We start from the raw sequence: 57172 nt of genomic DNA, 5'->3' as shown, positions 1-57172 counted from the left end.
TGGCAGGGGGAATGGCTCCCGGCGACCGACGCGCTGAAAAAGGCCGGGCTGGAGCCGATAACGCTGGAGGCGAAAGAAGGGCTGGCGCTGCTCAACGGAACTCAGGCTTCCACCGCCTTTGCACTGCGCGGGTTAATTGAAGCTCAGGAGCTGTTCGCGTCTGCGACGGTGTGCGGGGCGCTGACCACTGAAGCCGTGCTGGGCTCCCGTCGTCCGTTTGACGCGCGTATTCATGCCGCGCGAGGGCAGCGTGGACAGATTGATGCCGCAACGCTGTACCGTCATGTGTTGACCGACACCAGCGCGCTTTCCCAGTCGCATCATAACTGTGAAAAAGTGCAGGATCCGTATTCTCTGCGCTGTCAGCCACAGGTGATGGGGGCATGTCTGACACAAATGCGCCAGGTGATGGATGTCCTGCTGGTTGAAGCCAACGCGGTTTCCGACAACCCGCTGGTGTTTGCCGAAGAGGGCGATGTGATCTCCGGTGGGAATTTCCATGCTGAACCGGTGGCGATGGCGGCAGATAACCTGGCGCTGGCGATTGCGGAAATTGGTTCGTTATCAGAGCGGCGCATTGCGCTGATGATGGACAAACATATGTCGCAGTTGCCGCCGTTCCTGGTGAAAAATGGTGGGGTTAACTCCGGCTTTATGATTGCTCAGGTGACCGCCGCCGCGCTGGCGAGCGAGAACAAAGCGCTGGCACATCCACACAGCGTGGACAGTTTGCCGACCTCCGCTAACCAGGAAGATCATGTGTCTATGGCTCCGGCTGCGGGGCGCAGACTGTGGGAGATGGCAGCAAATACGCGTGGCGTGATTGCCGTGGAGTGGCTGGCGGCGTGTCAGGGGATTGACCTGCGTGAAGGGTTAACCTCCAGTCCGCTGCTGGAGCAGGCGCGCCAGGCTTTGCGCGAGCAGGTTGCTCATTACACGCAGGATCGTTTTTTCGCCCCGGATATTGAGTGCGCGACCGAGCTGTTAGCGCAGGGGGCGTTGTTAAAATTATTGCCTGAGTTTTTGTAATACCCTGCCGGATGCGCTGACGCTTATCCGGCCTACAAAACCAGGAAACCCGTAGGCCGGATGAGGCGAAAGCGACATCCGGCAAAACACCGCTTAACTAAACATCGCGGTAATCGAGGCGCTGGCGAGCGAGTGGAAATGGACGTTAAATCCAACCATCGCGCCGCTGGCACCTTCATCGACATCAATACGCTCCACATCCAGGGCATGAACCGTGAAGATATAGCGGTGGGTTTCCCCCTTCGGCGGCGCAGCGCCGCCATAACCGGCTTTACCAAAATCTGTACGGGTCTGAACCACCCCATCAGGCTGTGCAACCAGCCCGGAGCCGAATCCTTGCGGGAGTACGCGGGTATCAGCCGGCAGATTTACCACCACCCAATGCCACCAGCCGGAACCAGTTGGCGCATCAGGATCAAAGCAGGTCACCACGAAGCTTTTGGTTCCTGCGGGCACATCGTCCCACGCCAGATGCGGAGAAATATTATCCCCGTCATACCCCATGCCGTTAAAGACGTGGCGATGGCCAAGCTTATCGCCATCGCGCAGATCGTTACTGATTAGTTTCATGCTGACTCCTCTCGTTAGCCAAAAAGTGTAGCCAGAAACCGTAGAGCTTACCGCTGATTAATCGCTAAAAAATGTTGCATTGCGCACAGCCTCGTTCACGGCCTGAGTCAGGCGACGCAACTGATCGGGCTGAATGATGTAAGGCGGCATCAGATAGATGAGCTTGCCAAACGGTCTTACCCACACGCCCTGTTCGACAAAGAACTTCTGTAACGCTGCCATATTCACCGGATGCGTGGTTTCGATTACGCCAATGGCGCCGAGCACGCGCACGTCAGCGACCCAACTGGAATCTGCCGCTGGGGCGAGCTCTGTCCGCAGCTGCGTTTCAATGGCTGCTACCTGTGAGCGCCACTCGCCGGTTTCGATTAACGACAGGCTGGCGGAGGCGACGGCGCAGGCCAGCGGGTTGCCCATAAAGGTTGGGCCGTGCATGAAGCATCCGGCTTCACCGTTGCTGATGGTTTCTGCGACCTGACGTGTGGTCAGGGTTGCTGAAAGGGTCATTGTCCCGCCGGTTAACGCTTTGCCCAGGCATAAAATGTCCGGAGTGATGCCGGCGTGCTCGCAGGCGAACAGCTTGCCTGTACGACCAAATCCGGTGGCGATTTCATCGGCAATCAGCAGGATCCCTTCACGGTCGCACATCTTACGGATGCGTTTTAACCATTCGGGATGATACATGCGCATACCGCCAGCGCCCTGTACGATTGGCTCAAGGATCACCGCCGCAATTTCGTGGCGGTGTGCGGCCATCAGACGGGCAAAAGGCACCATATCCAGTTCGTCCCACTCGCCGCCCATGCGGCTTTGTGGGGCAGGCGCAAACAGGTTCTCCGGCAGATACCCTTTCCACAGACTGTGCATTGAGTTGTCGGGATCGCAGACCGACATCGCGCCGAAGGTATCACCGTGATAACCGTTACGAAATGTCAGGAAACGCTGGCGGGATTCGCCTTTAGCCTGCCAGTATTGCAGCGCCATTTTCATCGCGACTTCTACGGCGACCGATCCTGAATCCGCGAGAAAAACGCACTCCAGCGCCTCTGGGGTCATCGCTACCAACTGGCGGCACAGTGCAATGGCCGGGGCGTGGGTAATGCCGCCAAACATCACATGCGACATGGCATCAATCTGCGTTTTCATCGCGGCGTTCAGCTGCGGGTGATTGTAACCGTGGATCGCCGCCCACCAGGATGACATGCCGTCAATCAGCTTCTCACCGCTGGCTAAAATCAGTTCGCAACCTTCGGCACGCGCCACCGGATAAACCGGCAACGGGGAGGTCATGGAGGTGTATGGGTGCCAGATATGGCGTTGGTCAAACGCAAGATCGTCCGTTGTCATAATCGACTTGTAAACCAAATTAAAAAGATTTAGGTTTACGAGTCTACACCAAACTAACAACGAAACGTATACCAATATGGCTCACTCTTCTCGCTGGACAATGTCACAAATCACCGAATTATTTGAAAAACCGCTGTTGGATCTGCTGTTTGAAGCGCAGCAGGTTCATCGGCAGCATTTCGATCCGCAGCAGGTTCAGGTCAGTACGCTGCTGTCGATTAAGACCGGTGCTTGCCCGGAAGATTGCAAATACTGCCCGCAAAGCTCCCGCTATAAAACCGGTCTGGAAACAGAACGGTTGATGGAGGTTGAACAGGTACTGGACTCGGCACGTAAGGCTAAGCAGGCTGGCTCAACGCGGTTTTGCATGGGCGCGGCGTGGAAGAACCCGCATGAGCGCGATATGCCGTACCTAGAACAAATGGTGCAGGGCGTAAAAGAACTGGGGCTGGAAGCCTGTATGACGCTGGGCACGCTGGACGAATCTCAGGCCAAGCGCCTCGCCAATGCGGGTCTGGACTACTACAACCATAACCTCGACACCTCGCCGGAATTTTACGGCAATATCATCACCACTCGTTCGTACCAGGAGCGCCTGGATACGCTGGATAAAGTGCGCGAGGCGGGCATTAAAGTTTGCTCCGGCGGAATTGTGGGGCTGGGGGAAACGGTGACCGATCGCGCGGGTCTGCTGCTGCAATTAGCTAACCTGCCGACGCCGCCGGAAAGCGTGCCGATCAACATGCTGGTGAAAGTGAAGGGCACGCCGCTTGCCGATAACGACGACGTAGATGCTTTTGATTTTATTCGTACTATCGCCGTGGCGCGCATCATGATGCCGACCTCATACGTGCGTCTTTCTGCCGGGCGCGAGCAGATGAACGAGCAAACCCAGGCGATGTGCTTTATGGCCGGGGCCAACTCGATTTTCTACGGCTGCAAACTGCTGACCACGCCGAACCCGAATGAAGATAAAGATTTACTGTTGTTCCGCAAGCTGGGTCTTAACCCGCAGCAAACGGCGGTGCTGGCGGGTGATAACGAACAGCAACAACGTCTGGAGCAGGCGCTGCGTACCCCAGATACCGACGATTACTACAACGCGGCAACCGTATGACCTGGCAGCAAAAAATAGACGATGCGCTAACGGCGCGTCGTCGTGCTGATGCGTGGCGTCAGCGCTATGCGGTGACGCAGGGCGCGGGTCGCTGGCTGCAGGCCGATGGTCGCCAGTATCTGAACTTCTCCAGCAACGACTACCTCGGCTTAAGCCACCATCCGCAGATTATCTGCGCGTGGCAGCAGGGCGCTGAGCGTTTTGGCGTCGGCAGCGGCGGCTCGGGCCATGTCAGCGGTTATTCCGTTGCTCATCAGGCGCTGGAAGAAGAGCTGGCGCAGTGGCTCGGCTATTCCCGGGCGCTGCTGTTCATCTCTGGTTTTGCCGCCAATCAGGCGGTCATTGCCGCACTGATGGGAAAAGATGACAAGATTGTTGCCGACAGGCTCAGCCATGCCTCGCTGCTGGAGGCTGCCAGTCTTAGCCCTGCCGCATTACGTCGCTTTACCCATAACGACTCGCAACACCTGGATCGTTTGCTGACGGCCCCCTGTCCGGGGCAGCAACTGGTGGTTACCGAAGGCGTGTTCAGCATGGATGGCGACAGTGCGCCGCTGGCAGAAATTCACGCGGTGGCGAAACGGCAGGGCGCGTGGCTGCTGGTGGATGATGCGCATGGGATTGGCGTAAGCGGTGAGGAAGGGCGCGGTTCGTGCTCTCGACAGCAGGTGAAACCTGAGCTGTTGGTGGTGACGTTTGGCAAAGGGTTTGGCGTCAGCGGTGCGGCAATCTTGTGTTCTGATAGCGTGGCCGATTATCTGCTGCAATTTGCCCGTCATCTGATCTACAGCACCAGCATGCCGCCAGCCCAGGCTCAGGCTTTACGCGCCGCGCTGGCGGTGATCCGCAGCCGCGAAGGCGATGAGCGCAGAGAAAAGCTGGCGATGCTTATCCAGCGTTTTCGCGCAGGGGTTGATACCACGGATTTGACGCTGGCGCATTCAGACAGCGCTATTCAACCGCTGATCGTTGGCGACAACCATAAAGCCTTGCAACTGGCACAGACGTTACGGCAACAGGGATGCTGGGTGACGGCGATTCGTCCACCGACGGTGCCGGTTGGGACGGCCAGGCTGCGGATTACGCTGACCCAGGCGCATGAAGTCCAGGATATCGACAGCCTACTGGAGGTGCTGCATGGCGCAGGTCAATAAGCAGGCTATTGCCGCTGCGTTTGGTCGCGCGGCCACGCATTATGAGCAACATGCGGAGCTTCAGCGTCAGAGCGCCGATGCGTTACTGGCACAACTCGATGGCCGGGCGTTCTCACGGGTTTTGGACGCGGGTTGCGGGCCTGGGCGTATGAGTCGTTACTGGCGGGAGCAGGGGAGCGAGGTCTGTGCGCTGGATCTGTCGGCACAAATGCTGACCGAAGCGCAGCGTCACGATGTTGCCCATCACTATCTGCTGGCGGATATCGAAGCCATTCCGCAGGCCGCTGCCACTTTCGACCTGGCCTGGAGCAATCTGGCCGTGCAGTGGTGCAACGACCTGCGCGGTGCGTTATGCGAGCTATACCGGGTGGTGCGTCCTGGCGGTACGGTGGCGTTTAGTACGCTGGCGCAAGGGTCGATGCCGGAACTTCGTCAGGCGTGGCGAGCAGTTGATGACCGGGAGCATGCCAACCGTTTTTTGTCGGTGGAGCAACTTGAAAACGCGCTGTGCGGCTGGGACGTTGAATACCAGTCTCATGCCGTCACGCTGTGGTTTGACGATGCGTTGAGCGCCATGCGCTCGCTGAAGGGTATTGGCGCGACGCATTTGCATGATGGACGCGAGCAGCGTGTGCTGACCCGCTCGCAGCTGCGCCAGTTACAGCTCGCCTGGCCCTGTCAGCAGGGGAAATATCCGCTGACCTATCATCTTTTTTTGGGAGTGATTCAACGTGACTAACACCTATTTTGTCACCGGGACGGACACCGAAGTAGGTAAAACTATCGCCAGCTGTGCGTTGCTTCAGGCGGCGGGACAGCTGGGGTTGCGAACCGTCGGCTATAAGCCGGTGGCGTCAGGCAGTGAAATGACGGCTGAAGGTCTGCGAAACAGCGATGCGCTGGCTCTACAGCGCAACAGCAGTGTGGTAGTGGATTATGCGGCCATCAATCCGTATACCTTCGCCGAACCTACTTCACCGCATATCATCAGTGCTGACGAAGGGCGCCCCATTCAGGCCTCAGTGATGTCTGCGGGTTTACGCTTGCTTGAAGAACAGGCTGACTGGGTATTGGTGGAAGGCGCAGGCGGATGGTTTACGCCACTGTCGCCAACACTGAGTTTTGCTGACTGGGTAAAAGCGGAACAACTGCCGGTGATTCTGGTGGTTGGCGTTAAGCTCGGTTGTATCAATCATGCCATTTTGACCGCCCAGGCGGTGCAGCAGGCCGGGCTGACGCTCGCCGGATGGATTGCCAATGATGTGATGCCACCCGGCAAGCGTCATGCTGAATATATGGCGACACTAAAGCGTTCGCTTGCGGCTCCGCTACTGGGGGAAATTCCCTGGCTGGCAGAAGAGCCGGAGCGAGCAGCGACAGGTCGTTATATCGATCTTAGCGTTTTGTCTCTGGCGCCCACCAGTCGTTGATTAGCGGGTCGCTGAATTGTGTTATTTGCCCTTGAGCCACGTTGCGGCCACGATGTAACAAGCAATAGCAGTCGGCGACCCGACGAATGAACGGCAGGCTTTGTTCCGCGAGCATAATGGCGATGCCAAGCTCCTGGCTTAGCCTCACAATCAGATTACCCAGTTTGTGGATATACGCCTGGCCACTTCCTCGCGTCGGCTCATCGAGGATCAGCAGGCGCGGGCGAGTGACCAGCGCACTGGCGAGTGCAAGCTGGTGCTGATTTTCCTCCGACAATGCCACTCCTTTGGCCTGACGCAGTGTAAACAGCTGTGGAAACAGGCGGTAAATATCGCTGCTGTTCATTGCTTCGCTTTCCTCAACCGCCTGGCGCGCGATGTGCAGATTTTCCTCTACCGTCAGCTGCGAAAAAATTCGCCGCTCCTGTGACACGCAGTTAATACCCAGCGCAATGCGCTGTGCCGCCGGAATCTGCAGCAGATCGCAAGGTGGTGCACCGGCCTGATGCCAGAACATGGTTCCGCTCTCAATCGGTAAATTGCCGATGATGCAATTGGCCAGCGTGGTTTTTCCCATCCCTGGAAGACCTAGCACGGCGGTACATTTGCCGGGCAACAGGTCGAGATCTACATCCCAAAGCGAGTGTTGATTACCGTAATAGTGATTCACTGCACGAAGACTCAACATAGATTTCTCCCTCATGATGATATCCGCCTCGCGGGCTGATGGTCGGGAGAAAACTGCAAATCTCTTGCCAGAAGCGGAATGAGGTGAAAATACAGCAGGGTAGCGGGTTGCGGTATACGCTTGTTGTGGATGAGCGCCGCAGTGTGCACATTGTCAGTGCCTGGTGGCGTTGTGATGGTGCAGGCAGGAAAATGATGAAAATGCGAGCAAGATCTCGGCCATCCCAGGTCGCTTCGTTAGCTGATAAATATCAAAAAATAGCGATAATTTTTTTTTATGCCACCGGAAAAGGGAGTGAGGACGTTTTTGCCAGGCTACAGTCCGTACGGGCTGGAGGCAGTTATCCACTATTCCTGTGGATAACCTTGTGTATTAGAGTTAGAAAACACAAGGTAAGCGAGAGAAGACGCGGCCTGCGACTAAATTGATGCGAAAGACGGCTTGAGATAATAGTCATTAAATTACAGTGTGTTAGATAAATGCAATGGCTGTCGCAGAAGTGTCATGTGTTGCCACAAAACTTTCATCGGGTAGCTTGACAAATGTTAAAAAAGTCATTGGTTTGGGGATAACACATTTTTGCTGGTGTTTTATCTTGCCTGCGGACAAATTTTAGCCTGTAGTCACGGCCATTTTGCTGGTGTAACAGAAATATTCTGGCGCGTTACTGTTTTTCCATCCAGTATATTTTACTGGCAAAATATATGGCTGCGAGTAAAATTACACACCTGCCCGCCCATTGCTTCAGGTAGCTGCTCATGAGTAAACCGTTCAAACTAAATTCCGCTTTTAAACCCTCTGGCGATCAGCCTGAGGCGATTCGTCGCCTGGAAGAAGGTCTGGAGGATGGTCTGGCGCATCAGACGCTGCTGGGGGTGACGGGGTCGGGGAAAACATTCACCATCGCGAACGTGATTGCGGACTTACAGCGACCTACCATGGTGCTGGCCCCCAATAAGACGCTTGCCGCGCAGTTGTACGGTGAGATGAAGGAATTCTTCCCGGATAACGCGGTGGAGTATTTCGTCTCCTACTACGACTATTATCAGCCGGAAGCTTACGTGCCAAGTTCTGACACCTTCATCGAGAAGGATGCCTCGGTTAACGAACACATTGAGCAGATGCGACTGTCAGCGACCAAAGCGCTGCTTGAGCGACGGGACGTCATTGTTGTGGCGTCGGTTTCCGCAATTTATGGTCTGGGTGACCCGGACCTGTACCTGAAAATGATGCTGCACCTGACGGTGGGGATGATTATCGACCAGCGTGCGATCCTGCGTCGTCTGGCGGAGCTGCAATATACCCGCAACGATCAGGCGTTCCAGCGCGGGACCTTCCGCGTGCGCGGTGAAGTGATCGACATATTCCCGGCGGAATCTGACGACATCGCGTTGCGCGTGGAACTGTTTGATGAAGAAGTCGAACGTTTGTCGCTGTTTGACCCTCTTACCGGGCAGGTCGAATCGACTATATCGCGCTTCACCATCTACCCTAAAACGCACTACGTGACACCGCGCGAACGTATTGTACAGGCGATGGAAGAAATTAAAGTTGAGCTGGCTGAGCGTCGAAAAGTCCTGTTGGCAAATAACAAACTGCTGGAAGAACAGCGCTTAAGTCAACGTACCCAGTTCGATCTGGAAATGATGAACGAGCTGGGTTACTGCTCGGGGATTGAAAACTATTCCCGCTATCTGTCCGGGCGTGGTCCGGGCGAGCCGCCGCCGACGCTGTTTGATTACCTGCCTGCCGATGGCCTGCTGGTGGTGGATGAATCCCACGTGACTATTCCGCAAATTGGCGGCATGTATCGCGGTGATCGGGCGCGTAAAGAAACCCTGGTCGAGTACGGATTCCGTCTGCCGTCGGCGCTGGATAACCGTCCGCTCAAATTTGAAGAGTTTGAAGCGCTGGCCCCGCAAACTATCTACGTTTCGGCAACACCGGGCAACTATGAGCTGGAGAAATCCGGCGATGAAGTGGTCGATCAGGTGGTACGACCGACCGGGCTGCTGGATCCGGTTATTGAGGTGCGTCCGGTGGCGACGCAGGTTGACGACCTGCTGTCTGAAATCCGCACCCGTGCGGCGATTAACGAACGTGTGCTGGTCACCACGCTCACCAAACGGATGGCGGAAGACCTCACCGAGTATCTTGAAGAGCACGGTGAACGGGTGCGTTATCTGCACTCTGACATCGATACCGTGGAACGTATGGAAATCATTCGTGACCTGCGTCTGGGCGAGTTTGACGTGCTGGTGGGTATCAACCTGTTACGTGAAGGTCTGGACATGCCTGAGGTCTCACTGGTGGCGATTCTGGACGCAGACAAAGAAGGGTTCCTGCGTTCTGAACGGTCACTTATTCAGACCATCGGTCGTGCGGCGCGTAACATCAACGGTAAGGCGATTCTCTACGGCGATAAAATTACCGCCTCAATGGCTAAAGCGATTGGTGAAACCGAACGTCGTCGTGAGAAACAGCAGCTCTATAACGAAGAGCACGGTATTACGCCGCAGGGGCTCAACAAGAAAGTGGTCGATATTCTGGCGCTGGGTCAGAATATTGCGAAGACCAAGGCGAAAGGCAAAGGGAAGTCACGTGCAGGCGCGAAGTCTGAGGTTGTCGAACTGGATATGACGCCAAAAGCGCTGCAGCAGAAGATTCACGAGCTGGAAGGGCAGATGATGCAGCACGCGCAGAATCTCGAATTTGAAGAGGCCGCGACAATCCGCGACCAGTTGCATCAGCTGCGCGAGTTGTTTATTGCGGCATCGTAAGACTGTGTCGGATGCGGGGTAAACCCCTTATCCGACCTACGGGGTAGATTGCGTACGTAGGCCGGATGGCGGCGCAGAACGTTTTTGTAGGCCTGATAAGCGCAGCGCATCAGGCACATATGTTCAACCTAATGCCTGCACCGCTTTCTCCAGCGCGCTATGCAATAGCTGGCGGTCATGGCGGTAGGGAATATCGCTGGCTTCCAGCACTTCCTGAATAACCACGCGGTCGGTAACGGCGGAAGCATCCACTTTCGGCCCCACAACCACCGCATCAATCACTTTCTTCCCAACATACTGTTCAATAATGGCCAGCTTATCGCTAAGCGTCAGGCTGGCTGCTGGCAGGCTTAATTCGCGCCCAAGATTGCCTATGTAGACCATCGGAGCCGGTGTGCGACGTAATGCCTGTGACATTTCATCGAGTAACAGAATCGGCATCAGGCTGGTGTAAAAACTGCCGGGACCTATCAAAATCAAATCCGCTTCAGCGATTGCCTCAACGGCCTCGCGCGTAGTCGGGACTTTTGGCGACAGCATCAGTTCCTGAGGCGGGACGGTGAGTTGATCGATATTCACTTCGCCATAAACTTCGTGCCCCTGGTCATCAATGGCCATCAGATCCACCGGCAGCTCCGACATCGGAATTAAATGTGCGTCAACTTTCAGCAGGCTACGAATTAAATTGATGGCTTCCAGAGGCCGCACGCTGAGGTGGTCGAGCGCCTTTAACATCAGATTTCCGAGGTTATGCCCGGAAAGTTCGCCGTTACCGCCAAAACGATACTCAAACATCGCGGATGCAACGCTGGGTTGGGTAATTAACTGGTTCAGACAGTTACGCATGTCTCCCCATGCTATTCCCCCTTCAGAGCGACGAATACGACCTGTCGACCCGCCGTTATCCGTGGTGGTGACGATACCCGTCAAGCGGGAACCTAATGGAGAAAGAGAGGAGAGAACGCGTCCTAATCCATGCCCTCCGCCGAGAGCGACAACGCGGTCCAGATCTGCCAGCGTGCGAGTGCGCATATATTTTCCTGATATCAATTGATCGGCGCTACAGTAACGTAAATAGCGTGTTTTCAGCAATTATCCAGTCGGCATTTGCCGTAATTTTTTTCTGCGATCTACTCCTTTCTGACGACACCCACCTGATGGCAAGATGATGTATATCAATGCAAAACTGTGATTTTTGCTTATTCTGTAGCGAAATTGCACGATCATGTCGCTATATACATATTTATACAGCGAAAGTGTACATGGAAAAATCGCCATTTACACGCTAGTATCGGCATAACCACAAAGTACTCTTAATAATTTGAGTTGCCGGAAGCCAACGCATCTGCAACTCGAAGTATGATGAGTATAAACACTCTAGCCTCTGCACCTGGGTCAAATGATACGGTGCTTTGGCCGTGACAAGACTTGAAAAAGTTTGTCACCAGGGCGCAGGAAGAAATGACTACGTCTCCCGTATTTGGAAAGGTGTACATGGGCTCTCAACTTACCGATGCTTTCGCACGTAAGTTTTACTACTTACGTTTGTCGATTACAGATGTGTGTAACTTTCGTTGCACCTACTGCCTGCCGGATGGCTATAAGCCCGGCGGGGTCACCAATAACGGCTTCTTGACCGTTGATGAAATTCGCCGCGTCACGCGTGCGTTCGCCAGTCTGGGAACGGAAAAAGTGCGTCTGACGGGGGGAGAACCTTCACTGCGTCGCGACTTCACTGACATTATCGCCGCCGTGCGCGAAAACGACGCCATCCGCCAGATTGCGGTAACCACCAATGGTTATCGTCTGGCGCGCGACGCTGCCGCCTGGCGCGATGCCGGACTGACCGCGCTCAACGTCAGCGTCGACAGCCTTGATGCCCGTCAGTTTCACGCCATTACCGGACAGGACAAGTTTCAGCAGGTGATGGTGGGCATTGATGCCGCCTTTGATGCCGGTTTTGAAAAAGTGAAAGTCAACACCGTACTGATGCGCGACGTAAACCATCATCAACTGGACACCTTCCTTGCGTGGATCCAACCTCGGCCAATCCAACTGCGTTTTATTGAACTGATGGAAACGGGCGAGGGCAGCTCTCTCTTCCGTAAACACCATATCTCCGGACAGGTACTTCGCGATGAGCTGCTGCGTCGCGGCTGGATCCACCAGATCCGACAGCGTAGCGACGGCCCGGCTCAGGTTTTCTGTCATCCTGATTATGTTGGCGAAATTGGTCTGATCATGCCTTATGAGAAAGACTTCTGCGCCACCTGTAATCGTCTGCGCGTTTCCTCTGTCGGCAAGCTTCATCTGTGTTTATTTGGTGAAGGCGGCGTAAGCCTGCGTGATTTGCTGGAAGACGATGCTCAGCAACCGGCGCTGGAAGAACGCATTTCAGCCGCGCTGCTGGAGAAAAAGCAGACCCATTTCCTGCATCAGAACAATACCGGTATTACGCAAAACTTATCTTACATTGGCGGCTGATCGCTAAAAGGAGTTTTTCATGAGTCAGGTAAGCGCTGAATTTATCCCGACACGCATTGCTATTCTTACTGTTTCCAACCGTCGCGGCGAAGAAGATGACACCTCCGGCCATTATCTGCGTGACTCGGCGCAAGAAGCGGGTCATCAGATTGTCGATAACGCGATTGTCAAAGAGAACCGCTACGCCATCCGCGCCCAGGTTTCTGCCTGGATTGCCAGTGACGATGTACAGGTGGTGCTCATTACCGGCGGCACAGGCTTAACCGAAGGGGACCAGGCACCGGAAGCGCTGCAACCGCTGTTCGACAGAGAAGTTGAAGGGTTTGGCGAAGTCTTCCGTATGCTGTCATTTGAAGAGATTGGCACCGCGACGCTGCAATCCCGCGCGATTGCCGGCGTGGCCAATAAAACGCTGATTTTTGCCATGCCGGGTTCGACCAAAGCGTGTCGTACCGCCTGGGAAAATATCATTGCGCCGCAGCTTGATGCCCGTACGCGTCCGTGTAATTTCCACCCACATTTGAAGAAATAAGTATGTCGCAACTGACTCATATTAACGCCGCTGGCGAAGCGCATATGGTGGATGTCTCCGCCAAAGCGGAAACCGTACGCGAGGCGCGTGCAGAAGCATTCGTGACCATGCGTAGCGAAACGCTGGCGATGATTATCGATGGCAGCCACCATAAAGGTGATGTTTTCGCCACGGCGCGTATTGCCGGTATTCAGGCTGCCAAACGCACCTGGGATCTTATCCCACTGTGTCACCCACTGATGCTGAGCAAGGTCGAAGTCAATCTTCACGCCGAGCCGGAGCACAACCGCGTGCGCATTGAAACGCTGTGTCGCCTGACCGGTAAAACCGGCGTTGAAATGGAGGCGTTAACGGCAGCCTCCGTGGCGGCGTTGACCATCTACGATATGTGCAAAGCGGTACAAAAGGATATGGTGATTGGTCCGGTGCGTCTGCTGGCAAAAAGCGGCGGCAAATCGGGTGATTTTAAGGTGGATGCGCATGATTAAGGTTCTTTTCTTTGCTCAGGTACGGGAACTGGTGAACACCGATGCCTTAGAAGTTGCCGCCGAGTTTGCGACGGTAGAAGCGCTGCGCAAGCATCTGGCGGCGCAAAGCGATCGCTGGGCGCTGGCGCTGGAAGACGGCAAACTGCTGGCGGCGGTAAATCAGACGCTGGTCAGTTTTGACCATCCTCTTAACGCGGGTGATGAAGTTGCTTTCTTCCCGCCGGTAACCGGAGGCTAAAATGGCTGAAACGCGAATTGTTGTTGGTCATGCGCCGTTCAGCGTCGGGGATGAGTATCCCTGGCTGGCAGAGCGCGATGAAGACGGCGCGGTAGTCACTTTCACCGGTAAAGTACGCAATCACAATCTCGGCGACAGCGTAAAAGCGTTAACGCTGGAACACTATCCGGGAATGACCGAAAAAGCGCTGGCGGAGATTGTCGACGAAGCGCGTTCACGCTGGCCGTTGGGTCGGGTGACGGTGATTCATCGCATTGGCGAACTGTGGCCAGGTGACGAAATCGTTTTTGTTGGCGTGACCAGTGCGCATCGCAGCAGCGCGTTTGATGCCGGGCAGTTCATTATGGATTACCTGAAAACCCGCGCGCCGTTCTGGAAGCGCGAGGCCACGCCGGAAGGTGAGCGCTGGGTTGATGCCCGTGACAGCGATAAGCTAGCAGCAAAACGCTGGTAGAGTACAATTGTTGTAGGCTCATACTGACTCAGGAGATTGTCATGGACCGATTCCCACGATCCGATTCTATTGTACAGGCCCGTTCCGGCCTACAAACGTATATGGCGCAGGTGTACGGCTGGATGACCTGCGGACTGTTGCTGACGGCGTTTATCGCCTGGTATGCGGCAAATACGCCCGCGGTGATGATGTTTGTCTTCTCCAGCAAAATCACCTTCTTTGGCCTGATCATCGCTCAACTGGCGCTGGTGTTCGTCCTGTCCGGCATGGTGCAAAGGCTGAGCGCGGGTATGGCGACCACGCTGTTTATGCTCTATTCGGCATTAACCGGGTTGACGCTATCAAGCATCTTTATTGTCTATACCTACTCGTCTATCGCCAGCACCTTTGTGGTCACTGGCGGGATGTTCGGGATCATGAGTCTGTATGGCTACACCACCAAACGCGATCTGAGCGGCTTCGGCAATATGCTGTTCATGGCGCTGATCGGTATTGTGCTGGCCTCGCTGGTTAACTTCTGGCTGAAGAGCGAAGCGCTGATGTGGGCGGTAACCTATATCGGGGTGATTGTGTTTGTCGGTCTGACCGCCTATGACACGCAGAAGCTGAAAAATATCGGTGAGCAGATTGACCTGCGAGACAGCTCCAATCTGCGTAAATACGCGATTCTTGGGGCCTTAACGCTGTATCTGGACTTCATCAACCTGTTCCTGATGCTGCTGCGTATTTTCGGCAATCGTCGTTAATTCTCTGTTGCCGGATGGCGCTGCGCTTATCCGGCCTACAGTTGTGTATCGAAAGTAGGCCGGATAAGGCGTTAAGCCGCATCCGGCACTATAAGCACCATCATTTCGCCATCGCCTTCTCGTTCTTTGTCCGTAGCTTTTTCGCCCGACTTTCCAGCAGCAAATAACACATAAGCGCCAGCAGTAGCGGAATAAAATAGTACAGCACGCGATACGCGAGCAGGGCAGCAATGATTGTCCCCTGAGATGTATTCTCTCCTGCCAGCAGCGCTATAAACACCGCCTCCAGCACGCCGATCCCCGCCGGAATATGCACAATAACCCCGGCAATACTGCTTACCAGCAGCACGCCCAGCACGAAGAAATAGTTAATATTCTGACCCAGTAACAACCAGATAATCGCCCCCATAACCATCCAGTTAGTCCCGGATATCGCCATCTGCGCGAGGGCAAATTTCCACGAGGGTAGCACCAGCTTTTGGCCCTTGATGGTGATGTGGCGATGTTTAGCGAAGGCGCAAAACCACAGATAAACGCCAATTATCAACAGCAGCGCAATGCCTAAGATACGCAGCGTACCTTCATCGATATACCAGTGCGCGGGCAGTTCGACGACGCCGAAAGTAAAAATAAAACCGCCCAGCAGAATATAGCCCAGCCAGTTGGTGGTAATGCTCAGTGAAAAAATCCGCGTTATTGTGCCCCCCGGCAACCCGAGCCGTGAGTAAAGCCGGTAGCGCATCCCAATACCGCCCACCCAGGTGCTTAACGTCAGGTTGAAGGCGTAACAGATAAACGATACCAACATGACCTGGCGTTTTGCCAGTTTGTGACCGCAGTAGTAACGCCCGAGCAGGTCATAACAGCCGTATAGTAAATAACTGACGATCACCAACCCCACGGCGCTGAACAGGGCGATCCGATTGTAATCGCGAATTACCGTCCACACTTCCTGCCAGTTGACCTTGCTGGCATAAACGACCAGCAACACGATCACCGCAATAAAAAATAACCATGTGAGGATCTTTTTCGCTAACCGCCAGCGCCGGTGATTTTTTGCCATCAGGTTTTCCCTCCTGCATCCTCAGTTTGTATACGGTCCTGAGTTTCCAGAGCGGGCTGCGCGGGCGGCTCTACCTCGGCCAGGTGTGGGGTATGCGCCGGCAGCCAGCCGACCAGCGCCGGGAAGTGGCGTAAAAAGTGGAAGGCCAGCACGCTTTTGGTCAGGTTCCACCAGGTGCGTTTTGGCAGCATAGATTCGTCAACCCGCTTGCAGTCCTGCGCAATAATAGGGTTCAGGTTATCGCGCAGGGTCTGGTTAAACGTGCGGTCATGAATAATCAGATTCGCTTCCAGATTCAGCGACAGGCTCAGCGGATCGAGATTGCTGGAGCCCACCGTCGCCCAATGATCGTCCATCAACGCCACTTTGCCATGCAGAGGTTTACGGCGGTACTCATAGACATGGACGCCGCCTTTTACCAGATAGTTGTACAGCAGGCGGGCGCCTACTTTCACAATCGGCATATCCGGTTCACCCTGCACAATGAGTTTTACCCGAACGCCGCGTCGTGCTGCTTTACGCAGGGCATGCAGCAGGCGATAACCAGGAAAGAAATAGGCATTGGCAATAATCACTTCCCGCCGGGCCTGGGTGAGCATTTTCAGATAGTGGCGTTCAATATCATCGCGATGCTCTTCGTTATCGCGCCAGACAAACAGCGCCTGCGCTTCGCCAGGTCGATGATTGTCGATTGCCCTGTGATGACGCCGCCACCAGCGTCGTACGGCGCTTTGCCCGGGCAGGTTTTCCAGCACGAATCTCAGGATGTCGGCTACGACAGGACCTTCAACGCGCACGGCGTAATCCTGTTTGGCCTCCGGACCGTAATCAGACATATGTTCAGCGGAGTAATTGATGCCGCCGACAAAGGCAACGCGGTCATCTATGACCACAATTTTGCGATGCATACGGCGAAAGAGATTGGTGCGCATTCCAAACAAACGTGGGCGCGGATCGTAGTAGCGGAAAACAACGCCAGCTACGGTAAGTTCTTCAACAAAACTGTCGCTCAGATCCGGCGAGCCGTAGCCATCCAGCAGCACCTCTGCTTTGATGCCTCGCCGGGCGGCTTCGAGCAACGCGGCATGCAGCTGTTTTCCGACCGCATCCTCAAACCAGATAAAGGTCTCAAGGATAATTTTTTGCTGTGCCTGCTCAATGGCGTCAAAGACGGCGGGGTAGAATTGATCGCCGTTTTCCAGCAGTTGTATTTGATTGCCTTCACGCCAGCCATATTTCATAAATGAATCTCCGCACTCAGGGGGGCATGATCGGACAAATGTCGCCAGTGACGCAGCGCCAGCGTCGTTGGAGTACTGGCATTCGCGTTTTTCACATAGATCCTGTCCAGGCGCAGCAATGGGAACTGCACCGGAAACGTTCGCGCCGGGCGGCCGTGGGCGCGGGTAAAAATCTCGTCAAGGCCAGCTTTGGCTTTCAACGGGCGATTGGCCGTTTGCCGCCAGTCATTAAAATCTCCGGCGATCACCACGGGCTCCGGGTTGGGCAGGGCGTTGACCCAGTCAGCCAGCATAGCGAGCTGGGCCTGGCGGTGAGCTTCACGCAGGCCGAGATGCACACACATCACATGAATGGGGTGGGAGAGCATTGGCGGTACGATTCGGCAGTAAAGGACTCCGCGCTTTTCACTTGCGCCGACCGACACATCACGATTTTCATAATGCTCAATGGGATACCGCGACAGCACCGCATTACCGTGATGTCCCTGCGGGTACACGGCGTTACGCCCATAGGCGAAGTCGCTCCACATCGTGTCTGCCAGAAATTCGTAGTGACTGGTCTCCGGCCAGTTCTCAATGTGCAACGAATGAGCTTCGTGCGCGCCCATGACTTCCTGCAGACACACAATGTCTGCACCGACCGTTCTGACGGCCTCCCGTAGCTCAGGCAAAATAAAACGCCGGTTGAAGGCGGTGAACCCTTTGTGAGTATTAATGGTGAGCACATTGAATGAAAATTGAACTCCCGATCCGCTCATGAGCCTCCCGATGGCGTCACTTCCTAAATAAAATAGTGTAGTCGTCGTCACAAAAAGATGCGGTGTTGCGGAATTTTCCGTAAAGTCCGGTACTCTGAACAATTAGTCGAAAATCCTTCAGGAGAATAGCCATGAGGTGGCAACAACGTGTTCGTGTCGCAACGGGTCTAAGTTGCTGGCAGATAGTGTTGCATTTACTGGTAGTGGCGTTGCTGGTAATGGGCTGGATGAGCGGCAGACTGGTGCATGTCGGCCTGGGATTGTGCGTCGTGTACGGCGTTACGGTTTTATTGATGCTTGCATTGCAACGTCACCACGAACAGCGCTGGCGCGACGTGGCTGATGTGCTGGAAGAGTTGACCACGACGTGGTATTTCGGTACCGCAGTGATCGTACTGTGGCTGCTGTCGCGCGTGCTGCAAAACAATGTCTTGCTGGCACTGGCGGGGCTGGTAATCCTTGCCGGACCCGCCGTGGTCTCGCTGCTGGCGAAAGACAAAAAGCTACATCACCTTGCGTCTAAACATCGCATACGCCGCTGAGCCGGTCGTGGCCGCTATTACCAACAGCGGCCACAAGCTTCCCCAGACAATCTGCAGACTCGCATCTTTCAGGTAAATCTGTTTTGTGATGTCCGTAAAATGGCGGATCGGGTTTATCCACGTCAGATTCTGCAACCAGACCGGCATGTTTTCGACCGGTGAAACATAGCCTGAGAGTAAAATCGCCGGCATCATAAACACAAACACGCCGATAAACGCCTGCTGCTGGGTGGCGCACAGTGACGAAATTAGCAGACCAAAGCCGACCAGCGACAGCCCGTAAATCACCATCGTGAAATAGAACAGCCCCAGTGAACCGGCAAACGGAATGTGATAAGCCCAGATACCAATCGCCAGCACGATGGTGGCCTGAAAAGTAGCCACAATTAGCGCGGGCACCGCTTTACCGATAAAAATCTGCCAGGTGGTCAGCGGAGAGACCAGCAGTTGATCCAGCGTGCCTTGCTCACGCTCGCGGGCAACCGACAGCGAGGTGACGATCATTACGCCGATAGTGGTGATCATGGCGATCAGCGACGGAACCACAAACCATTTGTAATCCAGATTCGGGTTATACCAGTTACGCACTACCAGCTCGCTGTTGTTCGGTTTTGGCTTACCGTCCATCAGCTCCTGCTGATACTCCTTAACGATTTGTTGCAGGTAATTCGCGGCTATTTGCGCGCTGTTTGAGTTGCGCCCGTCGAGGATAATCTGCATGGGTGCCTGCTGGAAGGTATCCAGATTACGCGAAAAGTTAGCCGGGAAACGCAGCAGCAGCAGGGCTTTTTGCGTGTCGATGGTGGGCTGGATCTCCTGCGGGCTTTTCAGCAGCAGCACATGCGTAAAAGCGCTGGCGCGGGCAAAGCGCTGGGTAAGCTCAACCGAATGTTTACCGTTGTCTTCGTTATAGATAGCAATAGTGGCGTTGGTGACTTCCAGCGTTGCCGCGAACGGGAACAGGATAACCTGAATCAGCACCGGTAAAATCAGAATGGCTCGCGTCTGCGGTTCGCGTAGTAGCGATTGCAGCTCTTTACGAATTAATGTCCATAAGCGATGAAACATGCCCGCCTCCTTAATCCAACCGACGTTTGGTTTTAAGCCACGTCAGGCCAATAAACATCACCGCCGAAGCGATTAAAAACAGCACGTTGATAATCAGTACCACCGGAATATTTCCCGCCAGGAACAGGCTTTGTAGGGTGCTGACGAAATAACGTGCCGGAATAATGTAGGTTACCGCCCGGATAATCGCGGGCATGCTGTCTATCTGGAAGATAAAACCCGACAGCATAATCGAGGGCAGGAAGGCGGCGTTTAGCGCAACCTGCGCGGCGTTAAACTGGTTGCGGGTGATGGTGGAAATAAGCAACCCCATGCCGAGCGTACTGAGCAGAAACAGGCTGGTAATGAAAAACAGGATCAGCAACGAGCCGCGGTAGGGCACGCCAAGAATAAACACCGACACCAGCATACACAGCAGCATCGCCAGCATACCCAGAAAGTAATACGGGATCAGTTTACACAGCAGCAGCTCGACGCGGGTGACTTCGGTAGACAGCAGCGCTTCCATGGTGCCGCGCTCCCATTCGCGCGCTACCACTAATGAGGTGAGGATGGCGCCAATCACCGTCATGATGATGGTGACCGCCCCGGGAATGATAAAGTGCTGGCTGATGGCCGCCGGGTTAAACCAGTAGCGGGTTTGCACGTCGATCAAAGGTTTGAACGATTCCCCACGATCTTCTGCCCGCTGTTGCTGCCAGATTTGCCAGATACCTTCGACATAACCCTGCACAAAGTTGGCGGTATTCGGTTCGCTGCCGTCGGTGATTACCTGGATCGGTGCCACGTCGTTGGGGCGCGCCATCTGCTGGGCAAAATCCACCGGGATCACCACCAGACCGCGAATGCGTCCGGCCTGCATTTTCTCAATCAGTTCCTGACGGTTATCGCTGATGGTGGCGTCAATATACGGCGAGCCGGTCATGGTATGGGTAAAATCCAGCGCCTCTTCACTCTGTTGTTCGAGCAAAATCCCTACCCGCAACTTGCTGGAGTCGAGGTTGATTCCGTAGCCGAAGATAAACAGCAGCAGCAGCGGGATCACCACCGCAATCAGCCAACTGCTGGGATCGCGGACGATCTGGCGCGTCTCTTTCACGCACAGCGCACGTACGCGACGCCATGAGAGAGCGGAGTTACTCATGCGTATGCTCCTTATCCCAGTCATTGATTAGAGTGATGAACGCCTGTTCCATGGTCGGGTCCGGCGTGTCGCTGTCGGCTGCCTGAGCCTTCAGGTCGTCCGGCGTCCCGCTGGCAATCAGTTTGCCGCGATACACCAGCCCGATGCGATCGCAGTATTCCGCCTCATCCATAAAGTGGGTGGTCACCATCACCGTGACGCCTTTTTCCACCATGCTGTTGATATGCAACCAGAACTCACGACGGGTGAGGGGATCGACCCCGGAAGTGGGTTCATCAAGGAACAAAATGTCGGGTTCATGCATCAGCGAGCAGGCCAGCGCCAGACGCTGCTTAAACCCCAGCGGCAGTTCGTCGGTGGCATGGGAAGCGATACTCTTCAGGCCAAATGCCTCGCTCATACGATCGATTTTCTCTTTCTGCGCCCGACCGCGCAGGCCGTAGACGCCAGAGAAAAAGCGCAGATTCTGTTCAACCGTCAGGTTACCGTACAGAGAGAATTTCTGTGCCATATAGCCCAGATGCTGACGCGCTTTGCCGGAGCTGACTTTCAGGTCCATATCCAGCACCAGCGCTTTGCCGGAGGTGGGGACCAGCAGGCCGCACATCATTTTAAAGGTGGTGGATTTGCCAGCGCCATTAGGGCCTAACAGACCAAAAATCTCGCCGCGCTGCACGGCAAAGTTTACGTGATCGGTTGCGGCAAAATCGCCAAATTTTTTGGTCAACGCTTTGGCTTCGATCACCGTTTCGCCTGGCGTGCCTTCCACGGTATGCAGGATAGCGCCCAGCGGGGACTCCGATGTTCCGGCTCCGCCGAGTAAATCGATAAAGGCGTCTTCGAAGCGGGGGGCGGTTTCGTTGATGGTTATCTCCGGCATGCCGTCAGCGCTTTGGATCTGCTGAGCTGTCGCCTCTTTTTTCAGGATTAAACGGACGGATTTCCCCTGAATCATTCCGTCGCTGACCTGCGGCAGTTTTAACGCGCGTTGCAGCAGTCGGCGGTTGTTTTCCTGCGGACTGCTCATCAGGAAGCTGCGACCCGCCATGGTTTGCGTAAGCTGAGTGGGATCGCCCTGATATAACAATTCACCTTCGTTCATCAGCAGCACATCACGGCATTGCTCTGCTTCATCCAGATACGACGTACTCCAGAGGATCAGCATGCCGTCCCCGGCCAGTTCGTGGACCATTTGCCACAGTTCGCGACGGGAAATCGGGTCGACACCGACACCTGGCTCATCCAACAGCAACACTTTGGGTTCGCCGACCAGCGTACAGGCAAGTCCGAGCTTCTGTTTCATGCCGCCGGAAAGCTTGCCAGCCAGTCGTCCGGTAAACGGCCCCAGCGAGGTGAATTCCAGGAGTCGGGCAAAGGTTTTTTCTCGCGCTTCACCGGTGACGCTGCGCAAATCGGCATAGAGATTGAGGTTCTCCATGACGGTTAAATCTTCGTACAGACCAAATTTCTGCGGCATATAGCCGAGCACCGCATGCAGCGCGCTGTCGTCTTTGATGGGATCAAAACCAATCACCGCAGCACTTCCGGCATCAGGTTTTAATAATCCCGCCAGCATTCGCATCAGCGTGGTTTTGCCCGCGCCGTCCGGCCCGACCAGCCCGGTCACGTAGCCCGCATGAACGGTACAGTCGAGCGGGGCGACGGCCGGTTTTTCCATTCCGGCAAAGTTTTTCGTCAGCCCTTTAAGCGTAATGACGGCGTCATTCATGCCGTGCCTCATCGCCAAACTTAATCGTTACCGGCATTCCCTGGCGCAGCTCATCGTCCGCGTCGGTGACGACAATTCGCAGGCGATATACCAGGTCGGTACGCAGGTCAGGGGTCTCGACCGTTTTCGGGGTAAATTCGGCGGTAGGAGACACAAAGCCGATTTTACCGTGATACGGTTTGTCCGGACGGCCATCGGTATAGAGCAGGATTTCGCGTCCTGGCTGCGCCTGGCTCAGATTGCGTTCATCAACGTAAGCACGAACCCAAACCGGACGTGTGAGCGACAGCGTCAGTACCGTGCCCCCTTCGTTCAGCATGCTGCCGGGTTCAACCGCACGGGTAAGAAGCGTGCCGTCAGACGGCGAGGTCAGCGTGGTGTCATGCAAATTAAGCTCTGCCTGTGCCAGCTCGGCCTGGGCTTGTTCGAGCGTGGCTTTTGCCTGCTCGATGTCCTGCACACGATTACCGCTGCGATACTGGGTGAGTTTATCCTGTGCGGATTTCAGCGAAGCTAACGCCTGATCGCGTGATGAACGGGCGTTTTCCAGATCGTTGGCAGAAATGGTGCGGCTTTTCCACAATCCTACCTGCCGATTGTAAAAGTTCTGCGCGTAATCATAGGCGGCCTGCGCCTGTTTGACTGCCGCCGCGGTTTGCGCGATCTCTTCTTCGCGATACCCTGCCAGCATCAGATCGTATTGCGCCTGTGCGGCGGCTACATTGGCTTTTGCCTGCATCAATGCGTTTTCATACGGTGCGCGGTCCAGTTCGCCCAGCACCTGGCCGGCGGTAATCGCATCGCCTTCGTCAACCGCCAGCGAGGCCAGCCTGCCGCCGACACGAAAACTCAGGTTGACGCTACGGATATCGACATTGCCGTATAGCGTCAGGCCGTTATCTTGCCGACTTTGATACCACCACGTTCCACCGGCAATCACGGCAACGAGGGCCGCGATAACCAGCCCGAGAACGACAGGTTTTTTCATGACTCCAGACTCCTTTGCGTTAAACCTTGCAGAATAAGATCGATGTGACAGGTGATCGTTTGGTCAATCAGTGCGGTTTTATCCTCATCAAATTGTGACCAGCCCGTACGCAACAGAATGGTTTCTTTCCCCAGACGAAAGGCCAGCACCTCGCCGAGTATGGCGTGGGTATGCAGGATCATTTGGGTATCATTGGCATCGCCGCCGGTATAAGCGGCAATCAGGCGCGTCAGATGAGTATGCAGCGGATTGATAACCTGATCGTGCACCAGTTGATAAGCCGCAGTGGGGGAAAGCTGTTCGCGCGAGATAAATTTGCTCAGGTTAACGGTGTCGTCCTGAGTTAACAGCATGATCATATTTTTGCAGGCGCGCAGGATCAGTTCGCGCATCGCGCCACGATCCGGTTCCGGCTGAGCAAATAAACGCTCGGCCTCTTCAGCGTGCGGGCGAAACTGTGAGCCGATAAAATCTGCAATCCACTGGGCACAGGCGAGATATAAATCCTCTTTTGAGCCAAAATAGTAGGTGATAGCCGCAATGTTTTGCCCGGCCTGTGCAGCGATATCGCGCGTCGTGGCGTGCAGACCATACTCGCCGAATTGCGCCAATCCGGCGGCAATGAGCTGGTTCTTCGCCTGTTCACCTTTGGTTGTCATGGTGGGTGTATTCATGGCACGACTCTGATCTTAATCAATCGATTGATTAAGATTATGACTGATGTGCAGCCTTGTCCAGTCCGGAGCGTTATTTTCCAGTGAAGGGATAATTTATGCGGCACATCACAAAAACTGCTACACTCCGCCCCTTCATGACATTGTGGTTTTTGTCATCTCTATTGTATGTATCTCCCTGAAAACGACACCGGTAACGGTCAGGGCGGTTCGGAGTTGTTATGTCTTTTGATTCCCTTGGTTTAAACCCTGAAATTTTACGTGCCGTTGCCGAGCAGGGTTACCGTGAACCTACCCCTATTCAGCAGCAGGCTATTCCTGCCGTGCTGGAAGGCCGCGATCTGATGGCCAGCGCCCAGACCGGTACGGGGAAAACGGCAGGTTTTACCCTGCCGCTGTTGCAGCACCTGATCACCCATCAGCCGCATGGTAAAAGCCGTCGTCCGGTTCGTGCGCTGATCCTCACGCCAACCCGCGAACTGGCGGCCCAGATTGGCGAAAACGTCCGTGATTACAGTAAGTATCTGAATATTCGCTCGCTGGTGGTCTTCGGCGGCGTCAGCATTAACCCGCAGATGATGAAGCTGCGTGGCGGCGTAGATGTGCTGATCGCCACTCCGGGTCGTTTGCTCGATCTGGAACACCAGAATGCGGTGAAACTGGATCAGGTTGAGATCCTGGTACTGGACGAAGCTGACCGCATGCTGGATATGGGCTTTATTCACGATATTCGTCGCGTTCTGGCAAAACTGCCGGCAAAACGTCAGAACCTGCTGTTCTCGGCAACGTTCTCTGATGACATTAAATCGCTGGCCGAAAAACTGTTGCACAACCCGCTGGAAATCGAAGTGGCGCGTCGTAATACCGCGTCAGAGCAGGTTACTCAGCACGTTCATTTCGTGGATAAAAAACGTAAACGCGAACTGCTGTCGCAGATGATTGGTCAGGGCAACTGGCAGCAGGTGCTGGTGTTTACCCGTACCAAACATGGCGCGAACCATCTGGCAGAACAGCTGAATAAAGACGGCATCCGCAGTGCGGCAATCCACGGTAATAAATCTCAGGGTGCGCGTACGCGTGCGTTGGCTGATTTTAAATCCGGTGATATTCGTGTGCTGGTAGCGACCGACATTGCTGCGCGTGGTCTGGACATTGAAGAGCTGCCGCACGTGGTGAACTACGAGCTGCCAAACGTCCCGGAAGACTACGTGCACCGCATTGGTCGTACCGGTCGTGCGGCTGCTACCGGCGAAGCGTTGTCTCTGGTGTGTGTCGATGAACACAAGCTGTTGCGTGACATCGAGAAGTTGCTGAAAAAAGAGATCCCGCGTATTGCAACGCCAGGTTACGAGCCAGATCCGTCCATCAAAGCTGAGCCGATCCAGAATGGTCGCCAGCAGCGTGGCGGCGGCGGTGGTCGCGGGCAGGGCGGAGCAGGGCGTGGCCAGCAACCGCGTCGTCAGGATGGCGGTGCGCCAAAAGCGAAACCGCGTAGTGGCGAAGGCAAACCGGCAGGTGATAAACCTCGTCCACCGCGCCGTCCGCGCAAACCGTCTGCAGCGCAGTAATTTCCCTTGCTGTATGGCAGTATAAACACGCTATCCGGCCTACACCCTGTGTAGGCCGGATAGGTCAATCACTCCCCCGAACTTTGCGATTTCAGCACGATTGAGCAGGTATATCGTCCTGCCGGGTGAATCGAAATCGTCGTCTCAAATACTTTCCCGTCCCTGTCCAGATAACGACGCACGATTCTCATCGCTGGCGAATCAGGTGCTACATTGAGAATTTTTGCCACCTTTTTTGGCACGCCGACAGCCGTAATGGTCTGGTGCACCTCATGACTTTTGATACCGTAATGGGTTTCGATCAAATCGCTGATTAGCGAGTGTGGGTCGTCACGGATGTACGTACGCAACTTGGCGTAATCCGTGCTGGCATAACTGTCCGTCCAGCAGATTGGTGCGTCGGGGTTTTGCGCATCTTCGCGAGTGCTGGCAATGTGCAGCCAACGGGAACCTGGCGGGCAGCCAATCATCTGGGACAGCTCTATGTCCGCCACAATCTCATCGATTTTCTTGATGACGCGTAGATTGTTTTTGGCCAGCAGCAACAGATCCTCAAGATGCGATAGCGGGTGATTGACGCCGTTAGCCTTAGGTTCGCAAACGCGGGTTCCCGCGCCTTTACGCCGTGATATCAGACCTTGCTCTGTTAATTCCCTTAACGCCTCACGCATGGTGTGGCGGCTGACCTGCCATGTTTCGCACAGTTCCATTTCCGTAGGAAACAGCGAACCGGGGGCAAAAGTTCCCACCGCAATTTGCTGCGCCAGTTCACGTGCTATTCGCTTGTACAGAGATTCTTTCATCGCAGTTTCATCAAAATATTAGTGATCTTTATCACGAAAATTTGTACGGACTATTCCCTACATTTCTTATGAATACTATAAATGTCCGTACATTTAAATGTACGGACATTTGTTTATGTCTGGACATTGTGGCGGCATTTGAATATCCAACAAACTGCCGTAAACACGCATCTTATCATTATCAGATTTTCCAGGGGGATTTATGGCTTCGAATGTACTTGATTCTGTTCTGTTCAGGGATTCTTTCGGCACACCGGCGATGCGCGCGGTGTTTGACGATCGCGAGCTGGTGCGCAAATACGTGGAAGTGGAAGTGGCACTAGCCAAAGCCCAGGCACGCTGCGGTGTGATACCCGAGGCTGCGGCGCAGGAAATCGCAGAAAAATGTAATGCTGACACGCTCGATTTTGATTTATTGCGCCATGAAACCGAAATTGTGGGTTATCCGATCCTACCGCTGGTGCACCAGATTTCTAAACAGGCTGGCGAGTCCGGTGGCTATGTGCACTGGGGGGCAACCACTCAGGACATTATGGACACCGCAGTGGTCCTGCAAATTCGTGATGCTTTTGCGCTCATTGAATCCGATATGGACAAACTCCGTGCAACGCTGGCCGATCTTTCACGCCGCTATCGTGATACGCCGATGGCCGGGCGAACCCATTTACAACAGGCTTTGCCCGTGACCTTTGGTTACAAAACGGCCATCTGGCTGGATATGTTTGAACGCCACGCGGAACGTCTTACTCAGGCGCGTCCTCGTGTATTGGTCGGCGAATTTGCGGGTGCAGCCGGTACGCTGGCATCACTGGGGGATAAAGGCCTCGCGGTACAAAAAGCGATGATGGAAGAGCTTGGGCTAAATGTCCCAACCTCCACCTGGCACGTCGCGCGTGATGGTTTTGCCGAAGCGGTGAACCTGTTAGCGGTGATTACCGGGTCGCTGGGCAAGATTGCCTACGACGTAATGCTGCTGGCAGCAAACGAGTTTGGCGAACTGTATGAGCCGTTTGTTAAAGGGCGTGGCGCCAGCAGTACCATGCCGCAGAAACGTAACCCTATTTCCAGTGAGCTGATGCTGGCCTGTGCCAAAGGCGTTCGCCAACAGGCAGGGTTGATGCTTGATGCGATGGTGCAAGATCTGGAGCGAGCAACCGGGCCGTGGCATGCCGAATGGATTGCTATCCCGGAAAGTTTCGTGCTCAGTGCGGGGGCATTGCATCAGGCCAACTTTATGCTGGCGGGGCTGGTGGTCGATGAAGAGGCAATGAAACGTAACCTCGGCATGACTAACGGATTGATTGTTGCTGAAGCGGTCATGATGGGGTTGGCTCCGTATATTGGTCGTCAGGATGCACATGACGTGGTGTATGACGCATGCCGTATCGTCAACGAACAAGGTGGACGATTGGCTGATGTGCTGAATGCGATGCCATCCGTCTCTGAACGACTGGACCCACAGTTGATTGAAAAACTGACCGATCCGGCAAATTACCTTGGAATGGCACCGGCGATGGTGGATCAGGTATTAGCAAGATACATGTCGCAGAAATGAATGCTCTCGGGCTAACGGAATAAGGATATTTTTATGTCAACGAATTCTGTCACGGGAAAATCCATTCTGTCGTTCCTGATACCGCTGGCGATAGGCGCGATCATTTGGTTTTATCCCGTTCCTGATGGTCTGACGCCTCAGGCCTGGCATATGTTCGCGATATTTGCCGCGACCATTGCCGCCATTCTTACTCAGCCGCTCCCTTCGGGGGCGGTGATGTTAATTGCACTTTGCGTGGTTATTTTCACCAAAACGTTGCCAGAGGCAAAGGCGCTGTCAGGGTTTGCGTCCGGTACGGTATGGCTCATTTTCTGTGCCTACGTCTTGTCTCTGGGGTTTGTGACGTCAGGACTGGGGAAACGTATCGCGTATAAAATGTTATCGCTCTTTGGCGGCAGCAGCCTGGGTATTGCTTACTCACTGGGGGTTTCCGATCTGATTATGGCCCCGGCAATGCCGTCAGTAACTGCACGGTCCGGGGGCATAATTTTTCCCATCACGCGTTCCATCAATGATGTATTGGGTTCCGCTCCAGGGGTTACTGGCAAGCGCATTGGCGATTTCTTAACCATGGTGTGCTTCCAGTTTACGCCGATTACCGGGGCGATTTTCCTCACCGGGATGGCGGCGAATCCGCTGGTAGCGAGCCTGGCGAAATCGTCATTGGGCATGGAGATAACCTGGGGCGGATGGTTTATTTCCGCAGTGGTCCCTGCGATGGTTTGTTTCTGTCTGATGCCGCTACTGGTCTATAAATTATTGGATCCTGAGCTTAAGCGTACACCAGAGGCAAAAGCGATGGGTAAGAAGGCGCTCGGTGAGCTCGGTTCGATGAGCAGCAACGAGAAAAAAGTCGCGTTTGGTTTTGTGCTGGCGCTGGTTGGCTGGGGCACCAGTTTGATTACTGGATTGTCTGCCACATCTGTCGGACTTGGGCTGGCTGCTTATCTGTTTGCCTCGGGTGCCGTTAGCTGGAAAAGCCTGCTTAATGACCATGCGGCCTGGGATACGGTTATCTGGTTTAGCGTCATTATTAGTCTGGCGACCGGACTTGCCGATCTGGGCTTTATTAAATGGATGACAATAAAGTTAGGCAGCGGAATTCAGGGTTTTGGTGCGATCGAGTCCTTTATTGTGCTGGGGATCCTTTACATTTACGTCCACTATCTCTTTGCTACGGCTACCGGACACGTAGCTGCGCTGTATGCTCCTTTCGCGGCCACGGCGATCGCTGCGGGTGCGCCGCCGATGATGGTCGCTATTTGCTTCGGCATCTTTAGTAACCTGATGTGGGGGAATACCGAGTATGGCGGCGGACCTGGTCCTATTTATTTTGCCCAGGGATATTTTGAACGACCGCGCTTTTACAAAATTAACCTCTGTGTGGTAACGGCAAATGTGATCATCATTTTTGCCGTGGGCATGCTGTGGTGGAAGCTGCTGGGATACTATTAACCGACACGTTTATTCGGCCTGCAATGCACCTGACTGTAGGCCGGATAGGGTGTAAGCAGCCATCCGGCAATTTAAGCCAGAGCTGCGAAGCGCTTTCCAGAATGGGGGAAAAAGGTACATCCAACGCCTGAAATGTGCCACAATAGTGGCTGTTTATACAGTATTTCAGGTTTTCTCATGGCACTTACGGCTGCGCTAAAAGCGCAAATCGCCGCCTGGTACAAGGCGCTTCAGGAACAGATCCCCGACTTTATCCCCCGTGCGCCGCAGCGGCAGATGATTGCTGACGTCGCGAAAACGCTTTCCGGGGAAGAAGGGCGGCATCTGGCGATTGAAGCACCGACCGGGGTGGGGAAAACCCTGTCGTATCTGATTCCCGGTATTGCCATTGCGCGTGAAGAGCAAAAAACGCTGGTGGTCAGTACTGCCAACGTCGCTTTGCAGGACCAGATCTACAGCAAAGATTTACCGCTGCTGCGCAAAATTATCCCCGACCTGCGTTTCACTGCCGCGTTTGGTCGCGGACGCTATGTCTGCCCGCGTAACTTAGCGGCGCTGGCCAGCACCGAACCTAATCAGCAGGATCTGCTGGCTTTTCTCGAGGATGATCTGACGCCCAACAACCAGGAAGAACAAAAGCGCTGCGCAAGGTTAAAAGGCGATCTCGACAGCTACAAGTGGGACGGGCTGCGCGATCACACCGATATCGCCATTGACGACGGACTCTGGCAGCGTCTGAGCACCGATAAAGCCAGCTGTCTGAATCGCAACTGTCACTACTATCGTGAATGCCCTTTTTTTGTCGCCCGCCGGGAGATTCAGGAAGCTGAAGTGGTAGTAGCCAACCACGCGCTGGTGATGGCAGCCATGGAAAGCGAAGCCGTTTTGCCGGAGCCGAAAAATCTGCTGTTGGTGCTTGATGAAGGCCACCATTTGCCGGATGTCGCGCGCGATGCGCTGGAGATGAGCGCGGAAATCAGCGCCCCCTGGTATCGACTGCAGTTGGATCTATTTTGCAAATTAGTGGCTACCTGTCTGGAGCAGTTTCGGCCAAAAACTACGCCGCCGCTGGCGAATGCCGAGCGTCTGAACGGTCACTGTGAGGAATTGTATGAGCTGATTTCATCGCTCAATAACATTCTTAATCTGTACATGCCCGCTACCCAGGAGGCGGAGCACCGCTTCGCGATGGGCGAATTGCCTGCGGAAGTGATGGAGATTTGTCAGCGTCTGGCGAAGCTAACAGAAATGCTGCGCGGTCTGGCGGAACAGTTCCTCAACGATCTCAGTGAAAAAACCGGCACTCACGATATTGTGCGTCTGCATCGGGTTATTTTGCAGATGAACCGGGCGCTGGGCATGTTTGAGGCGCAAAGCAAACTGTGGCGGCTGGCATCGCTCGCGCAGTCGTCAGGCGCGCCGGTGAGTAAATGGGCAACGCGCGAGGTGCGTGACGGGCAGATCCACGTCTGGTTCCACTGCGTGGGGATCCGCGTGAGCGATCAGCTCGAACGACTGCTGTGGCGTAGCGTCCCGCATATTATTGTCACTTCCGCAACGCTGCGCTCACTCAACAGCTTCTCGCGTTTGCAGGAGATGAGCGGTCTGAAGGAAAAAGCAGGAGACCGGTTTGTCGCGCTGGATTCACCGTTTAATCACGTTGAACAGGGCAAAATCGTCATTCCGCAGATGCGCTACGAACCGTTAATTGATAACGAAGAGCAGCATATTGCGGAAATGGCCGCCTATTTCCGCGAACAGCTGGAAAGTAAAAAGCATCAGGGCATGCTGGTACTCTTTGCCAGCGGTCGGGCGATGCAGCGTTTTCTTGAGCACGTTACCGATCTGCGCCTGCTGTTGCTGGTACAGGGCGATCAGCCGCGCTATCGTCTGGTGGAGTTGCACCGTAAGCGGGTGACTAACGGCGAGCGCAGCGTGCTGGTTGGGCTGCAATCTTTTGCTGAAGGTCTGGACTTGAAAGGCGACCTGTTGACCCAGGTGCATATTCACAAAATTGCTTTTCCGCCTATCGACAGCCCGGTGGTGATCACCGAGGGCGAATGGTTGAAAAGCCTGAACCGCTACCCCTTTGAGGTGCAAAGCCTGCCCGCGGCGTCGTTTAATTTGATCCAGCAGGTTGGGCGACTCATCCGTAGCCATGGCTGCTGGGGAGAAGTGGTTATTTATGACAAGCGTTTATTGACCAAAAGCTATGGCAAGCGTTTACTGAACGCGTTACCCATATTTCCGATAGAGCAACCTGCTGTGCCAGACGTTATAGTAAAACCAAAAGAAAAAGCGAAACCCACGCGCCGTCGTCGGCGTTAACGATGCGAGCAACAGGCAAGGAGTTATCGATGGATTACCGCAAAATCATTAAAGAGATTGGGCGAGGAAAAAATCACGCGCGTGACCTGGACAGGGATACTGCTCGCGGACTGTATACCCATATGATGAACGGCGACGTACCTGACCTTGAGATGGGCGGGGTACTGATTGCGCTACGTATCAAGGGCGAAGGCGAAGCGGAGATGCTGGGCTTTTACGAAGCGATGCAAAACCACACCATTCGTCTGACTCCGCCGGTAGCCAAACCTATGCCGATTGTCATTCCCAGCTACAATGGCGCGCGTAAGCAGGCGAATTTGACTCCGCTGCTGGCGATTTTACTGCATAAACTCGGCTTTCCGGTGGTGGTGCACGGCGTCAGCGAGGATCCAAACCGTGTGCTGACAGAAACCATTTTCGAACTGATGGGGATTACGCCAACGCTACATGCCGGGCAGGCTCAGGCAAAGCTGGATGGTCATGAGCCGGTGTTCATCCCGGTGAGCGCACTGTGTCCTCCGCTGGAGAAACAGCTGGCGATGCGCTGGCGTATGGGCGTGCGTAACAGTGCGCATACGCTGGCTAAATTAGCCACGCCGTTTGGCGAAGATGCCGCGCTGCGTCTTTCCAGCGTGTCCCACCCGGAATACGTCTCGCGCGTGGCGAAGTTCTTCGGCGATATCGGTGGGCGTGGCCTGTTGATGCATGGTACCGAGGGCGAAGTGTATGCCAACCCGCAGCGCTGCCCGCAGATAAGCCTGATAGATTCATCCGGTGTGCGAGTGCTACAGGACCGACAGAGTGAGATGCCTGACGAGCCGGTACCGCTACCGGTAGCAAAAGATCCGGAAACCACCGCGCGCTGGATTGAGCGTTGTCTGGCTGGCAGTGAGCCGGTTCCGGCATCGTTGAAAATTCAGATGGCCTGCTGCCTGGTGGCAACCGGTGAATCCGTCTCACTGGCTGAAGGACTTGCCCGCGTCGAGCAAAGTTTCTAAACCATTTGTTATCCCGACGGGCCTGTTGCCTGGCCTGTCGGTTCATTCTTTTCGGCAATGTGAAATTTCTGCACGTTTATTGACCTCCAGAGCGCCGTGGCGCAGCATAGTTTGTTGAAAAATAAGAAACACAACAAACATGCGACACAACAGGAGATAACAATGAACAGTGGACATCGCTTCCATGTGCCAACGCTGCACGCCTTTATCCAGGCCGTTTTTCATCAGATGGGAAGCAATGATCAGGAGGCGCGGCTGGTGGCCGACCATCTGATAGCCTCTAACCTCGCCGGTCACGACTCCCATGGTATCGGTATGATCCCAAGCTATATTCGCTCATTCTCGCAGGGGCATCTGCAGATCAACCGTCATGCCAAAGTGGTAAAAGATGCGGGGGCGGTGATTACGCTTGACGGAGACTGTGCGTTTGGTCAGGTGGCGGCGCACGAGGCAATCACGCTTGGAATCGAAAAAGCGCGTCAGTACGGAATCGCTGCCGTGGCATTACATAATTCGCACCATATCGGACGCATTGGCTACTGGGCGGAGCAATGTGCGGGGGCGGGTTTTGTTTCGGTGCATTTTGTGAATGTGGTAGGGATCCCGATGGTCGCACCGTTTCATGGCCGCGATAGCCGTTTTGGCACCAATCCCTTATGTGTCGTATTCCCGCGTAAAAATACCTTCCCACTGTTGCTGGATTATGCAACCAGCGCTATCGCGTTTGGCAAAACCAGGGTGGCATGGCACAAGGGTGAGCCGGTGGCTCCGGGATGCTTGATCGATGCCGAGGGGGCTCCCACAACCGATCCTGCGGTAATGCAGGTTTCTCCGCTGGGGTCGTTGCTGACCTTTGCCGAGCACAAGGGGTATGCGCTGGCGGCGATGTGCGAAATTATGGGCGGTGCGCTTTCTGGCGGTAAAACCACACATGAAGAGAGCCTGCAGACCAGCGCGGACGCCATCATTAACTGTATGACCACCATTATTCTGAATCCGGAATTGTTCGGCGCGCCGGACTGCGACAATCAGGTTGCGGCATTTGCTGAATGGGTGAAAGCATCTCCGCATGCTGAAGAGGCTCCAATCCTGTTGCCAGGGGAGTGGGAAGTCAATACGCGTGAGGAACGGCTGGAACACGGTATTCCGCTGGACGCCGGAAGCTGGCAGGCTATTTGTGACGCGGCACTGCAAATTGGGATGCCAGAGGCCGTGTTGCGGGAATTTTGCCAGCGGCTGGAATAATAGGCAAAAAAAAGCCCGTCCAGTGGCGGACGGGCAAACAAAGGGTAACAAACAGGGTCAATGAGGGTTGGAGCATTGGGTCGTACAGGTAATCTTTCGGTTATTTATAGATAACCGCGGTGCCGCTCATTTTGTCTTTACCGACAGCGGAAGTGATGCTGTAACCAGATGCACCGGCAGCAGCCGCTTTCTCAGCCAGTTTTGCTTCCAGGCCATCCAGCGTGGTGGCGCCATCAGCAGAAACCACACCAATTTTATTCATGCTTTGTGCCTGAGTGGAGGAAACCGGCTCGGCAGCGAAAACGCCAAATGACAGGGTAGACAGGGCGATAGCAGCAACAGCATATTTAATGTTTTTCATGATTAATCTCTCGCAGGTTTGTTCTGTTAGTAAGTGTTCTGTTAAGAAGACGTTGTTCCGTCGATGTGATAAGTATCACGTTTTTTTTGGCGAGAGAAAATCGAATAGAATTGACGACATCAATCAAAAAAATTGAATGACAAATAACTTATTGAATATTAATAAATTCGAGTAAGGGATTTACAGTTCTTGTCATTGCGATTTACAGAGAAGACGACAACGGCACATTTTGCTACACAGAGTGCAAAAAAGCGTGCTCGTAAAGGAAAGCGTATGCGCTGAAACTTTAGGTAAAGATGAGTCAACGTAGCTGGCTGTCTTTCGAACCTCTGCGATTATATCCTGAAAATGATGCACTATGTGAATCTTTATCCTGTTGGCAAGTGATGCACAAGCGTACGCCAGGCACGGCCTCACGTCTGGCCTGAGGGATAGGATTGCCACATTCTTCGCATTCATACAGACTTTCCCCCGTCGGTAACTCACCGCGGGCGCGGGCAACAGCATCTTCAATAGTATTGTTGATCTGTTGGTTAACTGCGTCGTCATTTGCCCATCCGGATGCCATGTGTACCTCCTGCTGATGTCTACAGACTAAGTATAGCGAAGGTGATGGCTGAAAAACGACCATGCGCCAGCAGTATCAGATTTCAGACCATTCGCGCAGCAGGTTATGGTAAAGATTGAGTAATGACAGGATCTCGCTACTCTCCCCATGACGAGCCTTTAAAGACTGAATGTTTTTATCCAGCTCAAAAAGCATGGCGCGATTTTTGTCGTCACGGACCATCGACTGTATCCACATAAAGGATGCCACGCGAACCCCACGAGTCACCGGGGTGACGCAGTGCAGGCTGCTGGAAGGATAAAGCACCAGATCGCCTGCCGGAAGCTTCACCGCATGCTGGCCGTAGGTATCATTGACCAGCAGTTCTCCTCCTTCATAATCATCCGGGTTACTCAGGAATAAGGTTGCGGAAAGGTCTGTGCGCATCCAGCCGTTTTGCGGATGGCTACGCACCGCACCGTCAACGTGAAAACCGTAGGTCTCGTTGTCCTGGTAGCGATTAAACAGCGGTGTGGAGAGCGTTTTTGGTAGTGCTGCGGCGAAGAAAAGCGCGCTGTTATTTACCGCAGTCTGTACCGCCTGTTGTAAAACGCTGTAGCGTTCACTTTGCGTATTCACCTGCTGGTTGTTTTTCACCTGCGCCCCCTGAGCGCCGGTGGTTGCGCGGCCATCAACCCAGTCGGCAGCGTCCAGTTGTTCGCGAAACCAGGCTACATCCTGCGCCGACAGAACGCCGGGAATGTGGTACATCATCAGTGTTTCTCCTGAAAGTGGGGCTGACGCCCCACGCGATGGATCAGAAATGCATATTGGCGGTGAGCAGGAAAGTTCTTGGCTCGCCCGGATGATAACGGTATCCGCTCTTGTTTATGGAGGATACATAATCGGTGTCGAACAGGTTATAGACGTTCAGCTGGAAATCGAGATTGCGATTCACGCGATAACCCAGTTTGGCGTCGGCGACCCAGTAACCTTCGGTGTAGGATGGCGTACCCACGGCTCCATCTGAACCACGATGCATACTACCCACGTAGCGAGCGCCTGCGCCAACGGAGATATCATCAGTAGCCTGATACTGGTTCCACAGGGTGAACGCATGTACCGGTGTATATGGCAGTGAAGAGGATCCATCCTGAGCAACGTTTTTGCCACTGTGGATGGTCGCGCGTTGCTGGGTGTAACCCCCAATAATCTGCCATGCGGGGGTGATGTTGCCTGCTACCGAGAGCTCGTAGCCTTCAACGCGTTTTTCCCCATACTGGGAATAGGTACCGTCGTCGTTCTGCTCAACTTCATTCTCAATATCCGTGCGGAAAATTGCGGCAGTTAACAGCAGGCGCTTATCCAGCACCTCCCATTTGGTGCCGATCTCGCTGGTTTTTGCTTTCTGCGGTTTGAAATCGGTACGGTTCGCACTGTTACCGCTGCCGCCCTGAGCAAGAGCAAAGTTGTTGCCGCCCGGCGGTTGCTGAGAAACGGCATAGTTGATGTACACGTTACCGTTATCGGTCAGGTGATACAGCGCGCCCGCTTTCCAGTTCACCAGATTGCCTGATTTAGCAGTATCCACAGTGGTGACCGGGGAACCTTTGGCCACACCTGTCGGGCACGCGACTGCGCCACGGCCGGAAGCGCCGCAAGCGGTGGCGCTGTCATATTCAGTGCGGTAATTGTCGAGGCGAATACCACCGTTCAGCTCAAACTCACGGGTAATTTGTAGCGTATCAAAAGCGTACACACCGAAGGTATCTGTTTGCCCGTTAGCGTTGGCGCCGTTACGGGATAATCCGCCGATATTCACATTGCTGTCGGGGTGATAGATATTCACCGGTGGTGGGGTGATAGGCGCCACGCCATAGTTGGTTTGTGTTTCGCGCGTCAGCTCCACGCCGGTGCTGATGTCGTGACCGATGGATCCCGTGTAGAACTTTGAGGTCAGGTTGGTCTGGTTGGTCAGGATTTTATTGCTGACATCTTTGGTATTTGCCAGGCGTGACCAGGTCCAGGTGTCGACACTGCTGGTGGGTTGAGTGATGTTAGACGCGCCGCCCATCACCGCCGTCATCAGATAATCCTGTTTAATGCGCGACCAGCGGGTGGTGTTGCGAATAGTGGTGCTGTCGTTCAGATCATGTTCAAAACGCATCGTCGCGGTATCGGTTGTCGAATCGTCGTAATCTGAGTTGGTACCGTAGAAATTGTGCGTATTTACTTTGCCTGACTGATTCAGTGCAGAAGTCCCCGCAGAAGGCGCGGAATATCCCGGCAGGCCGATGGTAGGGATGCCGCCATCCGGCGTGTTGTGCTGGGTAACATGTAGATAGTTCAGGTACAGTCGGTTCTCTGTCCCTAAGCCAAAAGCGAGAGAGGGGGCCACACCGTAACGTTCATTCTTAACGTTATCGCGACCAGCATCATGCGTTTTTTCACCCATCAGGTTTAAACGTGCGGCGGTGGTCTCGCCGATGACCTGGTTAATGTCCAGCGTACCCCGGCGGAACCAGGCGCTACCGACGCTGGCCGATGCATCGATTCCTGAGTCGGTGCGCGGCTGTTTGCTGATCATATTGATAGAGCCAGTCGGTGCGCTACGTCCATAGTCGGTGCCGGAAGGACCTTTGATCACTTCCACCTGTTCGGTATTGAAGGTGTCGCGCGTGACGCTGCCAATATCACGCACACCGTCGATATAAATACTGTTCGAGGTATCCGCACCACGCATATAAACCGCGTCACCGGTGGTGGAGTTACCGTTCTCACCGGCGAAAAATGCGCCAACGCCCGGGACGTTTTTCAGCGCATCGGTCAGATTTGTTGCGCCTTGATCCTTAATCACCTGCTCAGAAATCACCGTCATGGTGCGGGTTGTATCCGCCACCGGGCGGGAGAATTTAGGGTCAGCAGACTGTGTTGGGGCGTACAGCGAAGGTTTGGCCGCTTCAACGACCAGAGTGTCTTCTTGTTTTTTATCCTGGTCGCCCGCAGCGACAGCCTGAGCTATCGGGGACAGACCAATGCACAGACCGGCAAAAAAAGTCAGTGAGTGGAAGCTACTGGACGGCAAGTTGCGATTTTTATCCATGTTAATGAGTGACTTATTATTTTTGGAGTGGACGATTTCACTCGCGCGAAGGGACATCTCTATGGATGTTATACCCTGCAGGCCTCGCGAAAATGAATGTGTAATTGATAATGATTTTGATAAGCATTACTAATCAGTGCGACGTTTTAGCATTCATTACTTCAAAAATAAATACATTTATTTACATTGGATTCAAAATGCCAACATATCGATTACAATTTGAGCGGCAAATGAAGTGAACAGCGCACAGAAAACTGCATTCGGGATGAATGCAGTTGGGCTTAGGAAGGGGGTTACTTATAGATGGTTGCGGTGCCGTACATCTGATTTTTACCGCCCGCAGAATTAACGACAAAGCCTTTTGCCCCTTGCTCTTTCGCTTTCTCTGCCAGCTTGTCTTCCAGGTCACTCAGGTTAGAGGCGCCGGTAGCGGATACTGTTCCGGAAGCTTGTAGCTGACCGGTAGCCGGGCTGGTGTATGGCTGTGCTGCAAAGGAGGCAAATGTCATGCCGGTAAGTACGGTAGCGGCAAGTAATGTGAGGCATTTCTTCATGGTGATATCCTCTGAAAAACAACAGGTGTGCCTGATAAGTTTAGGTCGTTAGCGGATGACATTTACCGCAAAAAACTGGTGATGAACTGTCTGTTTTTTGAACAACGCGCAAAGCGTCAGACAGGCGTAAAAAATCAAATTTCCTTGTTGTGTGTGTTTACCGCGTGGCGTTATGCGGGTATCTTACGCCGCTGTTAAAAGGAGAATGCTATGTCCGCCCAGAAACCGGGATTACACCCACGCAACCGCCACAATGGCCGTTATGATCTTGCGACTTTATGCCAGGTTACGCCCGAGCTGACGCAATTTCTCACCCTCACGCCTGGCGGCGAGCAGAGTGTTGATTTCGCGAATCCGCAGGCAGTAAAGGCGCTCAATAAAGCACTGCTGGCGCATTTTTATGCGGTGAAAAACTGGGATATTCCAGACGGTTTTCTGTGTCCGCCGGTGCCTGGTCGTGCTGACTACATTCACCATTTGGCTGACCTGTTGGGTGAAACCAGTGGAACCATTCCGGCAAATGCGAGCGTGCTGGACGTGGGAGTAGGGGCAAACTGTATTTATCCGCTGATCGGCGTGCATGAGTACGGCTGGCGATTCACCGGCAGTGAGACCAGTAGCGAAGCGTTTAACAGCGCTCAGGCGATCGTCAACGCCAATCCGGGGTTAACCCGTGCTATTCGTCTGCGTCGCCAGAAAGATGCAACGGCAATCTTCGACAGCATCATTCACAAAAATGAGCAGTATGAAGCCACGTTGTGCAATCCGCCATTCCATGATTCTGCGGCTTCAGCCCGCGCCGGAAGCGAACGCAAACGCCGTAATCTGGGCCAGGACAAAGATGATGCGCTGAACTTTGGCGGACAACAGCAGGAGCTGTGGTGTGAAGGCGGCGAAGTGGCGTTCATCAAAAAAATGATTGCCGAAAGCCAGGCATTTGGCCGTCAGGTGATGTGGTTTACCACGCTGGTTTCGCGCGGTGAGAACTTGCCTCCACTGTATCACGCGTTAACGGATGCGGGTGCGGTGAAAGTGGTTAAGAAAGAGATGGCCCAGGGGCAAAAGCAGAGCCGCTTTATTGCCTGGACCTTTATGGATAACGATCAGCGTCGTCGTTTTATGGCGCGTAAACGTTAAAGCGTTGGCTCGGTTGGCGGTAGCGGTTCGCTTGCCGCCGGCGCAGGGCCATTCCCTGGTGCAGGCAACACTTGATACGTCTGTACCGGGGCGCGTATGTTGGCCAGATCGAAGTATTTCTTCACCTGGCTGTCGAGCGCGAAACGTACCGTCCACTGCTTCAGCGGCAAGGTGGTAAACGAGACCCGTAGCGTGAATGCCGTATTGGTTAATCCTACAATCCCGGCAAACGACGGCTCGCCGATAATCAGCCCGCGAATATCATCTTTTTCCATCACCGCAGCAACCGCGTCTTTCAACGCCTGATTCGCTTTATCCGCATCCTCATGACGGTCTACGTCGTAATTGGCGACGACAGATCCAATTCCACGCACAAAGTTGGCGAAGGTCGTTATCGATGACCAGGGAATGATATGGTATGCCCCGGTGTCCTGACGCACGCCCACAGAACGGATGGACATCCGTTCAACCGTACCGGTGAGTGGACCTATGGTCACCAGATCGCCGGTGTTCATGCCATTTTCAAACTGAATAAAAATCCCGGTAATAATATCTTTTACCAGCGTTTGCGAGCCGAAAGAGATAGCCAGCCCCAGCGCACCGGCCCCGGCCAGTAAGGGGGCGATATTGACGCCAATTTCCGACAGCACAATCATGATGGTGATCGTGCTGATGATTACCGCCAGAGCGTTGCGAAACAGCGTCAACAGGGTGCGTGTACGAGCGCTGGGGAGCGGACGGCCGTGAATATCGGAAGCCAGACGATTTTCAATCAGGCTGGCAAGGATCGTCCAGCCGATAGCGGAGAAGAATAAAATCAGTGCGATACGGATCAGAATATCCACCGTTTTTTCTCCTGCGCCGTAATGCAGCCAGTTCCAGAAGTCGAACAGTCCCCAGGCATTCAGGAGCAGCATCACCGCAACGCACACCGTCAGGATCCTGGCCACGCTTAACGCCGTCGACAGCCAGCCATTCAGCCGCTTTTGTAGTTCCGGATAGCTGCGCTGGGTGTGTGGCGAAAGGGTAATAGTTTTGGCTATCCAGCGGGAAAACATGCCGGAAACAAAGGCGGCAATGCCAATGATTACCAGGCTGCGCAGCGTAGCACCCATCATGAATTTCAGGCTGTTGCCTGGATCAAACAGCGAAAAGAAAAACAGCACAATGAAATAGGCGCTGGCCAGCCAGTGCCATACCAACGCAAAGGCGCGGATAAACAGGCTGAAAAAAGCTAACGATCTTTCCGCCAGATTCTGTAAATGTTGTGTTATCTCTTTCTTGTTTCTGAAAATCAGGTACAGCGCCCATAGCGTGATACACAGCATGATGATGACGTTGGCCATCGCGCCGACCTGCACGTTGACCTGATTGGAGATAATGGGAACGGCAACGATCAGTCCGTAACCAATCAGGCTGCTTAATGAACTCAAACGCCGATTCCAGTAGCGCGCACCGGCATCCTGAATATTAAACGGGCGCAGTTCGGCCACCGTAGGGCAAAATATCAGACGCAGAATGGCTTTGAAGAACTCAATCAGGGCGAAGGCATTGAGAAACAGGCTTTGCTGAAAAGCGATGGTGCGACTGCCGGCGTTCATTCTGTCGCTCAGTATCTGCCCGACAAACAATGTCAGCGCCAGCAGAAGCAAATCAATAATGAATGCGCCAACGATCATCGCCGGAAGCTGCAGCCAGTTGCTGCGTTCGCGGTTTTTGCGCCGCGCCCATTGCCCCATTTTGCGATACAGCGGCAGCGCGCACAGGCGAATCAGCCAGAAAAAACCGAACACTGACGCCGCCAGCATTAAAAAATGAGTCAGGGCATTAGTGAACGTTTGCGGGTTAAAGGTCTTGTGCGGTGCATCGGTAATATTGCGATAAAGCTGAGCAAAGCGGCTGGAGAGCGCCTCACCGTAGTGCCGGGTGACGTCCGTGACGTTTTCCAGCACCGTTTTTTCTTCCGTTAACGTGGGTGGGACAATGGTTGGCACCGGCTCGGCAGGGGGGGCAGTTGCCACTTTGCGTAACTGATCGATCAGTTCCTTCCGCGAGGTGTCATTTTCCAGCACATCAGCCAGTGCGCCGTAGGCCGCTTTCTTCTGTTCAACATCCGGCTCTTTTGCCGGGGCGGTTTGTGCGTTGGTTGACGTTGGCGTGGTGACGCCAGGTATCGTCACTGCCTGGGCCGGAAGACTCAACAGACAAACAAAGATGAACAGGATCCAGCGCATGACTCCTCCCATGAGAAAATAAATGCAAAAGGATAAGTATAGATGTCAGGGCGGGAGGGAATTGAAATGAGAGGATTCTGGTGAAAAACCTCCCTTCGGGCGAAGGGAGGTTGAGCTATCAGGAAACGTGCTGCAAGAATTCCTGTAAGCGTTGGCTGGGCGGATTTTCAATCAGGGCCTGCGGATTACCGTCTTCGGCAATACGTCCCTTATCAATGAAAATCAGGCGAGAGGCCACTTTTTCGGCAAAGCCAATTTCGTGGGTCACAATCACCATGGTCATTCCTTCTTCCGCCAGGTCCTGCATAACTTTCAGAACTTCATGGCGCAGTTCCGGGTCGAGCGCTGAGGTTGGCTCATCAAACAGCATCATTTTCGGTTTTACCGCCAGCGCACGGGCGATAGCCACACGCTGTTGTTGACCGCCGGACAGTTCGGAAGGGTAGTGATGCGCACGTTCGGCCAGACCTACTTTCGCCAGCAGCTCTTTCGCCAGTTTCTCGGCCTGCTCTTTATTCGCCCCGCGTACGCGCTGCGGTCCGAACATGACGTTTTCCAGCGCCGTCAGATGTGGGAACAGGTAGAACTGCTGAAACACCATCCCGGCTTCCTGGCGGATTAAGCGCTCGTCTACCTTCGGATCGTTTACTTTCAGACCATCGACGATCAGATCGCCGGAGGTTATCTCTTCCAGTTTGTTAATGCAGCGCAGCAGGGTAGATTTACCGGATCCTGACGGCCCGATAATCACCACTACTTCACCCTGCTGAATGTTCAGGTCAATATTGTGCAGCACCTGGGTTGGACCAAAGTGCTTAGAAACGTTTTTAAATTCAATCACAGGATTTTCATCCTTCTTTCCAGACGACGCAGAATGAAGCTCAGCACCAGCGTAATGATCAGATAGAACACCGCAACGGCGCTCCAGATTTCCAGTGCGCGGAAGTTACCGGCAATGATTTCCTGGCCCTGACGGGTCAGTTCAGCGACGCCAATGACAATAAACAGCGAGGTATCTTTAATGCTGATGATCCACTGGTTGCCCAGCGGCGGCAGCATACGACGCAGCGCGAGAGGTAAAATAACGTGGCGGATAGTCTCTGTGCGTGAAAGTCCAAGCGCCAAACCGGCTTCGCTGAACCCTTTATGGATTGAGAGCACCGCACCGCGGGTGATTTCCGCAATATAGGCCCCGGAGTTGATCATGATGGTGACAACGGCGGCGCTAAAGGGGTCAATACGTAAATCGTTAAATGCCATTGGCAGAGCGAAGTAAATAAACATTACCTGCACAACGATTGGCGTACCGCGAATGACTTCGATAAACACCAGCGCTACGTGGTTGGCGATCCAACCGCCGAAAGTGCGCGCAAACCCTGCTGCAAGTCCGATTATCAGACCGCCAGCCAGACCGAGGACCGAGATCCACAGGGTCATTTTGGCGCCTTCAATCAAAAGCGGGATGGCGGGCCAGATGGCACTCCAGTCAAACTGCATATGTCGTTCCTGTTACCGTGGTGTAAATATTCAAATGCCCGTTTTGCCGGATGTGCTGTGCTTACCCAGCCTACAGGTCTCAAAAATCCAGGCGTTGGCCCGGTAAGCATCACGCCACCGGGCAACGCTACCGGTTATTATTTAGGTTCAGTACCGAACCATTTTTTGTAGATTTCGTTGTAAGTACCGTTCTCTTTCAGCGTTTTCAGCGCGCCGTTCACTTTCTCACGCAGGTCGTCGCTGCCTTTCGGGAAGGCGATACCGTACTGCTGGGCTTCCAGCGATTCGCCTACAGCTTTGAACTGACCATTGCCAGCTGTTTTGATGAAGTAAAGAATGTTTGGTGTGTCGTGCAGCACGGCGTCTGCGCGGTTGGTGCCCAGTTCCATATATGCGTTATCGATGTTCGGGAACTGGCGCAGATCTTTGGTTTTGATATTCGCTTTCGCGTAATCAACGGAACCGGTGCCGCTCTTAACCGCAACGACTTTACCATCCAGGTCTTTCACACTTTTCACGTCGTTGTTATTTGCTTTGACCATCACTAACAGACCACTTTTATAGTAGCCGTCAGAGAAGTCGATCGCTTTTTTACGCTCGTCGGTGATGGTGATACCCGCTAGAGCCAGGTCGATATTTTTGGTTTGCAGAGCCGGGATGATGCCGCTGAAATCCATTGGTTTCAGTTCATAATCCAGTTTCAGTTCTTTGGCCACGGCAGCCCACAGATCCACATCAAAACCAACGTATTTGTCACCCTGTTTGAATTCAAACGGTACAAACGCGGTGTCGGTTGCGACAACCAGTTTCTTGTCTGCGGCATTGGAGGACACCGCAAAAGCCAGGGTAAGTGCAGCCAGTGAAACTTTTAATACAGACTTCATAGGATTTCCTTTTATATCCACGGGGCGATCCCCTGCGAGAACATATGGCTTAATGAAAAAATCGTGCCAATTTTGCAACTCATTGTTTTAACAAGAGGGTGTCTCGTTTCTCTGCACAATAAGTAGGGCAAAGCGAGTAATCTGCACTGTTTTGGGGCACTCATTTGGTGCGAACCAGACGCGGTGCAAACGGTATGACTATTTAGCGTAAAAATTGTTGATAAAACAATCTTTCGTTAACGATTGTGTGAGGTGATTATTACAAATAATTTACTTTGGAGTGACGAATGATCAATGTTATGCACCATAGATGTGCAAAACCCCCGCCGGAGCGAGGGTTATATAGGTAATTCTTATGTCTGCTGTTACTCAATGTTGGCTTCGATAAACCACAGGAATTTATCGAGGTCGCGAGACGCTGCGGTAAAGATATCCGCGGTATCTTCGTCTTTTGCTTCGCTAATAGCTTTACGCACGCTGTTTGCAACTACGGCATAACGTTCGGCCAGCTCTTTTAAGTGGTCCTGTACGCTATGGATATCCAGCGGGTAACTTTTCAGAGGCGTTTTGCTATTAATAACCTGAGTTGTGCCCAGTGCCACACCGCCCAACTGTACGGCGCGTTCAGCCATGGTGTCGAGGTGATCGGTCAGAGCTGTACGGAAGCCATCCAGCATTTCATGTACCGCAATGAAGTTTGCGCCGCGCATGTTCCAGTGAGCCTGTTTGGTGATCAATGACAGGTCAATGAACTGGATTACTTGCTGATTCAGCAGTTCTACGGTCGCTTTCTTTTCGCTATCAGACACATCGTTGCGGGTATAAAGGAGGGCGGATGCTTTTGTTTTTACCAGTTTCGCGGTACTCATATTTTCATATCCTCTTGATATTTATGTCCCAACTCTTCAACGGAATTAAGTATAGCGCTAAATTTTGATTTTTGTTTCCGGTGTTGCCTATCACTTTAATAGCGAAGAAGAGGGTGAATATAAAATATCGTATAAAATCAATGTAATGAGTGTTTTGTTACTTGCGTGGTGTTATTTTTATGTTAATTTTGAGATTAAATGAAATATGCGGATGAGAAAATTATATTTATTAGAATTATTATCACGCAGGTTTACAGTTGGATATTCTGCATGATTATGCAAACCATGCAGAATATTACGTGGTTAATTCACGTCGACTTGTTTTATTTGTGGTTCTTTACGAATAGTGAGCGTAGAGCCCATTGATGCGACGATAATGGCGCCCAGAGCGAGCGTCTGGATAAGCGTCAGCGTTTCACCGAGGAAGATCATTCCAGAAACCGCTGCCAGCGCGGGTTCCATGCTCATCAATGTACCGAAAGTACGCGTAGGCAGGCGCGTCAACGCAATCATTTCCAGTGAATAGGGAAGCGCAGTTGAGAGGACTGCAATGGCCAGGCCTAATGGCAGAATGGACCAGTGCCACAGGGCATCTCCGGCCTGGAGTGCGCCGATGGGTACAAATACCAGTGCTGCAATGAATGACCCTACCGCGACGGTTGCCGGACCGTGTTCCGCCCCGGCTCGCTGCCCGGTAAGAATATAGATGGCCCAGCAGGCGCCAGCCCCCAGCGCCAGCGCTGCGCCGGTTAAATCCACGTGAGAAACGTCCTGACCTAACGGCAGCAGGAACCAAAGCCCGAGTACTGCCAACGCAACCCAAATGAAATCCACCGGGCGTCGGGATGAAAACAGCGCTACCGCGAGCGGGCCGGTAAATTCCAGCGCCACGGCGATTCCCAGTGGGACGGTTTGGATAGACAGGTAGAAAAGGTAGTTCATCCCGCCCAGAGACAGGCCATAAAACAGTAGCGGCAGGCGTTGTTCTTTGGCGAACCGTAAACGCCAGGGCTTAAAGAAAGCGATAAGAATGAGCGTGCCCAGCGCAAGGCGCAGCGCGGTAACGCCCGGCGCACCGACGAGTGGGAACAAAGATTTTGCCAGTGATGCTCCGCTTTGAATGGAGGACATAGCAATAAGCAAAACCAAAATAGGCAACCAGACTGGCGCTTTACGTGACAACCCCGGCATCCTTTCTCCTGTCAAATGATGATTACACGTCTCCATCTGTGCCACGCTTCAGCATTGTTACGACGCAGATGACCTTATGTATAGAAAAGTAAAACAGCGAGTGTAATGGAATTACGCTCAACTGGTTGAGTATTCGTTGAAAAAAAAATTGCTCAGTTCCGTACAATGGCATGAAAATGATGGATTAATAATCTGTGTGATTAGGAATGTTCTGGATGAATGTGCCATATTGTGCGCGCAATAATGGTATTTTCAGTTGAAAAAGTGATGTTAATTGAAAGAGATAGCGGGTTTTTGAAACGTTCTGTTACATGAAAGACCCCGTTAGACATCGCGAATCGCAAAGAGTTTCCCATCAATTTTTGGTATATTTAAAACTTAAGATTTACTTGAAGCACATTTGAGGTGGTTATGAAAAAAATTGCATGTCTTTCAGCACTGGCCGCTGTTCTGGCTTTCTCCGCAGGTACTGCTGTAGCTGCTACTTCTACCGTTACCGGTGGTTACGCTCAGAGCGATGCTCAGGGCGCAGCGAACAAAATGAACGGTTTCAACCTGAAGTATCGTTACGAGCAGGACAACAACCCGCTGGGTGTTATCGGTTCCTTCACTTACACTGAAAAAGATCGTACCGATGCTTCTGGCGACTACAACAAAACCCAGTACTACGGCATCACTGCTGGTCCGGCTTACCGTCTGAATGACTGGGCAAGCATCTACGGCGTAGTGGGTGTTGGTTACGGTAAATTCCAGAACGCAGCATCCCCGGCTGACAACCACACCACCAGCGACTACGGTTTCTCTTACGGTGCTGGTCTGCAGTTCAACCCGATCGAAAACGTTGCTCTGGACTTCTCCTACGAGCAGAGCCGTATTCGTAGCGTTGACGTTGGCACCTGGATCGCTGGCGTGGGTTACCGCTTCTAATCACTTCGGTGATATGAAAAATCCGCCTATTGGGGCGGATTTTTTTTGCCTGTAATCCCGGAAGGAAGTTCGTCGAGATCGGATAAGACACAGTGCGTCTTATCCGGTTTACAAGAGTATTATTTGGTTGAGAAAATATCGGTACCCAGATGGTTGTAGTCCACCTTCTGCAGTTTGAAGTTGGTGATGTACACCGGCCCGGCCTTTTTCTCTGAGATAAAGCGGTAGCTGTTGGTGATTTCTTTTGCGCTGATCCCTGTCCACTGCGAGAAAAAGCTGAGGAAATCATTGGCGGAGCGACGGGCTTTAATCACCCGATGCGCTTTATCATCACTCGACAGCACCATGAAAGGCACCTGGAAATTCTGCTGAAACTGATCGTCATGCGCCAGGTACTGCACCTCTTTTCCCCGCTCTTTAAACGCGAGTCCATGATCGGAGAAATAGACCATAGAGAAGCTGGTACCGCTGTTACGTAACTGCTCGTAAAGCTGGCGCAGCAGGTCATCCGTCTGCGTCATGGTGTACAGATAGCAAGATGTCTCTTTTGACTGGACGAAAGTCTCGTATTTACCCTGCGTTCGGTCACAGGCCTGCGGATGCGAGCCCATTAAATGCAGTACGATGAGCTGTGGCTGAGTGCGCTCGGTTGCCAGCACCTGGGCAGTCATCTTCAACAGCGCTTCGTCACGGGTATTTTTATCCGCTTCGAAGTCACCGCTTTTGAGGAACTGAACTTCATCAGCTCGCTTCGCAATACTGGCGATGGCCGTATCGTATTCACCAATCTGTCCCTGATTGGAAAACCACCATGTCTGGAAACCTGCACGGTTAGCCAGGGTGACAAAGTTATCCTGGAACTGGGGTTTATTATCCACCACCCGATTAAGCGTTAAGCCAAGCGATTTTTGCGTTGAACCGCTGGCGGCAATGTAATCCGCGAAGAAATAACCGTTAACGGAACTGGCAAACGGGGTGTTATCCCAGTGACCGCCAAACGCGCCTAACGCATCGCGGCGTGCGCTTTCGCCGATCACCACGACATAGGTGTGATACTTCGGTTTAACGGCGGTTACCGTCCAGCTGTCTTTCACGCTCGACAGTTTCGCCATACGCTCTTGTTCGTCGAGCACTTCGTTGTTATTGACGATAACGTCCTTGGCAAAGCGGAAAACCGGATAGCCAGTATCTTTCAGCTTGAACACGCCGCCCCAGGCCAGGTTTTGTACCGGGGTAACAAAGAATGCGACAACGCTAAACAGCAAACAAATGCTGTCGAATTTATTCCAGTTTCGCTGTTGTATTTCTTTTTTACGGCGTACGGCGATAACACCAAGAGCAAAAATAAATACCCCAACCAGATAACTGTACCAGGGGAAGATAGTCAGGATCTCGGTTGACTCTTCCATATTGGTTGAGTGCAGCGCCAGCAAGGTATTGAAGTTCGGTGAGCCGTAAGCCTGGCCGAACGGAAAGTACATTGCCGCAATGAGTGAGCAAATACCAATCAGCGCTTTCTGCGCGCGCGGCGCGCTACGCCACAGCAGCATCAATATACAGGTGAAAGCAACGCTATAGAGCAGGCTAAGCGGGTAGCCCAGTGCAAGGTTGATCAGCAGAGACTGTAAGAAATAGAGGCCAGTCCACGGACTAATTGCCCGGCTACGAGCAATGATTGAATCTTTGAGGGTTAAATTCATATGCCACTGTTACAAAAACGCCATGTGCTTACCCTGGCGCTAAGGGTCATTGCCTGCCTGAGAGAGCGAGAAGAGGGATAGGGTCCGCATCCGCGAGCCGCAATATACGCAGGGCTGCGAAAAGATAGAGTGTGCGCAAGAGAAGGTCAACTACTACAAAGAAATTGTTTTGCGAGGGACGTGGCAAAACTGACAAAAAGAAGGGTTATTGAGACGAAAACCACCACCGTACCCGAATGACGGTAGGAAAATGAAGCGGCGTACCGCGACGCCGCATTATTTTTCTGAAGGTTTATCCTGCTCTGGTTTGCTGTTAATCATGTCACACAGCATAGAGATCAGCATCAACCGTACTTTAAAGGGAGAGTGGCTAAACACGCGTATACACCTCTTAAATTCATTCATGTAAACCTCCTGACTTCACGATCCCATCAGTCCTTGAGGGATGTCTTTATTATATACAGATATAGCACAGGCTATATTATATAGCTATTGCTAAAACGTTAATTTTTTGTGCCTACGCAACTCTGGTTTACAATGAGCGCTCTCTAATCAGATGCCGTTAACGCGTCACAGTAACGAGGAAGCAGAATGAGTCGTCGCGCAGGAATGCCAACAACAAAAAAAGTGACGCAATTGGTGAATGTCGAAGAACACGTTGAAGGGTTTCGTCAGGTCCGGGAGGCGCATCGCCGTGAACTGATTGATGACTACGTAGAGCTGATTTCCGATCTCATTATTGAGGTGGGTGAAGCGCGCCAGGTGGATATGGCCGCGCGACTTGGGGTTTCCCAGCCGACGGTTGCCAAAATGCTTAAGCGCCTTGCTTCAGTCGGATTGATTGAAATGATCCCCTGGCGTGGGGTGTTTTTAACTGCAGAAGGTGAACGACTGGCCCAGGAGAGCCGGGAACGTCATCAGATTGTGGAAAACTTCCTGTTGATGTTAGGCATCAGCCCGGAAATTGCCCGTCGCGACGCGGAGGGGATGGAGCATCACGTCAGTAAGGAAACGCTGGAGGCTTTTAGCCGGTTTACGCAACAGCAAGGAACTGGCTCTGAATGAGTTTTCCTTTACTGCGTGCCTTACAGCGCGACCGCTTTTTCCAGTTATTAATCATCGTCGGGGTTGTACTAAGCCTGTTCACGCCATTTACGCCCCGGTCGTGGCCAGGGGCGATTGACTGGCACACGATCATTACGCTTAGCGGTCTGATGTTACTGACCAAAGGCGTGGAGCTAAGCGGTTATTTCGATGTGTTAGGGCGCAAGATGACCCGCCGCTTCAAAACAGAGCGCCAGTTGGCGATATTTATGGTGCTGGCGGCGGCGGCGTTGTTGTCGACGTTTCTGACCAACGACGTTGCGTTGTTTATTGTTGTTCCGCTAACCATCACCCTGAAAAAATTATGTGCCATTCCGGTGAATCGCCTGATTATCTTTGAGGCGCTGGCGGTAAACGCCGGATCGTTGCTCACGCCAATAGGCAATCCACAAAACATTCTGATGTGGGGACGCTCAGGCTTATCGTTTACCGCGTTTACCTGGCAAATGGCGCCGCTTGCGGGGGCCATGATGCTGACGCTGGTGGTGCTGTGCTGGTTCAGTTTCCCGCATAAAGCGTTGCACTATCATACCGGTACGCGCGCGCCTGACTGGCAACCGCGCCTGGTATGGAGCTGTCTGGCGTTGTATATCATTTTCCTGGCGGCGCTGGAGTTAAAGCAAGAGCTGTGGGGCCTGGCGATTGTGGCGGCAGGTTTCATGGTGCTGGCTCGCCGCGTGATCCTCAGCGTGGACTGGACGTTGCTGTTGGTGTTTATGGCGATGTTCATTGATGTGCATTTGCTGACGCAGCTCCCGGCCTTGCAGGGGATTACCCACCAGATTGGCACGCTCTCAGCGCCGGGGCTTTGGTTAACCGCCATTGGCTTGTCGCAGTTTATCAGTAATGTGCCCAGTACGATTTTACTGCTGAACTACGTCCCGCCAACGCTGCTGTTAGCCTGGGCGGTCAATGTGGGCGGCTTTGGTCTGTTGCCGGGATCGCTGGCGAATCTCATTGCGTTACGGATGGCAAACGATCGACGGATCTGGTGGCGTTTTCATTGGTATTCGGTACCGATGCTGATATGGGCGGCGCTGGTGGGGTATGGTTTGTTGTTATTAATGTAATAGCGGCATTGAGGCAATAAAAAAGGCGGATGAATCATCCGCCTTTTTCGTTTTAGGTATGTGCTTAGTTCAGACGAACCGGCATACCTGAACGGTTCTGTACCGCCTGCTCAACGACGGCCTGATCGACATCAGACTGGCCGGTGATGCTGGTAATGCTCTTGTTCAGGGTAATCGGTACGATTTCTCCGCCTTCGAACTGTGCTTCAGTCGTAGACAGCGGGTTATGTACTTCGATGTAACGGCTGCCGTCTGGTTCGGTAGTGGCTTTTACCGGCTCATCAATAAACTGTACACGGGTGCCGACCGGCACATTTTCAAACAGGAATTTGATGTCGTCGTTACGCAGACGCACGCAACCGTGGCTGACACGTAAGCCAACGCCGAAGTTAGCATTGGTGCCATGGATTGCGTACAGGCGGCCGATATACAGCGCGTACAGTCCCATCGGGTTATCCGGACCCGCCGGAACAACGGCTGGCAGCGGCTCGCCTGCAGCGCGGTATTCCGCGTGCATTTTCGCCGTCGGTGTCCAGGTTGGGCCCGCTTTTTTACGTTCTACTTTGGTGGTCCAGTTGATTGGCGTGTCTTTGCCCAACTGGCCGATACCGATCGGCAGAACAATTACGGTGTTGGTGCCTTTCGGGTAGTAGTACAGGCGCATTTCAGCGCTGTTGATAACAATACCTTCATGCACGGTATCCGGCAGGATCAACTGCTGAGGAATGTTCAGCACGGTGCCGCCTTTCGGCAGGAAGGTATCCACGCCCGGGTTGGCTTCCAGCATGTTAGACAGACCCATCTGATACTCTGCCGCATAATACTCCAGCGGTTGGGTGTTGCCTTCAGGAATAGTAATGACCTGGTTTTGGCCAATCAAACGGCTACCATCAGTCGGCAGCGGGTACGTGACGGCTGAAGCGGTATTACAAAAACCAACTATTGCGAGTGCCGCCGCGAAAAGCGTTGTTAATTTCATATTCATATTCATGTATGCGAGATTCAGTGCCAGGCAGGCTAGTGGGTTGAGATTTATGTAGTGTTGGGCACGCATTATATGTGCAATCTGAGCAACAAGGAATTCGGATGTGTACTAAATCACATTTTTTTCCTTTTGGTTTCACTTTTACCCTTCCGCATGAAGACGCGATCTTCTTGCAGACTTATGGCATAATAAGCGGTTTGTCACATATTTCTTTCTCTTTCAGGATACGCCAGTGTTAGTTTCCAGCAACGTCACCATGCAGTTCGGCAGTAAGCCGCTGTTTGAAAATATTTCCGTCAAATTTGGCGGCGGCAACCGTTACGGCCTGATTGGCGCGAACGGTAGCGGTAAATCCACTTTTATGAAAATTCTCGGCGGCGACCTCGAACCGACGCTGGGTAACGTTTCCCTCGATCCTAACGAGCGCATTGGTAAGCTGCGCCAGGATCAGTTCGCCTTTGAAGAGTTCACCGTGCTTGACACGGTGATCATGGGTCACGCTGAACTGTGGGAAGTGAAGCAGGAGCGCGATCGCATTTACGCTCTGGCTGAGATGAGCGAAGAAGACGGCTATAAAGTGGCTGACCTCGAAGTTCAGTATGGCGAAATGGACGGTTATTCTGCGGAAGCGCGTGCGGGTGAACTGCTGCTGGGCGTAGGTATTCCGGTAGAACAGCATTACGGCCCGATGAGCGAAGTTGCGCCCGGCTGGAAGCTGCGTGTGCTTCTGGCGCAGGCGCTGTTCTCTAACCCGGACATTCTGCTGCTCGACGAACCAACGAACAACCTGGATATCGACACCATCCGCTGGCTGGAGCAGACGCTGAACGAGCGTGACAGCACCATGATCATCATTTCGCACGACCGTCACTTCCTGAACATGGTCTGTACGCATATGGCGGATCTGGACTACGGTGAACTGCGTGTTTATCCGGGTAACTACGACGAATACATGACGGCGGCAACCCAGGCGCGTGAACGTCTGCTGGCCGATAACGCCAAGAAGAAAGCACAGATTGCCGATCTGCAATCCTTCGTCAGCCGCTTTAGCGCCAACGCGTCTAAATCTCGACAGGCGACTTCTCGTGCGCGTCAGATTGATAAGATTAAGCTCGACGAAGTGAAAGCGTCCAGCCGTCAGAACCCGTTCATCCGCTTCGAACAGGATAAGAAACTGTTCCGTAACGCGCTGGAAGTGGAAGCGCTGGCGAAAGGTTTTGATGAAGGCCCGCTGTTTAAAAACTTCAATCTGCTGCTGGAAGTAGGGGAGAAGGTTGCCATCATTGGTGCCAACGGCGTGGGTAAATCTACCATGCTGAAAACATTGGTTGGCGACTTGCAGCCGGACAACGGTACCGTTAAGTGGTCTGAAAACGCCCAGGTCGGTTACTACGCGCAGGATCACGAATACGAGTTCGAAAACGATCTGACCGTTTTCGAATGGATGAGTCAGTGGAAGCAGGAAGGCGACGATGAGCAGGTAGTACGTAGCTTCCTTGGCCGTCTGCTGTTCAGCCAGGACGATATCAAGAAACCTGCAAAAGTGCTTTCCGGTGGTGAAAAAGGACGCATGCTGTTCGGTAAGCTGATGATGCAGAAACCGAATATCCTGGTCATGGATGAACCAACCAACCACCTGGATATGGAATCTATCGAGTCGCTGAACATGGCGCTGGAAATGTACCAGGGCACGCTGATCTTCGTTTCTCACGACCGTGAGTTCGTCAGCTCGCTGGCAACCCGCGTGATTGAAATTACGCCGGAACGTGTAATTGACTTCACCGGTAACTACGAAGATTACCTGCGTAGCAAAGGCGTCGAATAAGTCTCCCGTCCTTCTCGTGTTACAGGTGTGATGGTTGCACCTGTAACACGAGATACTTAGGGATAAGGGTATATAAAATCAAACAATCCCCAGCGCGCGTTTACCGTGGATATTCAAATCCTCCAGCGTGAAGCGTCCTTCCCAGTTAGTTTCGTAATCCTCCCGCGGGAAATCACCCGGCGACGCGCCTTTTTCCAGTGCGGCCTTCACTTTGTGGGCGTAAGCCAGATTCTTTTCGCACATTGGGGCGGCAGGGATGTACATCACGTTACCCCAGCCCTGCTGATTTTCCACCGGTGCGACGGAGTGGATCACATCACAGTGCCACCAGACGGAGTCTCCGGCGTCCAGTTGTGGAATGCTGGTTAACGCTTCAATCAGCAGCGGATGCCATTGTGCGGAAATTGGCAGCACTCGGCCAGGCGCTACGCCGCAAAGTTCATCTTCCGGCACATCGTCAAGCAATGGGCGTAACAGCACATACGCCATCGCTTCAGGAATTGGGACTACGTGCAACAATCCCTGACCTGGCAGCATATCGGACAGTGCAGTCCAGCCCTGGAAGGTACGGAATACCGAACATTTGGTGGTGTTATCCACCGTGTACTCTTCTACTTCAGTGCGATGTGCCGCCTGCCACGGATCGTAATCTTCCAGCTTGCCATTGAAAACATGGGCAAAGACCTGCTGATATGCCGGAAGAAGCCAGCGTTCCAGCGCGCCGGAATCCGTGTGCGCGCCCAGCCCTTTGGACGTAGTTCCCGGCGGTCGACGGCGAATACGGTCAGGGTAAATAACGCTGACATCCGGGTTAAACCATTGTTTACCATCGCTTGTAAAGGTCCACAAACGATTGAGGAACGACTGGGCATTGGCCATTTCTTCACTCTGGCGGGCCTGCATCTGCGCCTGGGACCAGTAGATGGGGTAGATTTCAGGCCGTGATGCGCTCAGAGTACCGAAGAAATTATCGCCGGGTCCTTTATAGACGTCGTCAAAGTGGTTGCGGTCCAGATAGTCCAGCATTGAGCTGTCCCAGCCGAGAGCCTGTTCGCGAGGGAAATGACCTTTAATGACTGCGCATCCGCGACGCTTAATTTCTTCACGCTGCTCTGCATTTACGTGGCCCGCTTTGATATCTGCATAAGATATCACTGGCCATACAGGGGCTCCCTGCGCTTTGAGGGCGTTGATTTCCGCCACGCGGGTGGCGATAGCGTCGCTCAACTGATTGAAGATCAACTGAACATCCCCAAGCTGTGCCCGCAGTTGCTGTTTCATCTGCCGGATTGCCGCTTTGTGATCGGCGGGCAGCGTGTCGCTGGTAAAAGTAAAAGCCATATCCACCTCGCATTAACTTTCATTCGAAACTAATTTAACTTACAGATGATAATATAAGTTAAAATTTAGTTAACGCAAGTTTAAAATTTGATGGAGTGAGCAAAATAGAAAAGGAGTGAAAACCGGGATGAGGGATACCCCGGTTGGCAGGATTAGACGTTAAAGGGGGAAGTGTTATCCAGCACTGCCTGAATTACGTTCAGCGCGCCCTGATGGTTGTTGTCGTCGGTCTGAAAGCGGGCAATCGCTTTGATACTCTCTGCCGCGTTGGCCATGGCGAAAGAGTAGTGCGCCATTTTCAGCATTTCCGCGTCGTTGCCGCTATCGCCAATGGCGACTACGTTTTGCGGTGACAGGTTCCAGCGCTTAAGCAGGCGGCTGATCCCGTTGGCTTTATGTAAGCCCGGAATGATCAGATCGATAAACCCGAAGCCGCTGGTGACGGGCTTCATAATGCCATCCAGCGCAGCATGCAGGTGATCGATAACCAGTGGGATTTGTTGGTCCGGTAAATTTAGCGAGAACTTGAACAGCACATCGTCGATATCCTGATAATCCTTTACGGGCTTCAGGCGATGGTAGTGTTTTGACATCAACGCGACAAAGGACTCCGGCGCATTTTCGCTAACGTAAGCGCTTTGCAGCCCACAAGCCACAAAGTTGAGCTGCTTATCTTTTAGTAGTTCACCAATGACAATACGGGACTCGTGGCGGGTTAGCTCGCCGTGAAACAGCTGTTTGCCATGTTCAAAAACTAACGCCCCATTCTCGGCGACAAAGGAAATTTCCTCTTTGAGCTCCGGGAAAAAGGAGATCAGCTGGTAATACTGGTTGCCGCTGGCCACGACAAATTCAATATTTCGTTTTTTCAGTTCCTGATACTGCGCCATAAAACGTGCACGATCGTATTTCTTGGCGTCGTCGAGAAAAGTTCCGTCCATATCGGTGACGATAACTTTGATGGTCATAAAGATAGGCTCCTGGCGATTACTGCAACCAGAAACATTCTAATAACAATGTGACCTGTAGCACAAATTTAATTTCGAATGAAAGTAAAAAGCCGGGTGGTAGCTTCGCCTTACCCGGCTAAGGGGAGAGTCGTTGTAGGCCGGATAAGCGTCAGCGCATCCGGCAATGGGGAGGGTAGCGTGCCGGATGGCTGTGTGGAATCTCATCCGGCCAACAATATTGCTTACAGCATATGTTCAGTACGCGCGATGATGTCGTCTTGCGCATCCGGAGACAGCGCGGTGAAGAAAGCGGAATAGCCTGCTACACGGACCACCAGGTCACGATATTGATCCGGGTGTTTTTTGGCCTCCAGCAGCGTTTCACGGGAGACGATGTTGTACTGAATATGCCAGCCTTTGTGCTCTTCAAAGAAGGTGCGCAGCAGGATCATCAGCTTTTGCTTATCGGATTCATTTTCCAGCGTGGCCGGATTGAGCTTCTGATTTAACAGCACGCCGCCGAGAATCGAACCGGTCGGCAGTTTACCCACCGAGCCAATTACCGCTGTTGGACCGAGATGGTCCGTACCGGAAGCCGGGCTGGCGCCTTCTGCCAGTGGAGTGTGCGCTTTACGGCCATCCGGCGTTGCCATCGTTGCTGCGCCGAACGGCACGTT

54 protein-coding genes and 1 riboswitch (2 of these 55 cut by a window edge) are annotated in these 57172 nt (G+C 53.3%); of the genes, 24 read left to right on the top strand and 30 right to left on the bottom strand.

Features of this window, described 5'->3' with window-relative positions:
• A protein-coding gene (gene hutH / locus BZK41_RS00825; protein ID WP_079936869.1) for a histidine ammonia-lyase crosses the window boundary here: on the top strand, nt 1-1029 show its 3' portion. 492 nt of this gene lie to the left of the window's left edge; the window shows 1029 of its 1521 coding nt (coding positions 493-1521); the start codon falls outside the window, past its left edge; it ends in the stop codon at nt 1027-1029.
• 93 nt (nt 1030-1122) lie between these two features.
• Here hutH and BZK41_RS00820 read toward each other — a convergent pair whose 3' ends face one another.
• Together BZK41_RS00820 and bioA are read right to left on the bottom strand one after the other, a co-directional pair.
• A complete protein-coding gene (locus tag BZK41_RS00820; protein WP_079936868.1) occupies nt 1123-1599 on the bottom strand; it encodes a kinase inhibitor in 477 nt (158 codons plus the stop codon).
• A gap of 57 nt (nt 1600-1656) precedes the next feature.
• Nucleotides 1657-2946, bottom strand: coding sequence for an adenosylmethionine--8-amino-7-oxononanoate transaminase (gene bioA, locus BZK41_RS00815; protein WP_079936867.1), 1290 nt, complete (start codon nt 2944-2946; stop codon nt 1657-1659).
• A gap of 76 nt (nt 2947-3022) precedes the next feature.
• Here bioA and bioB point away from each other — a divergent pair, with 76 nt between their 5' ends.
• The 4 genes from bioB to bioD are packed head-to-tail and all read left to right on the top strand — an operon-like array spanning nt 3023 to nt 6647.
• The gene (gene bioB, locus BZK41_RS00810; RefSeq protein WP_079936866.1) at nt 3023-4063 is read left to right on the top strand and encodes a biotin synthase BioB; all 1041 of its coding nucleotides are present in this window, start codon (nt 3023-3025) and stop codon (nt 4061-4063) included.
• Nucleotides 4060-5217, top strand: a complete 1158-nt coding sequence (gene bioF / locus BZK41_RS00805) for an 8-amino-7-oxononanoate synthase (RefSeq protein WP_079936865.1) — start codon at nt 4060-4062, stop codon at nt 5215-5217. The genes bioB and bioF overlap by 4 nt, the downstream gene beginning before the upstream one ends.
• A complete protein-coding gene (gene bioC / locus BZK41_RS00800; protein ID WP_079936864.1) occupies nt 5201-5956 on the top strand; it encodes a malonyl-ACP O-methyltransferase BioC in 756 nt (251 codons plus the stop codon). Before bioF ends, bioC begins: the two co-directional genes overlap by 17 nt.
• Nucleotides 5949-6647, top strand: coding sequence for a dethiobiotin synthase (bioD, locus tag BZK41_RS00795; RefSeq protein WP_079936863.1), 699 nt, complete (start codon nt 5949-5951; stop codon nt 6645-6647). The genes bioC and bioD overlap by 8 nt, the downstream gene beginning before the upstream one ends.
• Here bioD and BZK41_RS00790 read toward each other — a convergent pair.
• Complete coding sequence (locus BZK41_RS00790) at nt 6613-7335, bottom strand: ATP-binding cassette domain-containing protein (protein ID WP_079936862.1); 723 nt, start codon at nt 7333-7335, stop codon at nt 6613-6615. The genes bioD and BZK41_RS00790 overlap by 35 nt on opposite strands.
• Nucleotides 7336-8093: 758 nt before the next feature.
• Between BZK41_RS00790 and uvrB the strand changes: the two genes are divergently transcribed.
• Nucleotides 8094-10115: an excinuclease ABC subunit UvrB gene (uvrB, locus tag BZK41_RS00775; protein WP_079936861.1), complete on the top strand. Its 2022-nt coding sequence runs from the start codon at nt 8094-8096 to the stop codon at nt 10113-10115.
• Between the two features lie 123 nt (nt 10116-10238).
• Here the strand turns inward: uvrB and yvcK are convergent, their stop codons facing one another.
• Nucleotides 10239-11147, bottom strand: a complete 909-nt coding sequence (gene yvcK, locus BZK41_RS00770; protein ID WP_003831525.1) for a uridine diphosphate-N-acetylglucosamine-binding protein YvcK — start codon at nt 11145-11147, stop codon at nt 10239-10241.
• 329 nt (nt 11148-11476) lie between these two features.
• Nucleotides 11477-11622: riboswitch (molybdenum cofactor riboswitch) on the top strand.
• On the opposite strand from yvcK, the gene moaA reads away from it, so the two are divergent.
• The 6 genes from moaA (at nt 11610) to BZK41_RS00740 (ending at nt 15057) form a co-directional block, all read left to right on the top strand.
• Nucleotides 11610-12599 (top strand): GTP 3',8-cyclase MoaA, encoded by a 990-nt coding sequence (gene moaA / locus BZK41_RS00765; protein ID WP_079936860.1) that lies wholly within the window; start codon nt 11610-11612, stop codon nt 12597-12599. Its footprint overlaps the riboswitch before it by 13 nt.
• 19 nt (nt 12600-12618) lie before the next feature.
• Nucleotides 12619-13131: a molybdenum cofactor biosynthesis protein B gene (gene moaB, locus BZK41_RS00760; RefSeq protein WP_079936859.1), complete on the top strand. Its 513-nt coding sequence runs from the start codon at nt 12619-12621 to the stop codon at nt 13129-13131.
• A gap of 2 nt (nt 13132-13133) precedes the next feature.
• Nucleotides 13134-13619: a cyclic pyranopterin monophosphate synthase MoaC gene (gene moaC / locus BZK41_RS00755; RefSeq protein ID WP_003035188.1), complete on the top strand. Its 486-nt coding sequence runs from the start codon at nt 13134-13136 to the stop codon at nt 13617-13619.
• The gene (gene moaD, locus BZK41_RS00750; protein ID WP_003831530.1) at nt 13612-13857 is read left to right on the top strand and encodes a molybdopterin synthase sulfur carrier subunit; all 246 of its coding nucleotides are present in this window, start codon (nt 13612-13614) and stop codon (nt 13855-13857) included. The genes moaC and moaD overlap by 8 nt, the downstream gene beginning before the upstream one ends.
• 1 nt (nt 13858) lies before the next feature.
• Nucleotides 13859-14311 (top strand): molybdopterin synthase catalytic subunit MoaE, encoded by a 453-nt coding sequence (gene moaE / locus BZK41_RS00745; RefSeq protein WP_008784190.1) that lies wholly within the window; start codon nt 13859-13861, stop codon nt 14309-14311.
• A gap of 41 nt (nt 14312-14352) precedes the next feature.
• The gene (locus tag BZK41_RS00740) at nt 14353-15057 is read left to right on the top strand and encodes a Bax inhibitor-1/YccA family protein (protein ID WP_003831536.1); all 705 of its coding nucleotides are present in this window, start codon (nt 14353-14355) and stop codon (nt 15055-15057) included.
• A gap of 100 nt (nt 15058-15157) precedes the next feature.
• On the opposite strand, the gene BZK41_RS00735 is transcribed toward BZK41_RS00740, so the two are convergent.
• The 3 genes from BZK41_RS00735 to BZK41_RS00725 are packed head-to-tail and all read right to left on the bottom strand — an operon-like array spanning nt 15158 to nt 18119.
• Nucleotides 15158-16120 (bottom strand): YbhN family protein, encoded by a 963-nt coding sequence (locus BZK41_RS00735; RefSeq protein ID WP_079936858.1) that lies wholly within the window; start codon nt 16118-16120, stop codon nt 15158-15160.
• On the bottom strand, nt 16120-17361 hold the full coding sequence (gene clsB / locus BZK41_RS00730) for a cardiolipin synthase ClsB (protein ID WP_079936857.1): 1242 nt from the start codon (nt 17359-17361) through the stop codon (nt 16120-16122). Before clsB ends, BZK41_RS00735 begins: the two co-directional genes overlap by 1 nt.
• Entirely contained in the window at nt 17358-18119 is a 762-nt protein-coding gene (locus BZK41_RS00725; RefSeq protein WP_079936856.1) for an endonuclease/exonuclease/phosphatase family protein, read from the bottom strand. The genes clsB and BZK41_RS00725 overlap by 4 nt, the downstream gene beginning before the upstream one ends.
• A 131-nt stretch (nt 18120-18250) precedes the next feature.
• Here BZK41_RS00725 and BZK41_RS00720 point away from each other — a divergent pair, with 131 nt between their 5' ends.
• Nucleotides 18251-18661 (top strand): YbhQ family protein, encoded by a 411-nt coding sequence (locus BZK41_RS00720; RefSeq protein WP_079936855.1) that lies wholly within the window; start codon nt 18251-18253, stop codon nt 18659-18661.
• On the opposite strand, the gene BZK41_RS00715 is transcribed toward BZK41_RS00720, so the two are convergent.
• Genes BZK41_RS00715 through cecR form a run of 5 tightly spaced genes read right to left on the bottom strand, consistent with a single transcriptional unit; the run spans nt 18623 to nt 24264 of the window.
• Entirely contained in the window at nt 18623-19729 is a 1107-nt protein-coding gene (locus tag BZK41_RS00715; RefSeq protein WP_079936854.1) for an ABC transporter permease, read from the bottom strand. The genes BZK41_RS00720 and BZK41_RS00715 overlap by 39 nt on opposite strands.
• A 10-nt stretch (nt 19730-19739) precedes the next feature.
• On the bottom strand, nt 19740-20873 hold the full coding sequence (locus BZK41_RS00710; RefSeq protein WP_003831545.1) for an ABC transporter permease: 1134 nt from the start codon (nt 20871-20873) through the stop codon (nt 19740-19742).
• Entirely contained in the window at nt 20866-22602 is a 1737-nt protein-coding gene (locus BZK41_RS00705) for an ATP-binding cassette domain-containing protein (RefSeq protein WP_079936853.1), read from the bottom strand. The genes BZK41_RS00710 and BZK41_RS00705 overlap by 8 nt, the downstream gene beginning before the upstream one ends.
• Nucleotides 22595-23590: a secretion protein HlyD gene (gene hlyD, locus BZK41_RS00700; protein WP_079936852.1), complete on the bottom strand. Its 996-nt coding sequence runs from the start codon at nt 23588-23590 to the stop codon at nt 22595-22597. Before hlyD ends, BZK41_RS00705 begins: the two co-directional genes overlap by 8 nt.
• On the bottom strand, nt 23587-24264 hold the full coding sequence (gene cecR / locus BZK41_RS00695) for a transcriptional regulator CecR (protein ID WP_079936851.1): 678 nt from the start codon (nt 24262-24264) through the stop codon (nt 23587-23589). The genes hlyD and cecR overlap by 4 nt, the downstream gene beginning before the upstream one ends.
• 221 nt (nt 24265-24485) lie before the next feature.
• On the opposite strand from cecR, the gene rhlE reads away from it, so the two are divergent.
• Complete coding sequence (gene rhlE / locus BZK41_RS00690) at nt 24486-25832, top strand: ATP-dependent RNA helicase RhlE (protein ID WP_079936850.1); 1347 nt, start codon at nt 24486-24488, stop codon at nt 25830-25832.
• 68 nt (nt 25833-25900) lie between these two features.
• Here the strand turns inward: rhlE and BZK41_RS00685 are convergent, their stop codons facing one another.
• Nucleotides 25901-26635 carry a GntR family transcriptional regulator gene (locus BZK41_RS00685; protein ID WP_003831553.1) on the bottom strand — a complete coding sequence of 245 codons (735 nt, stop codon included), beginning with the start codon at nt 26633-26635 and terminating at the stop codon, nt 25901-25903.
• A 202-nt stretch (nt 26636-26837) separates the two neighbouring features.
• On the opposite strand from BZK41_RS00685, the gene BZK41_RS00680 reads away from it, so the two are divergent.
• The 5 genes from BZK41_RS00680 (at nt 26838) to BZK41_RS00660 (ending at nt 34216) form a co-directional block, all read left to right on the top strand.
• Entirely contained in the window at nt 26838-28190 is a 1353-nt protein-coding gene (locus BZK41_RS00680) for an adenylosuccinate lyase family protein (protein ID WP_079936849.1), read from the top strand.
• Nucleotides 28191-28223: 33 nt separating this feature from the next.
• Nucleotides 28224-29645: a DASS family sodium-coupled anion symporter gene (locus BZK41_RS00675; RefSeq protein ID WP_079936848.1), complete on the top strand. Its 1422-nt coding sequence runs from the start codon at nt 28224-28226 to the stop codon at nt 29643-29645.
• A gap of 177 nt (nt 29646-29822) precedes the next feature.
• Entirely contained in the window at nt 29823-31973 is a 2151-nt protein-coding gene (dinG, locus tag BZK41_RS00670) for an ATP-dependent DNA helicase DinG (protein WP_079936847.1), read from the top strand.
• A gap of 29 nt (nt 31974-32002) precedes the next feature.
• Nucleotides 32003-32971 (top strand): DNA-binding protein YbiB, encoded by a 969-nt coding sequence (gene ybiB / locus BZK41_RS00665; protein WP_079936846.1) that lies wholly within the window; start codon nt 32003-32005, stop codon nt 32969-32971.
• 162 nt (nt 32972-33133) lie between these two features.
• Nucleotides 33134-34216: a malate/lactate/ureidoglycolate dehydrogenase gene (locus tag BZK41_RS00660; protein ID WP_079936845.1), complete on the top strand. Its 1083-nt coding sequence runs from the start codon at nt 33134-33136 to the stop codon at nt 34214-34216.
• 100 nt (nt 34217-34316) lie between these two features.
• On the opposite strand, the gene ybiJ is transcribed toward BZK41_RS00660, so the two are convergent.
• The 5 genes from ybiJ to mcbA all read right to left on the bottom strand — a co-directional run bounded on the left by ybiJ (nt 34317) and on the right by mcbA (nt 38781).
• Complete coding sequence (ybiJ, locus tag BZK41_RS00655; RefSeq protein ID WP_079936844.1) at nt 34317-34577, bottom strand: DUF1471 family protein YbiJ; 261 nt, start codon at nt 34575-34577, stop codon at nt 34317-34319.
• 301 nt (nt 34578-34878) lie between these two features.
• Nucleotides 34879-35145, bottom strand: coding sequence for a DksA/TraR family C4-type zinc finger protein (locus BZK41_RS00650; protein WP_079936843.1), 267 nt, complete (start codon nt 35143-35145; stop codon nt 34879-34881).
• Nucleotides 35146-35220: 75 nt separating this feature from the next.
• Entirely contained in the window at nt 35221-35898 is a 678-nt protein-coding gene (gene ybiX, locus BZK41_RS00645; protein ID WP_079936842.1) for a PKHD-type hydroxylase YbiX, read from the bottom strand.
• Between the two features lie 43 nt (nt 35899-35941).
• Nucleotides 35942-38227 (bottom strand): catecholate siderophore receptor Fiu, encoded by a 2286-nt coding sequence (locus tag BZK41_RS00640; protein ID WP_079937012.1) that lies wholly within the window; start codon nt 38225-38227, stop codon nt 35942-35944.
• A 293-nt stretch (nt 38228-38520) separates the two neighbouring features.
• Nucleotides 38521-38781, bottom strand: coding sequence for a DUF1471 family periplasmic protein McbA (mcbA, locus tag BZK41_RS00635; protein ID WP_003035239.1), 261 nt, complete (start codon nt 38779-38781; stop codon nt 38521-38523).
• 210 nt (nt 38782-38991) lie between these two features.
• On the opposite strand from mcbA, the gene rlmF reads away from it, so the two are divergent.
• Complete coding sequence (gene rlmF / locus BZK41_RS00630; protein WP_079936841.1) at nt 38992-39918, top strand: 23S rRNA (adenine(1618)-N(6))-methyltransferase RlmF; 927 nt, start codon at nt 38992-38994, stop codon at nt 39916-39918.
• Here rlmF and ybiO read toward each other — a convergent pair.
• The 6 genes from ybiO to rhtA form a co-directional block, all read right to left on the bottom strand.
• Nucleotides 39915-42152 (bottom strand): mechanosensitive channel protein, encoded by a 2238-nt coding sequence (gene ybiO / locus BZK41_RS00625; RefSeq protein WP_079936840.1) that lies wholly within the window; start codon nt 42150-42152, stop codon nt 39915-39917. The two genes, rlmF and ybiO, sit on opposite strands and share 4 nt — an antisense overlap.
• Nucleotides 42153-42270: 118 nt before the next feature.
• Nucleotides 42271-42993, bottom strand: a complete 723-nt coding sequence (gene glnQ / locus BZK41_RS00620) for a glutamine ABC transporter ATP-binding protein GlnQ (protein WP_003035246.1) — start codon at nt 42991-42993, stop codon at nt 42271-42273.
• Nucleotides 42990-43649 (bottom strand): glutamine ABC transporter permease GlnP, encoded by a 660-nt coding sequence (gene glnP, locus BZK41_RS00615; RefSeq protein ID WP_003035248.1) that lies wholly within the window; start codon nt 43647-43649, stop codon nt 42990-42992. The genes glnQ and glnP overlap by 4 nt, the downstream gene beginning before the upstream one ends.
• 137 nt (nt 43650-43786) lie before the next feature.
• A complete protein-coding gene (glnH, locus tag BZK41_RS00610; RefSeq protein ID WP_079936839.1) occupies nt 43787-44533 on the bottom strand; it encodes a glutamine ABC transporter substrate-binding protein GlnH in 747 nt (248 codons plus the stop codon).
• A gap of 365 nt (nt 44534-44898) precedes the next feature.
• Nucleotides 44899-45402, bottom strand: a complete 504-nt coding sequence (gene dps, locus BZK41_RS00605; RefSeq protein WP_003035253.1) for a DNA starvation/stationary phase protection protein Dps — start codon at nt 45400-45402, stop codon at nt 44899-44901.
• A gap of 303 nt (nt 45403-45705) precedes the next feature.
• A complete protein-coding gene (gene rhtA / locus BZK41_RS00600) occupies nt 45706-46593 on the bottom strand; it encodes a threonine/homoserine exporter RhtA (protein WP_008784209.1) in 888 nt (295 codons plus the stop codon).
• Nucleotides 46594-47004: 411 nt separating this feature from the next.
• Here rhtA and ompX point away from each other — a divergent pair, with 411 nt between their 5' ends.
• On the top strand, nt 47005-47520 hold the full coding sequence (gene ompX, locus BZK41_RS00595) for an outer membrane protein OmpX (RefSeq protein ID WP_003035257.1): 516 nt from the start codon (nt 47005-47007) through the stop codon (nt 47518-47520).
• A 119-nt stretch (nt 47521-47639) separates the two neighbouring features.
• On the opposite strand, the gene BZK41_RS00590 is transcribed toward ompX, so the two are convergent.
• Nucleotides 47640-49220, bottom strand: a complete 1581-nt coding sequence (locus tag BZK41_RS00590) for a phosphoethanolamine transferase (protein ID WP_079936838.1) — start codon at nt 49218-49220, stop codon at nt 47640-47642.
• Between the two features lie 276 nt (nt 49221-49496).
• Nucleotides 49497-49625 carry a manganase accumulation protein MntS gene (gene mntS / locus BZK41_RS00585; protein WP_003831584.1) on the bottom strand — a complete coding sequence of 43 codons (129 nt, stop codon included), beginning with the start codon at nt 49623-49625 and terminating at the stop codon, nt 49497-49499.
• Nucleotides 49626-49811: 186 nt separating this feature from the next.
• Here mntS and mntR point away from each other — a divergent pair, with 186 nt between their 5' ends.
• Both mntR and BZK41_RS00575 read left to right on the top strand, forming a co-directional pair.
• Nucleotides 49812-50285 carry a manganese-binding transcriptional regulator MntR gene (mntR, locus tag BZK41_RS00580; protein ID WP_003831586.1) on the top strand — a complete coding sequence of 158 codons (474 nt, stop codon included), beginning with the start codon at nt 49812-49814 and terminating at the stop codon, nt 50283-50285.
• The gene (locus BZK41_RS00575; RefSeq protein WP_079936837.1) at nt 50282-51394 is read left to right on the top strand and encodes an anion transporter; all 1113 of its coding nucleotides are present in this window, start codon (nt 50282-50284) and stop codon (nt 51392-51394) included. The genes mntR and BZK41_RS00575 overlap by 4 nt, the downstream gene beginning before the upstream one ends.
• Before the next feature lie 64 nt (nt 51395-51458).
• On the opposite strand, the gene ldtB is transcribed toward BZK41_RS00575, so the two are convergent.
• The gene (ldtB, locus tag BZK41_RS00570; protein ID WP_079937011.1) at nt 51459-52379 is read right to left on the bottom strand and encodes a L,D-transpeptidase; all 921 of its coding nucleotides are present in this window, start codon (nt 52377-52379) and stop codon (nt 51459-51461) included.
• 232 nt (nt 52380-52611) lie between these two features.
• Between ldtB and BZK41_RS00565 the strand changes: the two genes are divergently transcribed.
• A complete protein-coding gene (locus BZK41_RS00565; protein ID WP_008784214.1) occupies nt 52612-54204 on the top strand; it encodes an ABC-F family ATPase in 1593 nt (530 codons plus the stop codon).
• Nucleotides 54205-54282: 78 nt separating this feature from the next.
• On the opposite strand, the gene BZK41_RS00560 is transcribed toward BZK41_RS00565, so the two are convergent.
• The 3 genes from BZK41_RS00560 to BZK41_RS00550 all read right to left on the bottom strand — a co-directional run.
• The gene (locus BZK41_RS00560) at nt 54283-55545 is read right to left on the bottom strand and encodes a DUF1479 domain-containing protein (protein ID WP_079936836.1); all 1263 of its coding nucleotides are present in this window, start codon (nt 55543-55545) and stop codon (nt 54283-54285) included.
• 152 nt (nt 55546-55697) lie between these two features.
• Nucleotides 55698-56513: a Cof-type HAD-IIB family hydrolase gene (locus tag BZK41_RS00555; protein WP_079936835.1), complete on the bottom strand. Its 816-nt coding sequence runs from the start codon at nt 56511-56513 to the stop codon at nt 55698-55700.
• 224 nt (nt 56514-56737) lie between these two features.
• Nucleotides 56738-57172, bottom strand: the 3' end of a protein-coding gene (locus BZK41_RS00550) for a glycyl radical protein (protein ID WP_079936834.1). 1998 nt of this gene lie beyond the right edge of the window; 435 of the gene's 2433 nt are visible here — the last part of the coding sequence; its start codon lies beyond the right edge, outside the window; its stop codon occupies nt 56738-56740.

The sequence above is a fragment of the Citrobacter sp. A316 genome, assembly GCF_002042945.1.
Taxonomy (GTDB): Bacteria; Pseudomonadota; Gammaproteobacteria; order Enterobacterales; family Enterobacteriaceae; genus Citrobacter; species Citrobacter portucalensis.
Note: the sequence above shows the minus strand (reverse complement) of the source record. Positions and strands in the feature narration are given on the sequence as shown.

What these genes read in the sequence shown, in the direction of transcription:
- BZK41_RS00820 (WP_079936868.1), bottom strand. Translation starts at nt 1,599, where the DNA reads ATGAAACTAATCAGTAACGATCTGCGCGATGGCGATAAGCTTGGCCAT.
- bioA (WP_079936867.1), bottom strand. Translation starts at nt 2,946, where the DNA reads ATGACAACGGACGATCTTGCGTTTGACCAACGCCATATCTGGCACCCA.
- bioB (WP_079936866.1), top strand. Translation starts at nt 3,023, where the DNA reads ATGGCTCACTCTTCTCGCTGGACAATGTCACAAATCACCGAATTATTT.
- bioF (WP_079936865.1), top strand. Translation starts at nt 4,060, where the DNA reads ATGACCTGGCAGCAAAAAATAGACGATGCGCTAACGGCGCGTCGTCGT.
- bioC (WP_079936864.1), top strand. Translation starts at nt 5,201, where the DNA reads ATGGCGCAGGTCAATAAGCAGGCTATTGCCGCTGCGTTTGGTCGCGCG.
- BZK41_RS00790 (WP_079936862.1), bottom strand. Translation starts at nt 7,335, where the DNA reads ATGTTGAGTCTTCGTGCAGTGAATCACTATTACGGTAATCAACACTCG.
- uvrB (WP_079936861.1), top strand. Translation starts at nt 8,094, where the DNA reads ATGAGTAAACCGTTCAAACTAAATTCCGCTTTTAAACCCTCTGGCGAT.
- yvcK (WP_003831525.1), bottom strand. Translation starts at nt 11,147, where the DNA reads ATGCGCACTCGCACGCTGGCAGATCTGGACCGCGTTGTCGCTCTCGGC.
- moaA (WP_079936860.1), top strand. Translation starts at nt 11,610, where the DNA reads ATGGGCTCTCAACTTACCGATGCTTTCGCACGTAAGTTTTACTACTTA.
- moaB (WP_079936859.1), top strand. Translation starts at nt 12,619, where the DNA reads ATGAGTCAGGTAAGCGCTGAATTTATCCCGACACGCATTGCTATTCTT.
- moaC (WP_003035188.1), top strand. Translation starts at nt 13,134, where the DNA reads ATGTCGCAACTGACTCATATTAACGCCGCTGGCGAAGCGCATATGGTG.
- moaD (WP_003831530.1), top strand. Translation starts at nt 13,612, where the DNA reads ATGATTAAGGTTCTTTTCTTTGCTCAGGTACGGGAACTGGTGAACACC.
- moaE (WP_008784190.1), top strand. Translation starts at nt 13,859, where the DNA reads ATGGCTGAAACGCGAATTGTTGTTGGTCATGCGCCGTTCAGCGTCGGG.
- BZK41_RS00740 (WP_003831536.1), top strand. Translation starts at nt 14,353, where the DNA reads ATGGACCGATTCCCACGATCCGATTCTATTGTACAGGCCCGTTCCGGC.
- BZK41_RS00735 (WP_079936858.1), bottom strand. Translation starts at nt 16,120, where the DNA reads ATGGCAAAAAATCACCGGCGCTGGCGGTTAGCGAAAAAGATCCTCACA.
- clsB (WP_079936857.1), bottom strand. Translation starts at nt 17,361, where the DNA reads ATGAAATATGGCTGGCGTGAAGGCAATCAAATACAACTGCTGGAAAAC.
- BZK41_RS00725 (WP_079936856.1), bottom strand. Translation starts at nt 18,119, where the DNA reads ATGAGCGGATCGGGAGTTCAATTTTCATTCAATGTGCTCACCATTAAT.
- BZK41_RS00720 (WP_079936855.1), top strand. Translation starts at nt 18,251, where the DNA reads ATGAGGTGGCAACAACGTGTTCGTGTCGCAACGGGTCTAAGTTGCTGG.
- BZK41_RS00715 (WP_079936854.1), bottom strand. Translation starts at nt 19,729, where the DNA reads ATGTTTCATCGCTTATGGACATTAATTCGTAAAGAGCTGCAATCGCTA.
- BZK41_RS00710 (WP_003831545.1), bottom strand. Translation starts at nt 20,873, where the DNA reads ATGAGTAACTCCGCTCTCTCATGGCGTCGCGTACGTGCGCTGTGCGTG.
- BZK41_RS00705 (WP_079936853.1), bottom strand. Translation starts at nt 22,602, where the DNA reads ATGAATGACGCCGTCATTACGCTTAAAGGGCTGACGAAAAACTTTGCC.
- hlyD (WP_079936852.1), bottom strand. Translation starts at nt 23,590, where the DNA reads ATGAAAAAACCTGTCGTTCTCGGGCTGGTTATCGCGGCCCTCGTTGCC.
- cecR (WP_079936851.1), bottom strand. Translation starts at nt 24,264, where the DNA reads ATGAATACACCCACCATGACAACCAAAGGTGAACAGGCGAAGAACCAG.
- rhlE (WP_079936850.1), top strand. Translation starts at nt 24,486, where the DNA reads ATGTCTTTTGATTCCCTTGGTTTAAACCCTGAAATTTTACGTGCCGTT.
- BZK41_RS00685 (WP_003831553.1), bottom strand. Translation starts at nt 26,635, where the DNA reads ATGAAAGAATCTCTGTACAAGCGAATAGCACGTGAACTGGCGCAGCAA.
- BZK41_RS00680 (WP_079936849.1), top strand. Translation starts at nt 26,838, where the DNA reads ATGGCTTCGAATGTACTTGATTCTGTTCTGTTCAGGGATTCTTTCGGC.
- BZK41_RS00675 (WP_079936848.1), top strand. Translation starts at nt 28,224, where the DNA reads ATGTCAACGAATTCTGTCACGGGAAAATCCATTCTGTCGTTCCTGATA.
- dinG (WP_079936847.1), top strand. Translation starts at nt 29,823, where the DNA reads ATGGCACTTACGGCTGCGCTAAAAGCGCAAATCGCCGCCTGGTACAAG.
- ybiB (WP_079936846.1), top strand. Translation starts at nt 32,003, where the DNA reads ATGGATTACCGCAAAATCATTAAAGAGATTGGGCGAGGAAAAAATCAC.
- BZK41_RS00660 (WP_079936845.1), top strand. Translation starts at nt 33,134, where the DNA reads ATGAACAGTGGACATCGCTTCCATGTGCCAACGCTGCACGCCTTTATC.
- ybiJ (WP_079936844.1), bottom strand. Translation starts at nt 34,577, where the DNA reads ATGAAAAACATTAAATATGCTGTTGCTGCTATCGCCCTGTCTACCCTG.
- BZK41_RS00650 (WP_079936843.1), bottom strand. Translation starts at nt 35,145, where the DNA reads ATGGCATCCGGATGGGCAAATGACGACGCAGTTAACCAACAGATCAAC.
- ybiX (WP_079936842.1), bottom strand. Translation starts at nt 35,898, where the DNA reads ATGATGTACCACATTCCCGGCGTTCTGTCGGCGCAGGATGTAGCCTGG.
- BZK41_RS00640 (WP_079937012.1), bottom strand. Translation starts at nt 38,227, where the DNA reads ATGGATAAAAATCGCAACTTGCCGTCCAGTAGCTTCCACTCACTGACT.
- mcbA (WP_003035239.1), bottom strand. Translation starts at nt 38,781, where the DNA reads ATGAAGAAATGCCTCACATTACTTGCCGCTACCGTACTTACCGGCATG.
- rlmF (WP_079936841.1), top strand. Translation starts at nt 38,992, where the DNA reads ATGTCCGCCCAGAAACCGGGATTACACCCACGCAACCGCCACAATGGC.
- ybiO (WP_079936840.1), bottom strand. Translation starts at nt 42,152, where the DNA reads ATGCGCTGGATCCTGTTCATCTTTGTTTGTCTGTTGAGTCTTCCGGCC.
- glnP (WP_003035248.1), bottom strand. Translation starts at nt 43,649, where the DNA reads ATGCAGTTTGACTGGAGTGCCATCTGGCCCGCCATCCCGCTTTTGATT.
- glnH (WP_079936839.1), bottom strand. Translation starts at nt 44,533, where the DNA reads ATGAAGTCTGTATTAAAAGTTTCACTGGCTGCACTTACCCTGGCTTTT.
- dps (WP_003035253.1), bottom strand. Translation starts at nt 45,402, where the DNA reads ATGAGTACCGCGAAACTGGTAAAAACAAAAGCATCCGCCCTCCTTTAT.
- rhtA (WP_008784209.1), bottom strand. Translation starts at nt 46,593, where the DNA reads ATGCCGGGGTTGTCACGTAAAGCGCCAGTCTGGTTGCCTATTTTGGTT.
- ompX (WP_003035257.1), top strand. Translation starts at nt 47,005, where the DNA reads ATGAAAAAAATTGCATGTCTTTCAGCACTGGCCGCTGTTCTGGCTTTC.
- BZK41_RS00590 (WP_079936838.1), bottom strand. Translation starts at nt 49,220, where the DNA reads ATGAATTTAACCCTCAAAGATTCAATCATTGCTCGTAGCCGGGCAATT.
- mntS (WP_003831584.1), bottom strand. Translation starts at nt 49,625, where the DNA reads ATGAATGAATTTAAGAGGTGTATACGCGTGTTTAGCCACTCTCCCTTT.
- mntR (WP_003831586.1), top strand. Translation starts at nt 49,812, where the DNA reads ATGAGTCGTCGCGCAGGAATGCCAACAACAAAAAAAGTGACGCAATTG.
- BZK41_RS00575 (WP_079936837.1), top strand. Translation starts at nt 50,282, where the DNA reads ATGAGTTTTCCTTTACTGCGTGCCTTACAGCGCGACCGCTTTTTCCAG.
- ldtB (WP_079937011.1), bottom strand. Translation starts at nt 52,379, where the DNA reads ATGAATATGAAATTAACAACGCTTTTCGCGGCGGCACTCGCAATAGTT.
- BZK41_RS00560 (WP_079936836.1), bottom strand. Translation starts at nt 55,545, where the DNA reads ATGGCTTTTACTTTTACCAGCGACACGCTGCCCGCCGATCACAAAGCG.
- BZK41_RS00555 (WP_079936835.1), bottom strand. Translation starts at nt 56,513, where the DNA reads ATGACCATCAAAGTTATCGTCACCGATATGGACGGAACTTTTCTCGAC.